Source organism: Pseudomonas syringae, assembly GCF_002157375.1.
Lineage (GTDB): Bacteria > Pseudomonadota > Gammaproteobacteria > Pseudomonadales > Pseudomonadaceae > Aquipseudomonas > Aquipseudomonas syringae_T.
On sequence record NZ_MTSA01000002.1, the window covers coordinates 345,750 to 401,283 of the forward strand.

Here is a 55,534-nt window from a genome sequence, read left to right on the forward strand (position 1 = left end):
CTTGACTTGCGCCTCATTTGTCCAGGTCAGATGCCTCGTGCCGTTCTGGAACCTGATCCGATTCCTCGCCCCAGGTGCGATTGACCTTCTGGCCTTTCACCACCGCCGGACGTGCTGCAATCTCTTCGGTCCAGCGGATCAGGTTCGGGTATTCGTGTACCGACAGGAACTCGGCCGCCGAATAGACCTTGTTCCGTACCAGTGCGCCATACCACGGCCACACCGCGATATCGGCAATCGTGTAGGTGTCGCCAGCCAGGTAGCGGTGTTCGGCAAGGCGGCGATCCAGCACATCAAGCTGGCGCTTGGCTTCCATCGCAAAACGGTTGATGGGGTACTCGAGTTTCTCGGGCGCGTAAGCATAGAAATGCCCGAACCCGCCGCCCAGATAGGGCGCCGCGCCCATCTGCCAGAACAGCCAGTTAAGCGTTTCGGTGCGCCCTGCCAGGTCGGCGGGCAGGAAACTGGAAAACTTCTCAGCCAGGTACAGCAGGATCGAACCGGACTCGAACACGCGCACGGGTGTCTCATGACTTCGGTCCAGCAACGCGGGGATCTTGGAGTTGGGATTGATCTCGACAAACCCGCTGGAAAACTGATCGCCCTCGGAGATCCGGATCAGCCAGGCATCGTACTCCGCACCACTGTGCCCCAGCGCTAGCAGTTCCTCCAGCATGATCGTGACTTTCACACCGTTGGGCGTTGCCAGCGAATAAAGCTGCAGCGGGTGCTTGCCGACGGGCAATTCCTTGTCGTGGGTAGGACCGGCAACCGGCCGGTTGATGCTGGCAAACGCGCCGCCCGCCGATGTGTCCTGCCGCCAGACTTTGGGGGGCGTGTAAGAAGTACTGGTCATGGAAAGCCTCGCTTGTTAAAGGGGGATCGCTGACTGATGCCTTTTATTGATCCGGGAGTTTGTGGAATGTTCCTACGATAAGCAAGGCAGCGTCCTATAGCTGTCCTTCACCAAAAGCGAGGAACATATGCGTGCAGCAAAAGTTGCACGATTCTCTCTTAACGGCTGGACACTCGCATGTCGTCACTCTGTAGCGCAGGCCTCATCAAATGGCGTGATCTCGTCATCAATCTTGTCTCCAAAGAAATAAAAATCCGCTACATGGGCGCGACATTGGGGTTTGTGTGGTCGTTGGGTAATCCGCTTGTTGTCACGCTCACGTACTACACCGTTTTCACTTATATCCTGCCCAGTAGTCAGGATCGTTTTGCGCTTCATCTGGTGACAGGCGTTATTCACTGGATGCTTCTGGCGCAGATTGTTTCGCAGAGCGGCGAATGGCTCATCAACAATGGCAATCTCATCCGGAAGTTGCGCTTTCCGCGCATATTGCTGCCGGTCTCCGGGGGTATCACTATTCTGGTGTTCTGGGCCGGGTGCATGATCATTTATGCCTCATTGTTTATTACACTCGGCGGTGTGCTTACACCGGCGCTGCTGTTCTATCCGGTCGTGCTGCTTGCGTTCATTTCACTGATCATGGGCATCGGCCTGGCGCTGAGCGTCATTCAGATCACCGTGAGGGACGCCAGGCACTTCGTCGACGTGTTCCTGCCCTTGCTGTTCTGGTTGACGCCCATCGTGTGGGTCACCTCTTCGTTGCCTGAGGGCATTGCCCGCATCGCGGCCTACAACCCGGTCGCCCTGTACTTCAACAGTTTCAGCAGCATTCTGCATGCCGGTGTCGTCCCGGACGCCCGCGATCTGGTGCTTTGTGTGCTGCTGGGTGCCGCATCGCTTGCGGTCGGGCTCGCCATGTTCCGAAAAGTGGATCGCATGGTGGAGTACTTATGAGCAATGTCGTCATCAAGGCCGAGAACCTCACCAAGCAATTCGTGCTTCGCCACAACCGGGGCGGTTTCAAGCAAAGGTTTCTGAGCCTGTTTGATGCTCGTCACCGCGAGCGTATCGAAGACTTCACCGCCGTCAATGACGTGTCGTTCACCCTGTGCAAAGGGGAGTCGCTGGCACTCGTGGGTCACAACGGCTCAGGTAAAAGCACCCTGCTGCAATTGCTGTCGCGCATTCTGGTACCCACCAGCGGACGCCTGACCACCGTCGGCCGGGTAGCGCCGTTGATAGAAATTGGCGTGGGCTTTCACCCTGAACTGACCGGCGAAGAAAATATTTACCTCAATGCCAGTCTGTTCGGGTTGAGCAATAAGGAAATACGCACGCGCTTCAACGAAATCGTTGATTTCTCCGGTTTGGGAGACTTCATCGACACCCCGGTAAAGAACTACTCGTCCGGCATGTACATGCGTTTGGGGTTCTCGGTCGCCGTCCACGTGGAGCCACAGACGTTATTGGCTGACGAGGTACTGGCGGTTGGCGACGAGGATTTCAAGCGCAAGTGCCATGAGCGCATCCGCGATATGCAGGAGGACGGAATGGCCTTGATTCTTGTGACTCATGCGATAGAAGAAGGCAGAGAGTTTTGCCAGCGATACCTGACGCTTGAGCGTGGCCGGATGATTGAGCAGGGCTGCTATCAGTCCGTTTGCTCATACAACTGAACGCTTCTTCCCTCCGTATTCGACGACACGTTCATAAGGTATTTCCATGCTGCAAATTATCGTTCCGATGGCCGGGGCCGGGAGTCGCTTTGCCGTCGCAGGGTACCCGGACCCCAAGCCTTTGATCCCTGTGCATGGTGTACCGATGATCAAGATCGTCATCGATAACCTGACGCCGGCCTGCCCGCATAAATTCATCTTTATCTGCCAGTCCGCCCATGTCGCGACGTATGGGCTGAAAGAGAAACTGAATGCCTGGGCACCGGGTTGCGACATTGTCGAGTTGAGCATGGTGACCGGTGGTGCCGCATGTTCCGTGTATGCCGCAAGGCATCTGATTGATCCCGGCCAGCGCGTGATGATTGCCAACAGCGACCAGTACGTTGATGTGGACATCAATGCCTATTTGCAGGCAATGGACGAGCGTGATGCAGCGGGCCTGATCATGACGATGAAAGCCAATGACCCGAAGTGGTCATTTGTAGGCTTCGATGAAAAAGGCCTGGTCAATCGCGTGGTAGAGAAAGAGGTCATTTCAGATGAAGCCACCGTGGGCATCTACAACTTTCGCAGCGGAGCCCGGCTGATATCCGCCATCGAAGCAATGGTCATGAAAGACCTTCGTGTCAACGGCGAATTCTACGTTGCACCCGCCTACAACGAGATCCTTGAGCAAGGGGACAGGGTTATCCATTACAGCATCGGCTCAGAAGGTCGCGGCATGTATGGCCTGGGCATACCGGCAGACCTCAACCTGTTTCTTTCGTCGCCGCTCAGCAGGTTTGCAGCTTCCGGCTGTGGAGGCTGACATGCAGATCATCAGCCATCGCGGCTATTGGCTGCAGAAGCCCGAGCGCAATTTACCGCAGGCATTTCATCGCTCATTCGATCTTGGTTTCGGCACTGAAACCGATGTTCGTGACGTTGCAGGTCAACTGGTCATTTCTCACGACATGCCGGTGGGCGGCGAGCTGACGCTGGAGGGGCTGCTCGACATCATGGCGGGTCGCAACCTGCCACTGGCCGTCAACGTCAAAGCCGACGGCATGGCGCAGGCCCTTAAGAATACCTTTGCGCGTCATGGCCATACCCAATGGTTTGCCTTCGACATGGCCGTTCCTGACATGCGTACTTATCTGAGGGAAGGGCTGGTGACCTACACGCGCCTCAGTGAAGTCGAGCCTTCACCAGTCTGGATCGACAAGGTCGCCGGTGTCTGGCTGGACGGCTTCGAAAGCGAATGGTTCTCCAACCAGGTCATCGCTGATCTGCTGGCTCAGGGCAAGCATGTGTGCGTGGTATCTCCGGAGTTGCACGGCCGCGACTGCACCTCGCTGTGGCAACGATTGCTCGATTTCAGGTCGGAGAACCGTCTGACGCTGTGTACCGATACGCCTGCAGACGCAGCCGGTTTTTTTCAAGTGAGGCAGCCATGATCAAGGCGGTGATTTTCGATATGGACGGCGTCCTGATCGATGCCAAGGAATGGCATTACGACGCGCTGAACAAGGCGCTCGGTCTGTTCGGCTACAACATCAGCCGCCACGAACACTTGACGGCCTATGACGGTCTTCCAACCTCCAGAAAACTCGACATGTTGAGCGTCGAACGTGACCTGCCGGTGGCCCTGCACGGGTTCATCAACGAGATGAAACAGCAATACACCATGGAAATCGTTCATGCCCAGTGCAAGCCGACGTTTGTTCATCAGTACGCACTGTCATCCCTTAAAACGCTGGGCTACAAGCTTGCGGTGGCGTCCAACTCCATCCGCAACACCGTTGACGTGATGATGGACAGGGCAGACCTCGGCCGGTATCTGGACCTGCAACTCTCCAACGAAGATGTAAAACACGCCAAGCCGGCACCGGACATTTACCTCAAAGCCATTCGGCAACTGGGCTTGCTGCCGACGGAATGCCTGATCGTTGAAGACAACGAGAACGGCATCAAGGCGGCCCGGGCGTCGGGCGCGCATGTTCTTGTCGTGGCGCATACCTGCGACGTGAACCTCAGCAACATCCTCGGCAGACTGGAAGCGGTCAATGTTGGCGAGGGGGCTCACCGGTGAGTGCGCTCAACATCATTCTGCTCTCAGGCAAGAAAGGGTATGCGCGTCGCGATGATGGCGAGTACCCGGAATACCTTCGCGAGTGTAACGGCAAGCCGCTGATTCACGCGTTGATCGACAACTGTGCCGCGCTTGAGCCGGCCAGAATAATCTGCACGTTTTCAAACGACGATGTCGTCAGGCTGCACCTGCGCAACATGCTTCAGCAGATGCACCCTTCAGCCAGCGTCCATCCTGTTCACAACCTGACCCAAGGCGCCGCCTGTACGGCCCTTCTGGCAAGCGAGCAAATCGACAACAGTGATGAATTGCTGATCCTCAGCGTCAGCGATTTTCTGGACGCAGACCTGCACTCGGTGGTGCGCTGGTTCCGTGAAGAAGGGGACGATGCCGGCATCGTCATCTTCAACTCTCTGCACCCGCGTTATTCGTTTGTGCGCCTGAACGGTGACAACCGGGTCATCGAAGCCGCCGAGAAAAACCCGATCAGCCCTCATGCCATTGCCGGCATGTACTGGTTCAAGTCCGGTTCGCTGTTTGTCTCGGCGGCCAAGGGAATGATCCGCAAGGACGCTCGGGTCAACGGCCATTTTTATATTGCCCCCGCCCTCAACGAGCTGGTGCTTTCGCAGAAGAAGATCGGTGCTTACCGCATCGAACCGAGCCAGTATCGGCCTCTGAAAACCCAGCGTCAGCTTCATGCTTTCGAAATGGGGGATACACGATGAAAACGGCAAAGCTGGAAGACATGGTCAAAGGCTGGTTCGTGGGCGGTTTTCTGCCAGCGGCATTCAATACCGACGCTTGTGAAGTCGGGGTCAAGCACTACCAGGCCGGTGACAACGAAGCGGCCCATTATCACAAGGTCGCCACCGAGATCACCTTGATCCTCTGCGGAACGGTCCGCATGCGTGATCAGGTCTGGCAGGCGGGCGACATCATCGTTCTTGAGCCCGGTGACATCACGGCTTTCGAGGCGCTTTCCGACACAACGACCGTGGTCGTGAAAGTGCCGGGCGCGCTCGATGACAAGTACGTTGTCTGACCGATGTCTATCGCTGGCTCACCGCTGTCGTTTCCCGATTACAAGGTTGAAAATATGCGTCATCTTGCCCCTGTCGACTCCAGACAGATCAGCGTTGTTATCCAAGGCCCTCTTTGTCTCAACGTGGGGTCTGATCGAAATATTTTCGCCTGCATCCGCTCAATCAGAACGCACCTGCCCCACGCCGAAATCATCGTCTCTACCTGGCGCAATGAAGATACTTCAGGCGTCGAGGCGGACCGCATAATAGTGTCAGATGACCCCGGGCCGTTCATCGATGATGCCGGTAATCAGATCAATACCAACCGCATGTTGCGGTCGACGCTGTGCGGGATTCAGGCGGCTACAAGGCGTTACGTCATGAAAATGCGCGCCGATCACAACCTGACCAGCGCAGCACTCGCCGTGACGGGCAAGGCGGACGACACCGAGCCTGACAATGCGCCTCTTTTCGACACGCCCATCACCACCACAACGCTTTACATCCGAAACCCCGAGCGTTTTCCGATGCTGTTTCATATTTCGGATCTTGTTCAGTTCGGCACCCGCGACGCCATGCTTGTCATGTGGGAGCACCCGCTGTTCGAAAGAACAGAGCTCTTCAACGAAAAACCGTCTCGCAACCCGTTCGGCAACTTCATCGGGTATACGTCCGCGCGCATGGTGAGCGAGCAGGCCCTGATGCTGTGCGTCATGCGCAAGCGTGGCATCGACGCTCGACTCGAAAAGCCCTGCCAGGTGGGCCTCAGCAATCTGAAACTGTGGGACCGCGTGCTGAGGTGCAACTTCAGGGTATTGAATCACTACGAAGCCGGGGTCGATTTCCCGGAGCGCTTTATCGCAAACGGCTACATGCTGAAAACGCTCTACACCGCAAATGACATAGAGCAACTGAAGCGCCTTGGACCTGCTGCTTACAGGCTGAGAATAGTGCGCATCTGGCTCAATCAGTACGTACTTAACTGCCTGCGTCCCGGCTGGTGGATATCGTTCGCGACTGTCGCACTGTTCAGCCTCTCACCACCGCTTGCCAGGGTGGTGCGCTCGTGTTGGCGGAAATACAGGAAGCTGGTGCATGCCGCGTCGTTTCGGGTTTAGTTAGAGGGCGGGGGGTTGCGCAGATGGGCGTGTGCCTAAGCGTGGCCGTCTGCGGCCCTGAACATGCCGTTATGTCACCAAATGGCGCCGGGTTCATCGGGAGTACTTAGCAGGCACTGGCAGCTAAAGGTCTGGAACGACGCGTTGTATGATCAGTGTCTAATTTCAACTCACTCGTCTCGGCATCGGCACACCGCGCCCCGGTTGCGGTGGTGCCGACTCTAGAAAGCACTTCCGGATCTTTTATAATTCGATTGTTGCGGTCTCTTCATCATCGTCAGTGGAAAGAGACGGATCCTCATGCCTGATAATTGTCCTTTCATGTGAGCCAAGCCGGAAAAAAATCCTGTTCTTTTGAACGCTTGCATGAAGGTCCAGCAGGTCGATGTTTTTATTGGCTCCGTCATCGCCCATTTCGAACAGACTTATCGCTTCAATAGGACGTCGAACATACTTCTCGATGAATCGAGACATCACGTCTCCCGCTTGTTCCTCAAGGTGTGCCCAGGCGTCTTCACCAAGATAGGCGCGTCCACCCTTAGCCTCGAACGCCTTCTGAAGCACTTCAAGTCGAGGGTTCATCGTAGGGTCCAGAACAATCAAAATGGGTGTGGCACCAGAGTTGAAAGCATCCTCGGCAAACTGTAGCTCTTCTCCAAACCGGCCCTGCCCGCTGGCTGCAATGGTCACACGCAACTTGAACTCATACGCTAGCGTTTGACCGTTGGGTAGCACCTTCCAGCAATCCACCTGACGTCCTTTCGTCGCATCGCCGGAGCGAGTTACAACTTTGGTCCTCGCACTCTTTCCTTCTCCCCCAATAGCTGCGGCCAAAATAGGTTCAAACAGATACCCGGTTTCTTGCGCCGAGCGATTGTCGAGATCATAAAAAAACTTGCGCCACGTCAGCCAGGACGCCAACGCTTCTGGTTCATGAGTACCGTACTCGACAAGCGAGCGAGGCGACACCTGGATCATGGTCGGCATCGGCTGAGCTGACAAGATTTTCTGATATTTACGTCGACGCTTGTGTAATTCGCTCAGGCAGCGCAGGTAGGTCGTGAAATCCTCTATGTGTTCCTCGCCAAGCTTCATCAGCTCTACGTGTTCTTCAGGGTGGAGGTCTATGGGCGCTAGAAACCACGTTTCAGGCAGGTCGTAATAGTCTTTGTCAGGGGCAATTTTTTTCCACAACTCAGGCTTCAACTCTTTGAGCTCATTGCCACATTCAGTGTCGTGGTAAATAACCCCGATTAGCTTGGCGAGTTCGCTTCCTGACATGATGACCGGTAGGTTTGTTCCAAGGCCCATTGTCATGACTTTGGTTAAAAGCTTGGACTCGTCAGCGCTAAGTTTCGACGATTTTTTCTTCATGATATCTACTCAAATTCCTGTTGGAGCAGTCCTGACAAGAGCGTGTCCGTTTTCTTGAGCGACTCACTCATTCCGCTCGCTTCTGTCAAGCGATAGCCTAACAATCTTGGGTGTCTGGATACATTAAGCGCTGATGCCCCGGAGCCGAAAGACCCTTCTAACGTCTGAAGGTGACGGGCGAAAATCTCAGCGGCGATAGGGGGGACTGCATTGCCTATCTGCTGTATCACACTCGCTGCATTGCCGAAAAAATGATACCCGTCCGGAAACGACTGAAGACGGGCGCACTCTCTAATGGTCAAAGGGCGGTTTTGCTCTGGATGGATGAACTCCCGACTGGCCGCGCCGGTAATGGTGAGGCTTTGTAAGTTGCCATGCAGGCGTTTGATGCCAGAAGGCGCTCCGCCCCTCTTTTCCGTGGGCGTTCCATCTGCCACACGTCGAAAGGCCCGTTTTCTAAAGCTTTCGTGCCATAGCTCCTCGGGAAGGTCCTTCATGGTCTGACCGCCTTTAAGAAGGCTGAATCGGTTGATGTCTTCGCTTTTAGAGTTGTCGAAGTGCTCGGTGATTTTTCCTGAGCTATTTCCCCGTCGCATGGCCGAATCGTATCCGTTCAGCGGAGACGCGGTCTTATACCTACTCAGCTCACCCCTCTTCGACGTAGGACTCCCAAGGCCTGTAATCGCATGCATCAACGTGGGGGCGAATGGTTTGCTTGAGCGCTTTTTTGCTTTTCCTGAGTCATAAGAAAACAACTCCTCGGGAAAATTGAATGACGCGCCCAGACGGTTTCCGATAATCAAAACCCGTTTGCGGGTCTGCGGTACGCCATAAGCCGCTAAATTTACTTTTTCCACCCGGACAGAATAACCAATACGCAGAAACTCCCTGACCAGGGAAGACACCGCCTCTCCATTTCCGGAAGTCAACAACCCTTCAACGTTTTCAAAGATGAACCAGCGTGGCCTTACCTCCGTAACCATACGAAGGTAATTAAAGATGAGGCGGTTCCTGGGGTCCTCCACATTACGAGCCCCTGCAGTGCTAAAGCCCTGACAGGGAGGCCCCCCAATGATGGCGAATGGCTCTTTGCCGCCCAGCATGTCTTTAAAAAATGAGGGGGAGGTTTGGGACAGATCAAGGTTGTAGCAGGTGCTGCCTACGTTCGCTTCGTAGCTTTGGCAGGCGTCAGCATTTATTTCTGTCCCACATAGGGGCTTGAGACCAGCCTGCGCAAACCCGTAAGAAAAGCCGCCTGCTCCGGAAAATAACGTGAGAACGTCATCGGACTGTGTGTTCATGCAAAAGCCCCAAACCGCTATGGGCTCTCAGTGAGCCAAATGCCGACATATTAAAGGAATGAAGCTTGACTGTATCTTCCGATGGTACGCACTGGAGCAGTCCGGACTGGAAAAACCACCTGTCATTGACCGGTAGGCTCGGAGCACGGCTCAGAAAGAGTCGAGCAAAGAAATCTGCGATATATCAGCTGTTTGGAAGTTAAAAAGCCGGCTTGTGGCCGGCTTCTCGTAGGCGATTCCAGTCTATTTTTGATAAACCGCAATCGCCTTCAACAGGTGCGCTCCTGAAGAAGCGCGAATAGATAACAGGGCAAACGGATCACATGCCCTGTTCAAGCACACCGCCGCTCAAGGGCGACCTATGCTCTGGATGGCGCCCAGAATACTAAAATCCGTCGCCAATGCCCAGCCCGAATACTTTCCCGCCCCGACTCCCTCACAACAGCAGCATTGCGTTGCGTCGGCTGTTCAGTGTCGACCACCAGAATATCCAGCCCAGGATGCGGATCTTCTCCCGGTCGATATCCTCGCCGCTGAACACCTCGTCCGGGTATTCGGCGTCGTTGTGGCTGCGCAGGCGCAGGCCGCCGTTGGGGAGGCGGTAGAGGTAGCGGACGCGCAGGATGCCGCCGTGTTCGAGGGCGTAGATTTCGCCGTCGATGACTTGGGTCAGTTCGCGGTCTACGCCGAGGATCGAGCCATCCTGGATCTTGTCAGCCATGCTGTTGCCGACCATGGCAACGCACATGCAGTTTTTCGGGTCGATGCCCATGGTTTGCAGAACCTGCAGGGGCAGGCGGATTTTCTGGCCGGGGGCTTCGGCCAGGACTGTTTTGCTGACACCGTGGGTGGATTCGACTTCCATGTAGATCTGGATTTCCACGTCGCCGCGCAGGACGTTTCTCGTTTGCTGGATAGCCATTCGCGTGTCGCCGCCGGTGCTTTCGGGGGCGGGTTCGTTGGGGTGTTTGGGGCCGTCGCCGGTGCGCAGCCAGCGCGCGTTGACGGTTAGTAATTCAGCCACCTCGTCGATGCGGGCCATTGGCACGCCGCGCTTGAACCAGTTATTGACGTGCTGCGGCGTGATTTTGCGGTTGGCGGCAAAATCAGTCGCGGTGAGGTGGCACTCCCGAAGGAGGATGCGGAGTCGATCGCCTGATGTATTCATGGGCAGAATTCTACGGGCGTCGCTGGGGCGTTTAAATGAACGAGGTGTTGAGGTCGACGTTATCCCAAGGGGGTGGCGGCTATCTGGACTACGGATGGAATGAATATCGTGTAGGCCAATTCCGTAATAGCGCTTTTTCGACTAAACGATGCATCAGGCGTTTACCCCGGCTATACGGGCATTAACGGACTGTTTATCAACTGGCTAAAAGTCGAGTGCATTTTTAAACATGAGATTTGCAAAAAAGACGTGAGTGGCGCGTTTTTCAGGACGGGTATGGCGGGGGGATGGGGCGGGGAGGGCAGAAGCGTGTTTCCGGACACCTGCATCAAGTGCCCGGAAACGCCTGATCGATGATCAGCCTTTGAAGGCTTCTACCGATTTCATGATCTCGGCGCGGGCAGCGTCAGCGTTGCCCCAACCTTCGATCTTCACCCACTTGCCTTTTTCGAGATCCTTGTAGTTCTCGAAGAAGTGCTTGATTTGCTCAAGCAGCAGCGGCGGCAGGTCGGTGTACTCTTTCACGTCGACGTACAGCTGGGACAGCTTGTCGTGGGGGACTGCGATGACTTTGGCATCGCCGCCGCCGTCGTCAGTCATGTGCAGGATGCCGACCGGGCGTGCGCGGATGACCGAACCCGGGGTGACCGGGTAAGGCGTGACTACCAGCACGTCCAGCGGGTCGCCGTCGTCGGCCAGGGTGTTAGGGATGAAACCGTAGTTGGCCGGGTAGAACATCGGGGTGGCCATGAAACGGTCAACGAACAGGCAATCGGTGTCTTTGTCGATTTCGTACTTGATCGGCGCGTGGTTGGCCGGGATTTCGATCGCGACGTAGATGTCGTTCGGCAGGTCTTTGCCTGCCGGAATCTTGCTGTAGCTCATTGGGCATTGTCCCCTGGTTGACCAGACAGATTGTGGCGCGAACCGCCATAAAGTGGTCCGGATTATAGGCATATTCTGTTTTGGTTGCCATGCATGGCCTCGGTAGCGGTCAGTTGTCCTGATAAGCCGGGGCGTGTTGGCGCAATGCGTCGAGCCGCGCGAGAGGGTCCTGACGGTAGAACGCTTTCAGTTGCTCGTAGACCGAAGGGTAAGTGCTGTGCAGCAGGTCCGGGGCGCTGAAAAAGTACTCGCTGGTCACGGCGAAGAACTCGGCAGGGTCTTGTGCGGCATAAGGGTCGATGGCGGTGTCGGCATCCGGGTCCTCATCCAGCTGCCGGTTCAGGTCATCGAACGCGTGCTGCATCGTGCTGGCCCATTCAGTCACCCGCATGTCGCTGTGCAGCGGCGGCAGGCCATTGGCATCGCCGTTGAGCATGTCGAGTTTGTGCGCCAGTTCGTGAATGACCAGGTTGTAGCCGTCCCAGTCGCCGCTGCTCAGCACGCCCGGCCAGGCCAGAATCACGGGGCCTTGCAGCCACGCCTCGCCACTGTGTTCGCCGTCCCACTCGTGTTCGACGCCGCTGGCATCACGATGGCGTTGCGGGCTGACGAAGTCGTCCGGGTACAGCACGATCTCGTGAAAGCCCTGATACCAGTTCAGGTCGCCGAGACCCAGCACTGGCAATTGCGCCTGGGCCGCGAGGAAAAGCCGCTGCTCGTCGTCCAGCTCCACGCCCGGCAGTGCGCTGAGGTATTTGTCGTTCAGAAACAGCACGCAGGCGTCGCGCAGTGTTGCGTCCTGCCCGGCGCTCAGGCCGTCGAGAATCGGCAGGCGCTCGCGCACTTTTTGCCACAGCTCGTCAGCAACCGGATGTCTGGCGAGGGTTCGTCGCCTGCGCCAGTTGCTGAGTGACCACATGGCTCAGCGAGCGTCGACCGGAGGCGCGCTGCGGCTGCGCACCACACCGATGATCATCGGCACCAGCGAAAGCACGATGATCGCCAGCACCAGCAGGGTCAGGTTGTGTTTGATGAACGGCACGTTGCCGAAGAAGAAACCCAGGGTGACCAGGCTGCCGACCCACAACACCGAGCCCAGCACGCTGAAGCCCACAAAACGCGGATAAGACATCCTGCCGACGCCGGCCACGAATGGCGCAAACGTACGGATGATCGGAAGGAAGCGCGCCAGCGTGACGGTTTTGCCGCCGTGGCGTTCGTAGAAGTCCTGAGTGCGCACCAGGTAATCACGACGGAAGATGCGTGACCTGGAGTTGCTGAACAGTTTTTCCCCGACCGTCCGGCCAATAACGTAATTGGTGCTGTCACCTATGATCGCTGCCAGCATCAGCAGCCCGGCCAGCAAGACCGGGTCCATGCCGCCACCGGCCGCCACGGCGCCAGCGATGAACAGCAACGAATCGCCCGGCAGGAAAGGCATGATCACCAGCCCGGTCTCGCAGAAGATCACCAGAAACAGGATCGCGTAAACCCAGGGGCCGTAGTTGGTTACCAGCAGATCAAGGTAGACGTCGAGATGCAGAATAAGGTCGAGCGGGTTGAATTCCATTGAAGCACCTGAGGCGAACACCCTGTCCGGGGTCGCATGCGGAAGAAGCGACTGCGCGGCATTATAGAAGCAGAATGCGCAGAAGAGGTTCCGTAATAATGCGCGGGCAGGGCTGGCGCGGCCAGACGCGGCAGCCGGGCCGCGTGCGGGCGAGTGCGGTGGTCAGTCGGAGTTGATGGGCAGCACGTAGTTTTTGAACTGGGTGTCTTCCTTGAAACCGATGGACTCATAGACCTTTTGTGCCACCTCGTTGTTGCTGCTGGTGGACACGCGCAGTCGTACGGCCTGGGTTTCCTTGGCCATCTTCTTGGCTTGCTTCATCAGGTGATCGGCGACCAGTTGGCGACGAGCGTCTTCGGCGACGTAGATGTCGTTGAGAATCCACACCCGTTTCAGCGAAAGAGAAGAGTAGCTCGGGTAGAGCTGGCAAAACCCCAAGAGCCTTCCTTCGTCGTCATTGGCCAGCGCCAGATAGATGACCGACTCTTCCCGCCGCAGGCGTTTTTCGAGGAAGTCCCGCGACGAGTCCGGAAACGCCGCTTCGCCGTAGAACTCACGGTACTTGATGAACAGCGGGCAGAGCAGGTCCAGATGTTCGAGAGTGGCTTTGATGATCCGCATGGTTTGGCCTCGACTTCCCTATGGGCTGATGCAGTTCGCCGGGATGATGATGCAATCCTGCCCGGCAGCTTTAGAAAGCACAATCTAATGCGGGTCAGCCGGACCGTCGAGCAGGAAATTGCCGATCTGTTTGTCCGAATGATCGGCAGCGCCGTCGGACTCCAGCGTCTTCAGCTCGGCCTCGTCCTTCAGGCTGACCCCGGAAATCTGCCGTCGACACGCTTCGCGCATCAGGTACAGCAGACGATGGGCGGCCATCGCGTAGCTCAGCCCTTCCAGGCGCACGTTGGAAATACAGTTGCGGTGCGCATCATTCAGCCCGACTTTGGGGCCGTACGTGAAGTACAGCCCCAGGCTGTCCGGAGAGCTGAGGCCGGGGCGCTCGCCGATCAGAATGACCACCATCTTCGCACCGAGCCGTTCGCCGACTTCGTCCGCCACGGCCACGCGACCCTGTTCGACCAAGATCACCGGCGACAGCGTCCAGCCGTCGGCACTGGCTTGTTCTTCCAGTCGGGTCAGGAACGGTACGGCGTGACGATGCACGGCGAGGGCGGACAGCCCGTCAGCCACCACCACGGCCAGGTCGAGGCCGCCAGGATGAGCCGCGGCGTAGTCACGCAGGGTTTGCGCCGATTCGTCGTTCAGGCGCCGGCCGAGGTCCGGGCGTTGCAGGTAGCTGTGCCGGTCGGCGGCAGCGCTGTGCAGCAGCAGGGTTTCCCGGCCTTTTTCGGCCAGTTGCGCGCTGATCGCGGCGTGATCGAACGCAAGGTGAACGGCATCGCGTGCCTGCGCATGTGCGGCTTGAAAGTCGAGCTGTGCGCAGGTCGGCAGGCTGGTGCCGGTGCGGCCCAGTGCGATACGCGCGGACGTCAGGCGGCGCAGCTCCAGCCAGGGGTTGGCTGGCTGGGAGCTGTCTTGAATCTCGTTCATCGGCTGATCACTCATGCGAGATGCGCCAAGGCCTGGCGAAAGGCGGGCGGCAGGCTGTCACCGAAACGGACGCGGCCATCGGCCTGGGTGAAGATGCCCATTTTCTCCAGCCACGCTTCGTATTCCGGTGCGGGGCGCAGGCCCAGGCTTTGTCGGGCGTACAGCGCATCATGGAACGAGGTGGTCTGGTAATTGAGCATGATGTCGTCGGAGCCGGGGATGCCCATGATGAAGTTGATTCCGGCAACGCCCAACAGCGTCAACAGCGTGTCCATGTCGTCCTGATCGGCTTCGGCGTGATTGGTGTAGCAGATGTCGCAGCCCATCGGCACGCCCAGCAACTTGCCGCAAAAGTGATCCTCCAGACCGGCGCGGATGATCTGCTTGCCGTTGTACAGGTACTCCGGTCCGATGAAGCCGACCACCGTGTTCACCAGGAACGGATTGAAATGCCGGGCGACGGCATAGGCGCGGGTTTCGCAGGTCTGTTGATCGACGCCGTGATGCGCGTTGGCCGACAGCGCGCTGCCTTGCCCGGTCTCGAAATACATCAGGTTTTGCCCGAGTGTGCCGCGGTTCAGGCTCAGCCCCGCGTCGTAGCCTTCCTGCAGCAACTTAAGGCTGATGCCGAAGCTGGCATTGGCCGCTTCGGTGCCGGTGATCGACTGGAAGACCAGGTCGACCGGCACGCCCCGGTTGATGACTTCGATGGAGGTAGTGACGTGGGTCAGCACGCAGGACTGGGTCGGGATTTCATAGCGCTGGACGATGGCGTCGAGCATCTCCAGCAGGGCGACGATGGACGAGGTGCTGTCGGTGGCCGGGTTGATGCCGATCATGGCGTCGCCGTTACCGTACAGCAGGCCGTCCAGCACGCTGGCGGCAATGCCGGATGGATCGTCGGTGGGGTGGTTGGGTTGCAGGCGGGTCGAGAGACGGCCGCGCAGGCCCATGGTGTTGCGGAAGCGGGTGACAACACGGATCTTCTGCGCCACCAGCACCAGATCCTGCACGCGCATGATCTTCGACACCGCCGCTGCCATTTCCGGTGTTAGGCCCGGGGCCAGTGCGCGTAGGCTGGTCTCATCGGCCAGGTCGCTGAGCAGCCAGTCACGAAAACCGCCTACCGTCAGGTGGCTGACCGGCGCGAAGGCTGGTTTGTCGTGGGTGTCGATGATCAGGCGGGTGACTTCGTCCTGCTCGTAGGGAATCAACGCTTCTTCAAGAAAGTGCTTGAGCGGAATATTCGCCAGCGCCATTTGCGCGGCCACCCGCTCGCCATCGTTTTGCGCCGCGACTTCAGCGAGATAATCACCGGAGCGCGCCGGGCTGGCCTTGGCCATGACTTCTTTGAGGCTGTCGAAGCGGTACGTCTGCGCACCGACAGAATGGGAAAAGCTCGCCATACAGGTTCTCCATGACGTCGCGCTGTTCGCGTCGGACGTAGTCTTGCGGCCAAACCGGTGACGTCCCGGTTCAAACGACTGTGGGAAGCGATGTAAGCAATTAATACTCCATCCCGACCGGGAGTGCGAGTTTGCAGGCGGAAGCGGATCAGTCCAGGGCAGGATGCATCACGCCGCAGCGTTAAGCCGGGGCGTGATGCACAGGGTTGGTGCGTGGTGTGGTTCATCGCGCAAAGCGTCCACAATGCTGGAGCGCTCATCGTGATACACAAGTCCGCTTTTGAGTCTGGCCGAAGGCCGTCGGAGCGAACGTGTTCGCGAGAGGGCCAGTACATTTTCCGATAAGTTATCGTCTGAACGACTGGCTTCGCGTACAAGTCCGCTCCGACAGGGGCATTCCAACTTGAGCGGCGACTTACCTGCCTAGAAAAAACCCAACGGATTCGTGTCGTAGCTCACCAGCAGGTTTTTGGTCTGTTGGTAATGCTCAAGCGCGATTTTGTGGGTTTCGCGGCCGACGCCGGACTTCTTGTAGCCACCGAACGCGGCGTGTGCCGGGTACAGGTGGTAGCAGTTGGTCCAGACTCGCCCGGCTTTGATCGCCCGGCCCACGCGGTAGGCGCGGTTGATGTCGCGGGTCCACAAGCCTGCACCCAGGCCGAACTCGGTGTCGTTGGCAATTGCCACGGCTTCGGCTTCGTCCTTGAAGGTCGTGACGCTGACCACCGGGCCGAAGATTTCCTCCTGGAAGACGCGCATCTTGTTGTTGCCTTTGAGCAGCGTGGGCTGAATGTAATAGCCCGTCGACAGATCGCCCTCCAGCTTCTCGACCTTGCCGCCGGTCAGTAGCTCGGCGCCTTCGCCTTTGGCGATGTCCAGGTACGAAAGAATCTTGTCGAATTGTTGCTCGGACGCCTGAGCGCCGACCATGGTGTCGGTGTCCAGCGGGTCGCCGCGTTTGATCTTCTCGACCTTGCGCATCACCGCTTCCATGAACTGCGGGTAGATCGACTCCTGCACCAGCGCTCGGGACGGGCAGGTGCAGACTTCGCCCTGATTGAAGAACGCCAGCACCAGACCCTCGGCGGCTTTGTCGATGAACTCCGGCTCGGCGCTCATGATGTCTTCGAAGAAGATGTTCGGCGACTTGCCGCCCAGCTCAACGGTGGACGGAATAATGTTGTCCGCGGCCAGTTTCATGATGTGCGAGCCTACCGGTGTCGAGCCGGTGAAGGCGATCTTGGCAATGCGCTTGCTGCTGGCCAGGGCTTCGCCGGCTTCGCGGCCATAACCTTGCACGATGTTCAGCACGCCGGGAGGCAACAGGTCACCGATCAGCTCGACCAGTACGCTGATCCCCAGCGGGGTCTGTTCGGCCGGCTTGAGCACGATGCAGTTGCCGGCAGCCAGCGCCGGGGCGAGTTTCCAGGCGGCCATCAAAATCGGGAAGTTCCACGGGATGATCTGCCCGACCACCCCCAGCGGCTCGTGAATGTGATACGCCACCGTGTTGCCGTCGATCTCTGCTGCGCTGCCTTCCTGAGCGCGCAACACGCCAGCGAAGTAGCGGAAATGGTCAGCGGCCAGCGGGATGTCGGCGTTGAGGGTTTCGCGAATCGCCTTGCCGTTGTCCCAGGTCTCGGTGATGGCCAGGACTTCGAGATTGGCTTCGATGCGGTCTGCGATTTTCAGCAGAACCAGCGAGCGCGCCTGCACCGAGGTCGAGCCCCAGGCGTCGGCTGCCGCGTGGGCCGCGTCGAGCGCTTTTTCGATGTCTTCGGCGGTAGAGCGCGGGAATTCGGCGATGGCCTTGCCATTGACGGGGGAGGTGTTGGTGAAATACTGGCCGTTGACCGGCGGGACGAATTCGCCGCCAATATAGTTACCGTAGCGTTCCTTGAAATTGACGATAGCGCCTTCGGTACCGGGATGAGCGTAACGCATGGTATGTCTCCTGGTTCTTGTTGTGAGGGAGTCTGTGTCTGATTCTGCTTTCGGGTGTGTGGCAAGAAGCGTTCAAGAATAGGCCATTTGCATTCAGCCGTGGCTAGGACTTTAGGCTTATCCGCAGGCTATTGAAATGCCTCCAGGGCGCAACGCCGCAGAGAAACTCAGGGTGCCATTTAACCGCCCCTACGTTAACCTGCGTGGATGTTCTGAGAGGTTGGTCATGCATATTCATATCCTTGGTATCTGCGGCACGTTCATGGGTTCGCTGGCGGTGCTCGCCAAAGAGTTGGGGCACCGGGTCACCGGTTCCGATGCCAACGTCTATCCACCGATGAGCACGCAGCTGGAAGCGCAGGGCATCGAGCTGACTCAGGGCTACGACCCTGTGCAACTGGTCCCGGCACCGGACCTGGTGGTGGTCGGCAATGCGCTGTCACGTGGCAACCCGGCGGTTGAATATGTCTTGAATCAAGGCTTGCCGTATGTGTCCGGCCCGCAATGGCTGGCGGACCACGTGCTGCAAGGTCGCTGGGTGCTGGCGGTGGCCGGCACGCACGGCAAAACCACCACCAGCAGCATGCTGGCCTGGGTGCTGGAACACGCAGGCATGAGCCCCGGTTTTCTGATCGGCGGCATCCCGCAGAATTTCGCGGTGTCGGCGCGTATCGGCGAAACGCCGTTCTTCGTGGTGGAAGCCGACGAATACGACAGTGCGTTCTTCGACAAGCGCTCCAAATTCGTTCATTACCGTCCGCGCACGGCGATCCTCAATAACCTCGAGTTCGATCACGCCGACATTTTTCCTGATCTGCCAGCCATCGAGCGGCAGTTTCATCACCTGGTGCGCACCATCCCCGGTGAAGGCCTGGTGATTCACCCGACCACCGAGCCTGCGCTGTCTCGCGTGATCGAAATGGGGTGCTGGACGCCCGTGCAGACCACCGGCGAAGGCGGTCAGTGGCAGGCGCGGCTGTTGAGCGAAGACGGCTCGCGGTTTGAGGTGTTGTTCGAGGGCGAGCTTCAGGGCGCCGTCGAATGGGACATGACCGGCCAGCACAACGTGGCCAACGCGCTGGCCACCCTTGCCGCTGCGCGCCATGTTGGCGTGGTGCCTTTGCTGGGCGTGCAGGCGCTGAGTGCGTTCAAAAGCGTCAAGCGGCGCATGGAGAAGGTCGCCGACGTACGCGGCATCACCATTTATGACGATTTCGCTCACCACCCGACCGCGATTGCCACCACGCTGGATGGCCTGCGCAAGAAGGTCGGCGTTGCGCCGATCATTGCCGTGGTCGAGCCACGCTCCAATTCCATGAAGCTCGGCGCGCACCGCGACGGCTTGCCGGAAAGCGTGAGCCAGGCCGATCAGGTGGTCTGGTATGCGCCGCCGAATCTGGGCTGGGACTTGGCGGCGACCGTGGCCGGGGGCAGCGTGCCTGCGCAGGTCTGTGATTCGATTGAAGCCATTATCGAGCAGGTGAAACGTCAGGCGCAGCCTGGCGCTCACATCGTCATCATGAGCAACGGCGGCTTTGGCGGATTGCATGGCAAGCTGGCAGAGGCGCTGAAATGAGCGGCCCGGAGCGCGTCACGGTTGCTATGACTGGCGCATCAGGCGCGCAATATGGTCTGCGATTGCTGGACTGTCTGGTGCGTGAGGACCGAGAAGTACATTTTCTCATCTCCAAGGCTGCGCAATTGGTGATGGCCACCGAGACTGACGTGCGCCTGCCGCCCAAACCGATGATGATGCAGGCGTTCCTGACGGAATACACCGGCGCGTCGGCCGGGCAGATTCGGGTCTATGGCCGCGACGACTGGATGTCGCCGGTTGCTTCGGGTTCAGGTTCGCCCAGTGCGATGGTGGTGGTGCCGTGCTCCACCGGCTCGTTGTCGGCGATTGCCACCGGGGCCTGTAACAACCTGATCGAGCGCGCCGCCGACGTCACCTTGAAAGAGCGTCGGCAATTGATTCTGGTGCCCCGCGAGGCGCCGTTTTCCAGCATCCATCTGGAACACATGCTCAAGCTGTCGAACATGGGCGCGGTGATTTTGCCAGCGTCTCCCGGTTTCTACCATCAACCACAAACCATCGACGACCTCGTGGACTTTGTGGTCGCGCGGATTCTCAACCTGTTGAACATCCCTCAGGACATGCTGCCGCGTTGGGGCGAGCATCATGTGGGCGGCGATGAATAAGCTGCTGCTGGTGGCATTGGCGCTCGCACTGACAGGCTGCGCCACCGCGCGAACGCTCAATGCGGCCAAGCCCGGTGCGCCGGTGGTGTACGCGGGTACGCGGCTGAACATGTACGCGTTGCAGGGCGGCTGCTGTGCGGCGGACCGGTTCGGCGCAGAAGCACCGAGCTATCCGGGTCTGGACCTGCCCGGCAGCGCGTTGCTCGACACGCTATTGCTGCCGCTGTCATTGCTGACGGCGGCGGGCTTGGGGGTCCAGGCGACGGGCGGGCTTTAGGCTCTGTACGTAAAGTGGCTGCGCATCGGTGATGCTGCGTTGAAAACAGGCTCAGAATGCTCATTTACAAACAGTAGAGTCGGGCGCGACCCCGGCCGTTCCTCGCCTGTTTTTGCCTTGCCTGACCTTCGCTCGCCGACTTTTCGTACAGAACCTAGAGGATCAGAGACGACTGGCGTGGCAATGCATGCCCACGCGGAGCGTTGGAACGATCATCGAGCGCTCGCCTACTTGCCCAACTTGCGCAATTCATCCGACTCGACAATCCGTACACCGTTCTGCTCTTCGAGCGCCAGGCGCCACATGGCGCGGGCCAGTTGGCAGGCTTCGATGGCGCCGTATTTACCGGGAATCAGTTTGGCGATGGGCGCGGCCAGTTGTTCGACCCAGCGGGTCTCGGTGCGGCTGCCCACCAGCAGGGACGGGCGGGCGATGGTCAGTTGCGGCCAATCCTGCGCGCGCAATGCCTGCTCCATCTCGCCTTTGATGCGGTTGTAGAAGGTGCTGGACTTCGGGTCTGCGCCGATGGCACTGATGACCAGCAAATGACGGGCGCCCAGTTCGCGAGCGCGGTGGGCGAACGCGAGTACCAGGTCCAGATCGACTGCCTTGAAAGCGTCTTGCGATCCCGCTTGCTTGATCGTGGTGCCCAGGCAGCAGAAGGCAATGTCCACACGCCCAGCCAGCGCCGGCAGCAGTGCGGTCAGATCGCCGACCGGGTTTTCAAGGTGTGGGTGTTCTGCCAGAGGTCGACGCGTTGGGGCCAGCACGCGGCTGACGGTGGGCTCGTTGAGCAGTCGATCGAGCAAGTGCTCGCCCGTCAGGCCCGTGGCTCCTGCAAGCAGGATATGTTGCGGCGTCAGGTACATGGTGCTACTCCCTTTATTCTGATAAGCCTAGCGGCTTGTCGAGGTCTTCGCTTCCGAGCGAGTCAACGCCGTGTTCAACGCGCGTTCGGCCTGGGTTTTGCGCAACTGCTGCCAGCGCGCCAGAACTCCTTTTGGTGCCCATATCTGCGGTTCGGAGGCTTCGAAATTATCCTCGGTCTCGCGTTGCGCGACATAGGTTTTGGCATCATTGAAAGCTTGTTGCAGGTCATCGGTTTCGACCAATGCCTTGGCAAATAGTGCATCACCGAAATAAGTGAAGTCGGCTTCCTCCGAGCAACCGAACGAAACGCGGTCTGCGCGTGAAGCCGTCATGATCAAGGTGCGCTCGTCTTTGAGGTCCGGGATGAAACCACCGGAATAGCAGGCCGAAATCACCACCACCTTATCGCGGTTTTTCAGCGGTGCAAGGGCCGCAGCCAACGCGTCGGCGGGCAGGTCGGCCAGCGACAGGCGCGGCTGGTCGAGTACCAGCTCGTGGTCCTGGGTGCCGTGGCTGGTCAGGTAAATGAAGACCAGGTCTTCCGGGCCGGAGCGTTGAGCGATGGTCTGGACCGCGCGCGTGATGGTCTCGCGGGTGGCCATCGGGCGATCATCCATGTGGTCGCGGTGGTTGACCAGGCTGACCTGGCCGACGGCGCCGAACCGGGATTTGAGCAGGTTGCTGACATAGTCCGCCTCGCGCATGAACACGCTCTGCTTGCCGTCGCCCCCTACAACCAGCGTGTACAGCTCGGTGGCCGGCGTGGACGCAGGTACGGCCGCGAGCGCGTGGTCCAGCAGACTGCCTTGCGCCAACAGCCCTTTTTCAAGCGTATCAGGCAGCAACTTGCCTTTGGCATCACGCACGCGCTGGCCGTTTGCCCAGATGCCTTTTTCTTCTTTGCCGTCCGGCGAAATCAGCACGCCGTTGCCCTGATAGGTGTCATCGGCGAACTGACCGACATAGCGACTGCCGTCGGCCAGTTGCAGTTGACCCTGGCCCGAGAAGCGCCAGTTGTCGAAATCACCCTGGTAACGGCTGCCGTCAGAGCCGATCAGCTCGCCCTTGCCGGTCAGTGCGCCTTCCTTGAACTCACCGCTCCAGACATCGCCATCGCTATTTTCGTAGCGGCCTTGGCCGTCAAGCTGGCTGTTGCGGAAGTTGCCGACGTATTGATCACCGTCAGCGCTGGTGAAGCTGCCGGTGCCTTGCAGTTGTCCGTTGACGAAGTTGCCGCTGTATTGATTGCCGCTGGCATCGCTGCGCGAGCCTTCGCCGTTGGCCTTGCCGTTGGCGAACATGCCTTGATGCTGGCTGCCGTCTTCCAGCTCCAGACGGCCGGGACCGTTATACAGCCCCGCCTTGAACTGGCCTCGGTACAGCACGCCCTTGTCCTTCTGCGTGCCTTCGCCGTCACGCAGCCCGAGTTTGAAATGACCCACATAGCTCGCGCCGCTGTGGCTGGTCAGTCGGCCCTGGCCATGAAACAGGCCCTGTTCAAAGCCGCCTTTGTAGACGTCGCCGTTGGCCGCGTGCCATTCACCCTGGCCTTGCCACAGCCCTTTCTCGAACTGCCCGGCGTACCAGCTGCCGTTGGGGTAATCGATCCGGCCCTGGCCCTGCAGTGTGCCGTTGACGATATCACCGCGGTAGCGTCCGCCATCGGGCAGACGGCCGTCCGGGGGCAGCAGTGATTCGCCATCACCGCAGCCTGCGATCAAGAGGGTCAAAGCCAGTGGAGCGAGCGCGCGCATGTGATATCCCGGAAGAATGATTCAGTGGCGGGCCCGGCTCTGCTTGAGCAGATGTCTTGGGGCACGACCGCAGGGGAGTATGCCGCAGCGAGTAAGCGGGATGAAACAGTCTGTTACGACTGTTTCATGTTTTAAACGTGTTACACAAAACAAAGGGTCAGCGGTTCGGCGATAAAAGCGGGTTTTTCCTGACCCTCCACCTCCAGTGTGGCGGTTGCCTTGAGTAGCCACTGGCCCGGCTTTTTCTCGGTCACGTCCGTCAGCTGAAGCTTGAGGCGAACACGTGAATTGACCGGCACCGGCTGAATGAAGCGCAGGCTGTCCATGCCATAGTTGACCGCCATCTTCAGCCCCTCAGGCAGCACCATGATGCCCTCCATGAGCTTGGGGATCAGCGACAGCGACAGAAAACCGTGGGCGATCGTGGTGCCAAACGGGGTCTGCGCGGCTTTGACCGGGTCGACATGAATGAACTGGAAATCCCCTGTCGCTTCAGCAAACAGGTTGATACGTTCCTGGTCAATGGTCAGCCAGTCTGAATATTCCGGTTCTTTGCCAACGTATTGCGTGAGTGCTGTGACGGGTACAAAAGGCATGTCGCTTTCCTTGTCTGGTGAGGTATCAGCGGTGTCGCCTGCCGAGTGGGGGTTGCAGGTGAATCACAAGATCAGCAGAGGGTTGCCGGTTGGTCAAGCGACTGAAGGGACGCGAATACCTGGCCATGATCCCTGGCCTGGCGTGTTTATAATGGCGCCGTGAATTCGCCGGATTCGTTTACTTGCTGGAGTCCTCATGTTGTTACGGGGTTTGACATGGCTGGTGCTGTTCCAATTGTTGGGAACAGCGCTCAACCATCTGTTTCTGTCGATATTGCCGGGGCCGATCATCGGGCTGGTATTGCTGATGGCTTATCTGATGATTCGCGGTGAAGTCAGCGAACCGATCAGCGTGGCTGCCAGCAGTCTGTTGCGCTATCTGCCCTTGCTGTTGGTGCCGCCCGCTGTCGGCGTGATGGTGTACGCATCGGCCATCGCCGAGGATTTCTGGGCGATCTTCGGCACGCTGACCGTGTCGCTGATGATTTCGCTGACGTTTGTCGGCTGGCTGATGCAGAAGCTTATCCAGCGTCAGAACCGCCGCCGGGAGGTCTCATGAGTCTGGACTGGCATGGCGCCTGGCTGTCGGTGATTCACCACCCCTTGTTTGGCATCGCGATCACGCTGGGGGCTTATCAACTGGCGACGGCGGCGTACGAAAAGACCCGCTGGCTGTTTTTACAGCCGGTGCTGGTGTCGATGGTCGTGGTGATCGGGGTCGTGCTGTTCTGTGGTCTGGAGTACAGCGAGTACCGCAAAAGCACCGAAATCCTGGGCACGCTGCTGGGGCCGGCGACCGTTGCGCTGGCCGTGCCCCTTTATCTGAATATGCGGCGGATTCGGCAGTTGCTCTGGCCCGTATTGACTACGCTGGTAATCGGCGGCGTGTTTGCGACCGGGCTGTGTGTCGGGCTCGGGATGCTGTTGGGTGCCGATCATATGATTCTGATGACCATGGCGCCAAAATCGGTGACATCGCCAATTGCCATGCTGGTGGCCGAGCAGATCGGCGGTGTGGCGGCGCTGGCGGCGGTTTTTGTATTGATTACCGGTGTATTTGGTGCCATTTTCGGCCCGGGTCTGCTGTCGCTGGCCGGGGTGGATCATCCCGCGGCTCGCGGCATGGCACTGGGCTTGACCGCGCATGCGGTGGGAACGTCCGTGGCCTTGCAGGAAGGTGAAGAATCGGGGGCTTTTGCTGCATTGGCAATGAGTCTGATGGGCGTTGCAACGGCACTGTTCCTGCCGCTGGCAATGTCGCTGGCCATTTAAAGGGGGGAGGCTTTCACATGACATTGCCATTGTTTCCACTGAACGCCGTGCTGTTTCCGGGGTGCGTTCTTGATCTGCAGCTGTTTGAAGCTCGTTATCTGGACATGATCAGCCGCTGCATGAAGCAGGGGCAGGGGTTCGGTGTGGTGTGCATCACCGAAGGGAGCGAAGTCGGGTCCGTGCCGGGCGGCTATTCGCGGATTGGCTGTGAAGCACTGGTCGAGGACTTCGAGCAACAGGACAACGGTCTGTTGGGCATTCGGGTCGTGGGCGGTCGCCGCTTTCGGGTAATCGCTGCCGAAGTTCAGCGCGATCAATTGCTGGTGGCCGAGGTTGAATGGCTGGAAGAGCCCCAGGAGCGTCCGTTACAGGAAGAAGATGCCGACCTGGTTGCGCTGCTCGAAGCGCTGGCCGAACACCCGATGGTTGCGTCCCTGAACATGGGCGTGTCCGCCGAAGGTCAATACGCGTTGTCTAACCAGCTTGCCTACCTGCTGCCGTTCACCGAGAAAGACAAGGTCGAACTGCTGGAAATCGACGACCCCGAAGAGCGCCTTGACGCGATTCAGGAACTGCTCGATGAAATGCAGGGCGACATGCAGGCTTGAACTGAGGGAAAGAGGGCTGAGCTCACGGTGCTTCTCGTTCGAAACCCGATCAGCGCGGCGGGTATTGCGCCAGAATTTTTGCGACGGTGGTGCGGATGGCTTGCTCGCGTTCGGCCGGGTTGTCGGCGTTGTCATTGAGGATACGCTCGGTGCTGCCTCGCCAGACCAGTTTGCCGTCCTTGGCGTCGAGCAGGTCGATCTGCAAGGTGCTGACCTTATAGTCGACGCTGCGGGTTTCAGTGTTGATCGGACCGTTCCAGTAGCCATAACCGCCCCAAGGGCTCCAGCCGCCACCGTATTGGGTGCTCACGGTCTGCTGGCGATTTTCGACAATCAGCCAGGTCTGCACTTTCAGGTCCGAACGCGCACCGGCAGCGGCCATGCGCAAGCCGCGCTGATCCAGTTGATCGGCGATTGACTGGCGGATGCGCTGCTCGGTCAGGTCGCTCTTGAGTCGCGGGTCGTTATCCGGCTGATACTGAACCGCGGGCTCCTTCCAGCTCCAGGTGCGATAACCGCCGAAATCCCGCTGGGCATCAAAGTCGCGATTGATCGATTGGGTCTGACAGGCAGTCAGCAGCAGGGCGCAGGACAGCAAGACAATACGGCGGAACATGGCAGTTCTCCGAAAAATTACGAAGGCGGATAAGCCGTCAGCGCCTGTTGCACGGCCTGACGCAGAGCTTTGCTGCGGTCTGCCAGATTGTTGCTGCTGTGCGCGTCTGCACTGGCGCTCCAGACAGGCTGGCCAGTGCGCGCATCGAACAGGTTGATCTGGACCACCATCACTTTTTCCTGATACGTGCGCACCACCGGCACGCTGGCGTAGCCGCCATAACCCGGCCGATAGCCGCCGTAAGGACCATAACCCGCGCCGCCGCCGTAATAGGGGTCGACATCTTCACGCACCTGGCGCAACCGAACCTCCTGACGCGTCGTGGCGCTGACGTACAGGTCGGCAGGCTGATTATTCCGAGCCGGCCTCAGGCCCCGCTGGTCCAGGCCATTGCTCATGGCTTCGACCACTTGCGCGGAATCGACCCAGGCTGTGCCGGGTGGCAACTGACCGTTGAGCCAGCCCCAGGTCCGGTACTTTCCATAATCCCGTGGCGGCGCGGGGTAAGCGCTCATGTCCAGGGTGTTGGCCGCCTGTGGCGGAGCGGGCGGCATCGGCAGCGAACTGGCCACATACGGATTGTCGCTTTGGCAGGCGCTGACCCCGAAGAACAGGGCCAGCAAGGCAAGACGGTGCTTCATGAGGGTCTCCGCAATTGTGTCAGACCGGACGGCAGATCCAGTGCAGGTATCGACCCAGCCCTGCAAAAGCCGGGTGACGCCGATGCGCCAGTTCCATTTCCAGCATATCCGTCAGTTCGGCCCGGGCCTGGAATTCAACGGGCATGTAATCGTGAAACACCCGCACGCCGCTACGGGTTTCGACGCTCCACAGCCCTTCAAGTTGCGCCGCCAGTTCCCGAGGGTCGAGCGGTTGCTGGGGCGTCAGGCTCTGTTTTTCTCCGGCCATGTCATTCTTGCGCATTTTGCGGAAATGGCCCTTGAGCAAATTGCGATAAATCAGCGCGTCGCGATTGTAGAACGCCAGCGACAGCCAGCCCTCGGCGTTTGTCAGCCGGCGCAGCACCGGAAGGATCGCGTGCGGCTCGGCCAGCCATTCCAGCACGGCGTGGCACAGCACCACATCGTAAGTGTCGCTCAGCAAGTCGGGCAGCGCCTGCCACGGAGCCTGAATGAACGTGGCCGTCTGTCCGGCATCGGCAAAACGCTGGCGAGCGCCTTCCAGCATCGGCTCGGCGGGTTCGGCCAGCGTCACCTCGTGACCTTGCTCGGCCAGCCACAGCGACATATGACCCAACCCCGCGCCGATGTCCAGCACGCGCAACGGACGCTTGGGCAAGGTCTCGGTCAAGTCCGCCTGCAACACAGCCAGACGAATCGCGCCTTTCGCACCGCCGTAGATCTTTTCCGCGAAACGGGTCGCCAACTGGTCGAAATGACGATCACTCACCGGGCGAATCTCCGCTCACTGTCCGCCAGTTTGTTGCGCACCACCGTCTCCATGTCCAGCCCGAGTTCGCTGCACAGCAGCAACAGGTAAAGGACAATGTCGCCGACTTCCTGGCCAGCATGCTCCAACTGATCGGCAGGCAACTCGCGGGACTGGTCCTCGCGCAGCCACTGAAATATTTCCACCAGCTCGGCCATCTCCACGCTGGCCGCCATCGCCAGGTTTTTGGGGCTGTGAAAGGGCTTCCAGTCGTTCTGGTCGCGAATACGGTGCAGGCGTTGGGTCAACTCGTCGAGGTTCATCGTGCTCTCCTGAAGACGCATAGCTTCAGGGGGAACGGGTCGCCAGGCAAGTGGGCGTTGAGGTTTGTTCAGCCGAGCCTCGTCCTTGGTGATAGAACAAGGCTCCCTGGCCAGTCAAACGCTTACGGGGCCACCGGCTGCCAATGACCGGTCATGTGGACAATGCCGTCATCGCCGTCGATCCGGAACTGACCGTGTACCCCGGCGGCATTGGCCGACAGTGCCACGTCGGCGGGCAGGCGCACCGATTTCTGGAATTGCACGCTGATCTCGACATTCGAGGCCGGCAAATGCTCATCCAGCGCGGCCAGAGCGCGCGCTTTCAGCCACATGCCGTGAGCGATGGCGCGCGGAAAACCGAACATCTTGGCACTGGGTGCGCTCAGGTGAATCGGGTTGTAGTCCCCCGACACCTTGGCGTAATCACGGCCGATCTGTGGCGTCGCCCGCCAGCTTTCCACGTGCATCATCGGCAGCAACACGGACTCTTCCTGCTCGGCAGACGAGCTGTCCGGCTTGGCTGCCGTGCAGAGCATGGTGCTTTCTTCTTCCCAAAGCAGGCCCAGGCCATCTTCAGCCTGAGTCAGCAGCGTGAACATCGCCCCTTTACGGTGTGGGCGCAGGTTGGTGGCCTGAACACTGATGTACAGCTGGCTGACGCCTCCGAGCGGGCGATGGACGCAGATGCAGTTGTCGACATGGATCAGCCCCAGCAGCGGGAACGGGAACTCCTGCGAAGTCATCAACTGCATCTGTAGCTGAAATGCCATCACATGTGGATAGGTCGGCGGCAGCAGGCTGCTGTCCTCGAACCCGCAGACCTTTCGGTAAGCTTCGAGCTTTTCGTTGTCCACCGCGATCCAGCTGCGCAGCCCCAGATCGGGTAGCTGCGAGCCGGTTACCTTGCGACGGCGCAGTGCCGCCTGGATAAACAGGTTGGAAAGAGGTTGCAAAGAATCGAGGTAGCGCCAGTGAGCCGTCATCGTCCATCTCCTTGAATTCAGTGCGAGACCTCAGGCCCCGATCACGTTTTGACCACAGACACGCAGAACCTGACCACTGACCGCGCCGCTGCCCGGCTGGCTGAACCAGGCCACGGCTTCTGCTACGTCCTGTGGCGAACCGCCCTGGCCCAGCGAACTCATGCGTCGGCCTGCCTCACGCAAGGTGAACGGCATATGGGCGGTCATCTTCGTTTCGATGAACCCCGGCGCAACCGCATTAATACTGATGCCTCGCGCCTTGAGTCCGGGGGCCATCGCCCGGGCAAAGCCGATCAGGCCGGCCTTGCTGGTGGTGTAGTTGGTTTGTCCGCGATTCCCGGCGATACCGCTGATCGACGCCATCAGAATGATTCGGGCATCGTCTTTCAGCGCGCCGGCGTCGAGCAGCACCTGCGTCAGCACTTGCGGAGCATTGAGGTTGACGGCCAGCACCGAGTCCCAGAAATCTTCCGGCATGTTGGCCAGCGTCTTGTCGCGAGTAATGCCCGCGTTATGGACCAGAATGTCGACGCCATCCGGCAGGTGCTCAAGCAGTTGAGCAGGGGCGTCTTCCGAGCAGATATCCAGCGCCAGGGCCTGGCCGCCAAGCCGTGAGGCCAGCGCTTCCAGCTCTTTTCGGGTCTGAGGCACATCCAGCAGAATGACCTGCGCGCCATCACGGGTCAGGGTTTCGGCAATTGACGCACCGATGCCCCGTGCCGCGCCGGTCACCACCGCTTTGCGACCGGCCAGCGGACGCGTCCAGTCCTGGACCTTCGTCGGGCAGGCAGTCAGGTGAACAAACTGACCGGAGATGAACGCCGCCTTGGGCGTCAGGAAGAAGCGCAGTGCGCCTTCCAGTTGATCCTGAGCGTCTTCATCCACCTGCAACAACTTGACCGTTGCACCGTTGCGCACTTCCTTGGCCAGCGAGCGGCTGAAACCCTCGATGGCCTGTTGAGTGCTGGCGGCCAGCGGGTCATCAAGGGTGGCCGGCGCTCTGCCAAGAATCACGACATGTGCGCAATGGTCGAGATTGCGCAGCAGTGGCTGAAAGAAATCCCGAAGCTGCCTGAGCTGTTCGGTGCGCAGGATCTGGCTGGCGTCGAATACCACGGCCTTCAGTCGAGGCCCTTGATTGGAGACCCAAGTGGTTGCACCCGGCATGTCGCTGCCGAAACTGTACAGCGAGTCTGTCAGGCGGCTGGCGAATTGTCTGACCTCATCGCCCAGCGGCCCCGCACTGATCAGCAGCGTGCCTTCGACAGGGCGCAAACGCCCGGCCTGCCAACGCTCCAGGTGGGTGGGAGCGGGCAGACCGACGGCGCTCACCAGACGACGACCCATGTCGGAGTTGGCGAAATCGATATAGCGATCTGACGGCATGGAACACTCTCCTGAAGTCGGGGTTCAAAGGAATGGACCACGGTGGCACGACATTTGTTCTTGCTATCGACACGGCTCATTCATCCGTTTGAAGAAAGGGAGTTTTCCATGACGCATCCTCGTCGTGTCGCCATCGTCGGCGGTAATCGCATTCCGTTCGCCCGCTCCAATGGTCCCTACGCCAAGGCCAGCAATCAGGACATGCTGACCGCAGCGCTCGAAGGTTTGATCGAGCGCTTCAACCTGCATGGTTTGCGCATGGGCGAGGTGGCGGCGGGCGCAGTGCTCAAGCATTCCAGAGATTTCAACCTGACCCGAGAATGCGTTCTGGGATCACGGCTGTCTGCCCAGACCCCGGCCTACGACATTCAGCAGGCCTGCGGCACCGGGCTGGAGGCTGCGCTGCTGGTGGCCAACAAGATTGCGCTGGGGCAGATCGAGTGCGGCATTGCCGGTGGCGTGGACACCACGTCCGATGCGCCGATAGGCGTCAATGAAGGGCTGCGCAACATTCTGCTGCAGGTCAATCGCAGCAAGACGCCTGGCGACAAGCTCAAGACCCTTTTGCAGCTACGTCCGCATCACCTCAAGCCGGAACTGCCACGCAACGGCGAACCGCGCACGCGTCTTTCGATGGGTCAGCATTGCGAATTGATGGCGCAGACCTGGGGCATAGAGCGGGCACCGCAAGACCAACTGGCGCTGGAAAGCCACCTGAAAATGGCGGCGGCCTATGCCGAGGGCTGGCACGATGACCTGATGACGCCCTACCTGGGGCTGAACCGTGACAACAATCTGCGCCCGGACCTGACGCTGGAAAAACTGGCGAGCCTCAAACCGGCTTTCGAGCGCAGCGCCAAAGGCACGTTGTCGGCAGGTAATTCGACACCTCTGACGGACGGTGCGTCGGTGGTGTTGCTGGCCAGCGAAGAATGGGCGCGTGAACGAGGCTTGCCGGTGCTGGCTTACTGGCGTGACGGCGAGGCGGCAGCGGTGGATTTCGTCAACGGTGCAGAAGGGCTGTTGATGGCGCCGGCCTACGCCGTTCCGCGCCTGTTAGCGCGCAATGGTCTGACGCTTCAGGACTTCGATTATTACGAGATTCATGAAGCCTTTGCCGCTCAGGTGCTGTGTACCCTCAAGGCGTGGGAAGATGCCGATTACTGCAAGACCCGCCTTGGCCTTGACGCACCATTGGGGTCAATTGACCGCAGCAAAATGAACGTCAAAGGCAGCTCACTGGCCGCTGGTCATCCGTTTGCCGCCACGGGAGGCCGCATTGTCGCCAACCTGGCCAAACTACTGGACGCGGCAGGCAGCGGGCGCGGACTGATCTCCATCTGCGCCGCAGGCGGGCAGGGCGTGACGGCGATATTGGAACGTTAGGCCAATGCCTGGGGCGTGGGCACAAGAGGTGTTCGTGCGGTCGCTGCTCGCTCCGCACGCTCCCGCGTGGGAATGCCGCTCGTGGCGCTCTGCGTCACATTCATGCGGCGCGCTTTCAAGACCGGACGCGCGTATGGGATGATCAGTCAGCACTATTGGCGTGTAACGTTGAGGTAAAGCATGGGGTTCATTATTGGCGTGTCGGTGCTTGCGATCCTCATCGGCGCCGCGTTTTACCTCTTCGACAAAGGCGCGCGGACCCGCTGGTTGCGGCCTTACATCGGGCTGGCGCTGATCGGTTTGCTGATCGGCGGAATGGGGCTGCTGGTGGGGCTGGTGTCCGATGAGATCGAAGGTTATTTTTTGCTGGTTGCCAAATGGGTGATCGCCGTGACCGGTATCGTGTTCTGCCTGCGACTGATCATGCTGATCGCCAAACGCTTTATCGTCAAAAATTGAGCGCGCAACCCGCCCATGCGTGACAGGACAACGTGGAAAATCATTTCAAGTTTCTGACCCTGCCCAAGACGTCGGGCGAGGTCGCCAACGTCTTCATTCACGGATACTCGTCAGGTCATGATCTGGATGACCGGCGCATGCTGGCCAACAGTATTCCCGGTGCCCTGCGTCAGAGTGTGAATATCCTGGCGTTCTGGCCTTCGAGTCATTTCACCCAAATGGACAATCGCTCCCGCGGTCTGCTGATGGCGGCGGCCCGTGTGCATCCGCTGGCCGGTGCAGCCGCGCTGGCGGGGGACCGGGTGGTGCATTTTGCGCGGATCCGCAACCGTGCCCGAGACATGGGCAAAGTGCTGCTGGCGCAGCTCGACCGCTATCTGTTTGAACACCACCCGGACGTAAAGCGCGTCAACCTGATTGGCCATTCGCTGGGCGGGCGGCTGTTGGTCAGTGCGCTCAAGACCCTGGAGCAATCCCTTGAACACGGCCTTATTGTGGACGACGTTCTGTTGATGGCTGCAGCGGTTCGCATCGAGCCTGCCGAGGCCAAGGTGCTCAATCAGAAAATCAGTGGGCGGCTGATCAACGCCTACTCCAGCGAAGACCACGTGCTGCTGTTGAACCTGGGCGAGAAAAGCCTGGGGCGCACGCCGGTCGAGCATTTCGAAAACGTGCGCATGCCGGGTTACCGCCATCACCATTATTGGCGACGCTTGCAGGAAGTGCTGATCGCCACCGGGTTCAGCGGCTGTGAAGGGCTGGAAACAGGCGTTGCCGTGTTACCGACCACGACCCGCGATCCGGTTTTGCAGGACACCTGGCTGCACGACGTGCTGGCGCGCTCGCCGGATGACGTACTGGAAGCGGCGATCAAGCACCTGCGCAGCAGTCGCTGGACCCGTCTCAAGGAAACCGAGGCCAATCGCACCTACGCGTTCGTGCGTGAGTTTCAGCTGGTTGCCGGCCACTTTCTGGTCAATGCCGCCCGGCGCAGAGGTGTGCCCTACACACGGGCGCTGGGCATGCTGGCGCGGCAATACGGCCTGGACAATGCGTTGCACCAGTGCGCCACTGTCGTCGAAGTGGAAGAACTGCTGCTCAGAACGTTTTTCCGCCATGCATTCAATAGCGCACACCCGCTGGTGCAAATGCCCCGTGCCAGCGTCAGGGCGATGAGCTGGGAGGTGTATGCCGCGCATGTCGAAGAACTGGCGGAGCGTCTGACCCTTGCTGCGCTGTTCAAACCGGTGCAGGCCGAGAGTGCCCCCGGTCGGCTCAAGGGATTACTGGGCGCCATTCGCCAGGCCCCGGTGCAACGCCTGTTGACGCATTTCGGCACCGCGCTCAGACCGGGCTATTCGGCGCTGATCCCGACCGTGGCGATCATCTTCTACGCGCGCGTCACGCTCGATGATGACGCGCTGATGTAGCGTCTGTCAGGCGGCGCGAGCCTCTTCCAGCGCCGCGTGTGACAATTGCTGGCGGTGACGACTGGCGTAACTCTCGGCAATGACCGAGCACACAATCAACTGCATCGGGTGATAGATCATGATCGGCAGCAAGATCAGACCCAGCCCCGGGTTGCTGCCGAAGATCAACGCCGCCATCGGCGCACCGGCTGCCAGAGACTTCTTGGTGGCGCAGAACACCGCAGCGACCTTGTCGGCGTGATCGAACTTGAGTGCCCGCGCCGTGCGCGTGGTCATCAACAGAATCACGGCCAGCAGCAGCGCGGTGCCGATGAACGCGGTCAGGATCACGCTGTTGCCCTGGCTTTGCCACATCCCGGAAATCATCGAATTGCAGAACGCGGCGTAGACCAGCAACAGGATCACCATTTTGTCGATCAGGTTGGTGTACTTCTTGTGTCGCGCGAAAAATGTGCCCAGCCACGGACGCAACAGTTGCCCCAACACCAGTGGCAGCAGGAGCATGGCGCACAGGTTCAGCAGCGTGTCGCCCAGATCGATGCCGCCCGCGCCAGTGCCAACCAGCAAGCTCACCAGCCACGGCGTGATGAAAATGCCGATCACGCTGGACATGCTGGCGTTGAGGATCGCTGCGGGAACGTTGCCGCCTGCACTGCCGGTCAGCGCAACCGAAGACGAAATGGTCGAGGGCAGGGCGCACAGATAGAAGAAACCCAGCATCAACAAGGCGGGTACATGCGAACCCAGCAGCTTGTCGCACACCAGCCAGATCAGTGGGAACACCACGAAGGTGAAGGCCTGGATCATGACGTGCAGGCGCCAGTTGGTCAGCCCTCGTTTGATCTGCTCGCTGGAAAGGTTGACGCCGTGCAGAAAGAACACCACGAACACGCCGATGTTGATCACGTATTCGGCGTGCATGTTGCCGCCGGAAGCTCCGAAGCGCGGGAGAAAATAAGCGAGAACCGTTGCCAGGACCATGCCCCACAGGAACCAGTCGGTGGCGACGCGTTTGAAGTGTTTGAGTGATTGCATGGCAGGCTCGGACAACTTTTGTAATCAGGGATGTGCGCAGGCTACCCTGTTGCCCTACAGCCGTCTTGCGACATAAGGCCATAAGATGCCTACTAACGGACAGATCGACCAGCGTCACCCCGAAGGCGAGCGGCAGATACCGGCGCTGTCCGGTCTGCCGCGCCCGTTGTATGCCCGCGCTGAAAGCCTCAGTGCCGGTTCATGGACGCCGCCTCATCGGCACGACTGGGTGCAGTTTTCTTATGCGATCAGCGGTGTTCTGGGTGTCCACACCGCCGAGGGCAGTTTTTTTGCACCGCCGCAGTGGGGCGTCTGGGTGCCTGCCGGGCTTGAGCACGAGGTCGTGACCTCCATGCGCGCGGAAATGCGCAGTGTGTACATTCGCACGGCAGATTCCGGTTGGGCACCGCAGCGTTGCCGGGTGCTGGAAGTCACGCCGTTGGCCCGCGAGCTGATCAAGAGCTTTTGCCTGTTGCCCGTGGACTATCCCGAGCAGGACAGCCCCGAGGCGCGCCTTGTGCAGGTGTTGCTGGATCAGTTGGCGCGCCTCCCCGAAGTCGGGTTTTCACTGCCGTTGCCGCGTCACCCGCGCTTGCTGGGGTTGTGCAATGAATTGATCGAGGAACCGGGCCGGTTGGTCACGTTGCACGACTGGGCCGCCCGTCTCGGGGCATCAGAGAAAACCCTGATGCGCCTCTTTCAGCGTGAAACCGGCCTGAGCTTTCGCGGCTGGCGCCAGCGCGCACGCCTGTTGTCTTCACTGTCTGCACTGGAAGAGGGCGCCAGTGTGACCCATACCGCGTTGGCCTGCGGTTATGACTCGACGTCTGCGTTCATCGCCGCGTTCAAGGGGTTGTTTGGCCATACGCCCGGAGACCTGTTCAAGTAAGGCGGTTTGGCAGTACGCACTCATGAATGCATTCCCTCGCTCTTTTTCGGCCCTTACATGTTTTGTCCCGGAATATCTTCAAGCGGCCTTACGGCATGAAAGGTGCTTGAAACCGGGGCATTGCGCGGTTTTTGATTAAAAAACCTTTCAATCCACAGGGTACTACCCCTACTCGCTGGCGGAGGATTGCCGTATAACGGCAACAATCGCGTATCTGGCAACAAAGGACCCACAATAAAAGCTGATGAAAACTCCTAAACGCATTGAACCCCTGATCGAAGACGGTCTGGTCGACGAGGTGCTGCGCCCGCTCATGAGTGGTAAAGAGGCAGCTGTTTATGTGGTGCGCTGTGGCAAAGAGCTGCGGTGTGCCAAGGTTTACAAGGAGGCTAACAAACGCAGTTTCCGTCAGGCGGCCGAGTATCAGGAAGGTCGTAAGGTACGCAACAGCCGGCAGGCCCGGGCGATGGCCAAGGGTTCGAAGTTCGGCCGCAAGGAAACAGAAGACGCCTGGCAGAACGCCGAAGTGGCTGCACTGTTTCGTCTGGCCAGTGCCGGGGTCCGGGTGCCCAAGCCGTATGACTTCCTTGAAGGCGTGCTGCTCATGGAGCTGGTGGCCGACGAGTACGGCGATGCCGCCCCGCGTCTGAATGACGTGGTGCTGGAGCCGGATCAGGCGCGGGAGTATCACGCGTTCCTGATCGAGCAGATCGTGCTGATGCTGTGTGCCGGTCTGGTACACGGTGACCTTTCCGAGTTCAACGTGCTGCTGGCGCCGTCCGGCCCGGTGATCATCGACTTGCCGCAGGCGGTCGATGCGGCGGGCAACAACCACGCGTTCAGCATGCTGGAGCGTGACGTCGGCAACATGGCGCTGTACTTCGGCCGCTTTGCGCCGGAACTCAGAAAGACCAAGTACGCCAAGGAAATGTGGTCGTACTACGAAGCGGGCACCTTGTCGCCAGCCACGGTGTTGACCGGTGAGTTCGATGAGCCGGAGGACGAAGCCGATGTGGGCGGCGTGCTGCGCGAAATCGAAGCCGCCCGCCTCGACGAGGCCCGCCGTCAGGCAGCGCGCGCCGCAGACGACGAGCCACCGAGCAAGTCCGCCGAAGAACCGCCACCGCCGTGGATGCAGCACTGACCTTGTGGGGGCGAGCGTTTTGCTCGCGAAGGCGATGGTTCAGGCGCGCGTTTTTCGGAGCCTTTACCGGCCATTTCGCGAGCAAGCTCGCTCCCACAGGAGTGTTGCGCGAAGAGGCCGGTACGTTTGAACCAGCGTCTTCGTGAGCAAGCTCACTTCCACAGGAGTAGGTCATCCCCCTGATGCGGCGGTGTTAGCCCCGCATCGTGCGACGCTCTGCGTCGTCATGCCGTTCCGGACGCTCTGCGTCCTCTGTTGAGCGGCGGGACTACCTACGAGCAACACCCGCTTCGTGAGCAAGCTCACTCCCACAGGAGTAGGTCATCCCCCTGATGCGGCGGTGTTAGCCCCGCATCGTGCGACGCTCTGCGTCGTCATGCCGTTCCGGACGCTCTGCGTCCTCTGTTGAGTGGCGGGAATACCTGTGAACAACACCCGCTTCGTGAGCAAGCTCACTCCCACAGGAGTAGGTCATCCCCTGATGCGGCGGTGTTAGCCCCGCATCGTGCGACGCTCTGCGTCGTCATGCCGTTCCGGACGCTCTGCGTCCTCTGTTGAGCGGCGGGACTACCTAGGAACAACACCCGCTTCGTGAGCAAGCTCACTCCCACAGGAGTAGGTCATCCCCTGATGCGGCGGTGTTAGCCCCGCATCGTGCGACGCTCTGCGTCGTCATGCCGTTCCGGACGCTCTGCGTCCTCTGTTGATCGGCGGAAATACCTATGAACAACACCCGCCTGACGCCAGGTCCTTGAGGATCGGGCAGTCGGGGCGGTCGTTGCCCTGGCAGTGCTCAACCAGCTCCTGAAGCGTGTCGCGCAAGCTCGCCAGTTCGTCGATCTTGCGGTTCAGGTCGTTGATGTGCTGTCGGGCCAGCGCCTTGACGTCGGCGCTGGCGCGTTGCCGGTCTTGCCAGAGGGTTAGCAGCTTGCCCACTTCCTCCAGCGAAAACCCCAGATCCCTCGAGCGCTTGATGAACGCCAGTGTGTGCAGGTCTTCAGCGCTGTACAGGCGATAGCCGCTGTCGCTGCGATGCGCCGCTTTCAGCAGACCGATGGACTCGTAATAGCGGATCATCTTCGCGCTCAAGCCACTGCTCTTCGCTGCTTGGCCGATGTTCATGGTGTGTCCTCCAGCTCGCGGGGTTTCCATGTTTTCAGCAGCAAGGCGTTGCCCACCACGCAGACGCTGGACAGGGCCATTGCCGCGCCCGCCAGCACCGGGTTGAGATAGCCCAGCGCTGCGAGTGGAATGCCGATCAGGTTGTAGACGAATGCCCAGAACAGGTTCTGGCGGATTTTCGCGTAGGTCCGGCGGCTGATCTCCAGCGCTGCCGGCACCAACCGTGGATCGCCGCGCATCAGCGTGATACCCGCCGCCTGCATCGCGACATCGGTGCCGCCGCCCATCGCAATGCCCACGTCAGCCGCCGCCAGCGCCGGGGCATCATTGATGCCGTCACCGACCATTGCCACCACATGCGTGCTTTTCAGCCGGGTGATGGTGTCCGCCTTGTCGGCAGGCAGCACTTCAGCGTGGACATCATGGATCCCCAGCGCCTTGGCAACCGTCTGCGCGCTGCCCCGGTTGTCACCGGTCAGCAAATGGCTGGTGATGCCGCGCGCGCTCAGCGTCCTGATCGCCTGATCGGTTCCGGGCTTGAGCGTGTCCCCGAACGCAAACATGCCGATCACCTTGGGTTCCGGTGCCTGTTCGATCAGCCACGACAAAGTGCGCCCGTCGGCTTCCCATATACGTGCAGATTCGGCCAGATCGCCCATCGGCAAGCCGCTTTCGTTCAGAAGACGTCGATTACCCAGTGCCAGCTCACGACCCTGAACCGTGCCGGCGATACCCCGGCCACTCAGGGCGTGGCTGTTGTCGACCGGGTCGAGCTTGAGTTGCCATTCATGGCAGACGTCCAGTACCGCCTTGGCCAGCGGGTGCTCGCTGCCACGTTGCAGGGCGCCCGCCAGTTGCAACAGGTGTTCTTCATTGCCCAGCACGGCGCTCATGTTAGTGATGCGCGGCGTACCCGAGGTCAATGTGCCGGTCTTGTCGAACACCACGGCGTCCACGTCATGAGCGCGCTCCAGCGCGTCGGCATCCTTGATCAGAATGCCGTAGCGCGCTGCCACACCGGTCCCGGCCATGATCGCCGTCGGCGTCGCCAGGCCCAGAGAACAAGGGCAGGCGATCACCAGCACGGCGACGGCGTTGATCAGCGCCACTTCAAGGGAGGCGCCAACCAGCAGCCAGCCTGCCAGGGTGAAGAAGGCGATCACCAGCACGGCCGGCACAAACACCTGACTGACTTTATCCACCAGTTTCTGAATCGGCGCCTTGCCCGCTTGCGCGTCTTCGACCAGCCGGATGATGCGCGCCAACACCGTTTCTGCGCCCAGCGCTGACGTTCTGATCAACAGGCGGCCCTCGCCATTGATAGCGCCGCCCGTGACCTTGTCACCCGATTGCTTGACCACAGGCAGGCTTTCTCCGGTGATCAGCGCTTCATCGGCATGACTGCGGCCTTCGATCACTTCGCCGTCCACCGGAAAGCGCTCTCCGGGCTTGACCAGCACGGTGTCGCCCAGCCGGAGTTCGCTGATCGCCACGTCCTGCTCCACGCCATCGATCACACGCAGCGCGCGGTCCGGGCGCAATGCTTCAAGCGCACGGATGGCGCTGGCGGTCTGGCGCTTGGCGCGGCTCTCCAGATACTTGCCCAGCAACACCAGCGCAATCACGACCGCTGACGCCTCGAAATACAGATGCGGGGTCGTACCGGGTGCGGCGCTCAACCAGTGATAGACACTCAGGCCATAACCCGCGCTGGTGCCGATGGCGACCAGCAGGTCCATATTGCCCGCGCCGGCACGCAGGGCTTTCCAGGCCGCCACATAAAAGCGTGCGCCCAGAATGAACTGCACCGGTGTTGCCAGCGCGAATTGCACCCAGGCGGGCAGCATCCAGTGAACACCCAGAGGCGTCAGCACCATCGGCAGGATCAACGGCAGCGCGAGCACGACCGCCAGCAGCAAGGCCCAGCGCTCACGGTGCAGGTGACGGATTTTGCTATCGGCTTCGGTCTTGCGGTCCTGGGCCAGCGTTGCGCCATAACCGGCGCGGCTGACGGCGGCGATCAGGGTGAGCGGGTCGGTCTGCAAAGCCGTGACCACATGGGCGCGTTCATTGGCCAGATTGACCGTCACGCTGTTGACCCCCGGCACTTTGGCCAGGGCACGCTCGACCCGGCCCGCGCAGCTGGCGCAGGTCATGCCGCTGATCGGCAGGTCGAAGGCGGTGGTGTCTTGCATGTCTATCACTCCCTGAGGCTGGATACCTGCAAGGATCAACCTTGCCACACGGGCAAGGTCAAGCGTGAATCAATAGTTGAGATCGGCTTTCTTGAGGTACAGCCCGTTCAGATCGGTCGCAATGCGGTACTTGAGAATATCCCCGGCGCGCAGCGTGATCTTGATGCTGCTCTGCGCCTCCATCCCCGACTCGCACCCTCTGACGGTGCCGCCCAGCCGGCGTAGTCGCACAGAGACTTCACCCGGCGGCAGATTGAAAGACACCGAGTCCTCTTGAAACAGTCGCCCGGCCAGCTGATCCTGAACATAGATACCGATCTCACAGGAAGTGGCCACTTCCAGGCGCTCTCGGGAAATGATCAGGATGCCGTAATCCTGTGCAGCCTGAGTGGCGGGTGCGATCCCCAGAAAACCGAGAATGCTGAAGAGAATCACTGCTGACCAGCGCATCGCTGATACTCCTGATGTAAACGTATTGACTCAGCTTGGCCCACGTTCAGCGTGAATACCAGCCCGGCAGAAATAACAGAAACTTGACCTTGTCATGATGGCAAGGTTGAAGATGCCCGACATCCATCACAGAAGGAGTAGCAGCATGCAGTTATTCAACGTTCAGGGCATGACTTGCGGGCACTGTGTTCGCGCTGTGACCGAGGCGATCAGGCAGGATGACCCCGCCGCCGACGTTCAGGTCGAACTGGCCCGCAAGGAGGTCAGGGTAGAGAGCAACCTGTCGCCAGAACACATCATCAAGTTGATTGGCGAAGAGGGGTATCAGGCGCAGTTGGCCTGAGCCGAGCCGGGAACGGATGGGCGAAACAGGGTCGATTTACGGTTCGTGAAGTTGGAAAAATTTTGAATTAATTACCCCGTCCTACGTTCTCTGCAAGGTAAGCCGGTTAAACTTGCCCGTTGCTTTGCAGCCGTTAATGGACACCCGATGAATCTACGTACGATCCTGATCCTTGGCTCATTGAGCGCCTTCGGCCCTCTGGCCATCGACTTCTATCTTCCCGGCTTTCCTGCCATGGCCTCGTATTTCGGGACCGATGAGAAGCATGTACAACTGACCCTGGCCGCCTATTTTCTGGGGCTGTCCCTCGGCCAACTGGCTTATGGGCCGGTGGCTGACCGCTTTGGCCGGCGCATTCCGATGCTGGTCGGCGTCACCCTGTTCATGCTGTCATCGGTGGCCTGCGCGTTTGCGCCGAGCCTCGAATGGCTGATCGCTGCGCGGTTCGTTCAAGCGTTGGGTGGCTGTGCCGGCATGGTGCTGTCGCGTGCGATTGTCAGCGACAAATGCAACGCCGTCGAATCGGCCAAGGTGTTTTCGCAACTGATGCTGGTCATGGGCCTGGCCCCGATTCTGGCGCCCATGCTTGGCGGCGTGCTGGTCAGCACCTTTGGCTGGCAATCGATCTTCGTCAGCCTTTCGCTGTTCAGCGCTGCCTGCCTGACGGCGGTTGCGCTCGGCCTGCCGGAAAGCATGCCTGCCAGCACGCCTCGTCAGCCATTGAGCGGCGCGTTGCGGCAGTACGGCAATCTGTTCAAGGACAGCGTTTTCATCGGGCATGCCCTGACAGGCGGCATCGCCATGGCGGGAATGTTCGCCTACGTTGCCGGGTCGCCGTTTGTCTTCATCAAGCTGTATGGCGTGCCTGCCGAGCATTACGGCTGGCTGTTCGGGATGAATGCGGCGGGCTTCATTCTGGTGGCGCAGATCAACGCACGCATCCTGCGCAAGACCGGTCCTGCGTTTTTGCTGTCGCGCACGGTCTGGATCTACCTGGCCGCGGCCCTGATTCTGCTGGCGATCACCGGGCTGCGCACCGAAGCGCTGTGGCCATTGCTGGTGCCGCTGTTCATCTGCGTCGCCAGCCTGGGCTGCATCATTCCCAACGCGTCGGCCTGCGCCATGAATGGTCAGTGGGCGCGCGCCGGCAGTGCATCGGCGTTGCTGGGGTGCCTGCAATTCAGCGTTGCTGCCGTCGCCGCCAGCCTGGTGGGCGTGCTGCATGACGGCACGGCCACACCGATGGCGCTGGTGATCAGCCTCTGTGGCGTACTGACGGTGAGTCTTTCGGTACTTACCCGCCGCGCGCAACGTAATCGGGACGCTCAGGCACAGACAGCCTGATTCGCCCCTGTGGTTGTGTCAGTCCCGCGCTGCGTGACTGACACAACGTTCTGCGCGACTCAGAACCCCTCAAGTACAACCTTGCCTTTGGCGGTGCCGCTTTCCAGCAGTGCGTGAGCGCGGCGCAGGTTTTCTGCGTTGATGCGGCCGAAGTGCTCACCGAACGTGGTTTTCAGCGTACCGGCGTCAATCAACTCAGCCACCCGGTTGAGCAGGTTGTGCTGTTCGATCATGTCCTCGGTCTCAAACATCGACCGCGTGTACATGAACTCCCAGTGCAGCGAAAGGCTCTTGCGCTTGAGCTTCGAGACGTCCAGCGTCTTGGGGTCATCGATCAGGGCCAGTTTGCCTTGCGGCTTCAGCGCCTCGACCAGTTGATCCAGATGCTGTTCGGTCTGGGTCAGGCTGGCCACATGGGTCACGTGGTGCAGACCGACACGCTTCAACTCTTCGCTCAGCGGTTTGCTGTGGTCCAGCACGTCATGCGCGCCCAGCTCGCGAACCCAGCTTTCGGTTTCGGGACGCGAAGCGGTGCCGATGACTTTCAGCGACGTCAGTTGCCGTGCCAGTTGGGTCAGGATCGAACCGACGCCACCCGCTGCGCCGACGATCAACAGGCTTTGCGAGCCTTCGCCTTTCTGCTGGGCAATGTTCAGGCGCTCGAACAGCAGCTCCCAGGCCGTGATTGCCGTCAGGGGCAGAGCCGCCGCATGGGCGAAGCTCAGGGTTTTCGGCATGTGGCCGACGATGCGCTCATCCACCACGTGCAGTTCGCTGTTGGCGCCTGGCCGGGTCAGGGAGCCGGCGTAGAAGACCTTGTCGCCGGGTTTGAACAGGGTGACCTGATTGCCGACGGCTTTCACCACACCAGCCACGTCCCAGCCCAGCACTTTGGGCGCACCGTCTTCCGGCTGGACGTTCTGACGGATTTTGGTGTCCACCGGGTTGACCGAGATCGCCTTGACCTCGACCAGCAGGTCGCGCGCGCCCGCGACCGGTTCTGGCAGCTCGATGTCTTGCAGGGATTGGGTGTCGCTGATCGGCAAGGACTGGTAATAGGCAATGGCTTTCATGGCAGGGACCTCCACAGGGAAAATGATGGAAGGATCATTGGCTATTTCCAGTAAAGATAAAACCCGCTAAAACGGCAGTCTGTTTCAACATTATTTTGATAATGCGAGGCTTTGATGCTGCGTTTTGATGACCTGCAATTGTTCGTGCGAGCCGCGGACCTGGGCAGCCTTTCTGCTGCCGCGCGGGTGATGGACCTGTCTGCGGCGGTCGCGAGTGCCGCGCTCAAGCGCATCGAGCGGCAATTGGGCGCGCGCTTGCTGGCGCGCTCTACCCGTAGCCTCCGGCTGACCGCCGAAGGCGAGGGGTTTCTGGAATATGCCCGCGCTGCGCTTGGCAGCCTTGAAGAGGGGCGAAGGTTGTTGGCCAGCAGCCAGGATCGCTGCGAAGGTGTGCTGCAACTTTCCGCGCCCTCGGACCTAGGTCGCAACGTTCTGTTGCCCTGGCTTGATGACTTCCAGCAACAGCATCCGCAACTGACGGTGCGGCTGCTGCTGGGCGATCGCATGGCTGACCTGTTCCGCCAGCCTGTCGACGTTGCGCTGCGTTACGGCGAGCCTGAGGATTCCAGCCTGGTCGCGTTGCCGGTGCTGCCTGACAACCGGCGGGTGCTGTGTGCCGCTCCGGCGTATCTGGAGCGCCACGGCGAGCCTCATCAGGTCGAGCAACTGGCGCAGCATAATTGCCTGCTGTTCATGCTTGGTGATCGCTTGCATGACCGCTGGACGCTGCATGACGGCAAACGCGAGATCAGCCTGACGGTCAGCGGCAACCGCTTCAGCGACGATGCTGACGTGGTGCGCCGCTGGGCGGTGGCAGGCGAGGGCATTGCGTACAAGTCCTGGCTGGATGTGGCGGCGGACGTACGGGCCGGACGCCTCAACGTATTGATGCCGGACCTGACCGGGGAGCGCGCCCCGCTGAACTTGCTGTGCGCGCACCGTGCGCAACTCAGCAAGCCCGTCAATCTGCTGCTGGATATGCTCAGGTCTCGCTGTAAGCAACATGCTGTAGGCCAGTCGCCCGTTGGTTTGTTTTAAGGGCTACGTATTACAGGGAAACAGCCTACGGACACTTCGGAAAATAGAGTATTTAAATGCATTTCAAAAATGCAAAGTTCTGCGGTCGGGGCAAAGTTGAAGTCGACAGTTGTTGAGCGCTTTTGGCATTTTTGTCATGGGCAGAGCGCTTGTTTTTTCAGTGGCTTTTTTATATTCGAGCTGAAAGGCCCTGAATAGAGCTGTTGATGGGTTGTCACAAGAAAGCTTTAAATTGGCCGTGGCGCGAGAACTTCACTCGGTTCTACGGGCCGTTGCGCGACAACAGTTTGTACGAATAGTTTTTCACCCAATGGGGCTGCAGGGCATAGAGTTTATACTTGTCATTTCAGGTTAAAGACGCGTTCAACTTTATCAGGACGTGATGGCTGTCATTAAGTCACCGAGACAGATGAATGTTTCAACAGGGAGTGAACACATGGAATACGGTCCTTGCATCAGTCAGATTGCGACATTGCTGGCGGACCCCAAGCGTAGCGCGATGATCTGGGCGCTGATGGATGGCACTGCCCGCTCTGCCGATGAGCTGGCGATTCTGGCGGGGCTCTCCACGTCTTCGGCAGGCGCGCACCTGGCGCGTTTGGCCAATGGCGGACTGTTGAAGCAGGAAGCTCGGGGGCGAAAGCGTTTTTTCCGCCTGGCCGCGCCGGAAGTGGGCGCTGCCGTGGAAGCATTGGCCTGTGCCTCGCAGGCCAGCGCCGAGCAGATCAGTCGTCGCTTTGCTCAGCCCATGCCACCCTTGCCGCTGCGGCGGGCAAGAATCTGCTCCGACCACCTGGGCGGTGAAATGGCGGCCGAGTTGTATCAGCGCTTGCTGGAAGCGGGCTGGATAGAGCAGCAGGAGAAGCGCATCGAAGTGACCAGCAAAGGCATGGCCAGGTTTGCCGAGCGCGGTATTTACATACCTGCGCTGGCGCAGCGCAAACGCGAAACAGTCTGTGCCTGCCCGAAATGGAGCGACCGCAGCCCGCACCTGGGTGGCGCGCTGGGGGCCGGGCTGTTGCAGTTGTTCATTCAGATGGGCTGGCTGCGCCCCACCGAAGAGTCCTGCACCTTGCAGGTGTCGTCCAGCGGGCAGCGGGAAATCAGCAAGATAGCGGCCGCGGCTTGAGTGAGTCCTGTGGCGCGAAGCTGAAGCGCCTTCTGACCCTCGTGCCGATGCTCTGCGTCGGTATGCAGTTTGCGAACTGCACTCCCACGCTGAGCATGAGGCACGATGAGCTGAACTATCGTGCGGCGCGCCTCAGGGCTTGATCAGTCGTGCATCCAGGCTGTTTTGCGCCAGACGTCTGGCTTGATCTTCGGTCATGCCCAGGTGCGTATACAGCGCATGGAAGTTTTCGGTCACGTAGCCGCCGAAGTAGGCCGGGTCGTCCGAGTTCACGGTGACTTTCACGCCGCGTTCCAGCATGTCGAGAATGTTGTGCTGGGACATGTCGTCGAACACGCAGAGCTTGGTGTTGGACAGCGGGCAGACCGTCAGCGGGATCTGTTCGTCGATGATGCGCTGCATCAGCCGTTCGTCTTCGATGGCGCGCACGCCGTGGTCGATACGCTCGATCTTCAGCAGGTCCAGTGCCTCCCAGATGTATTCCGGCGGGCCTTCTTCCCCGGCATGCGCCACGGTCAGGAAGCCTTCGCTGCGGGCACGGTCAAACACGCGCTGGAACTTGCTCGGCGGGTGGCCCATCTCGGAGCTGTCCAGGCCGACGGCCACGAACGCATCACGAAACGGCAGCGCCTGATCGAGAGTCTTTTCGGCTTCTTCCTGAGAGAGATGACGCAGAAAGCTCAGGATCAGGCCGCTGTCGACGCCCAGTTTAGATTTGCCGTCTTTCAATGCACCGGTAATCCCCGCCAGCACCACTTCAAACGGGATGCCGCGATCGGTGTGGGTTTGCGGATCGTAGAACGGTTCGGTGTGGATGACGTTCTGTTCCTTGCAGCGCAGCAGGTACGCCCAGGTCAGGTCGTAGAAGTCCTGCTCGGTGCGCAGCACGTCAGCGCCGCGGTAGTACAGGTCGAGGAACTCCTGCAGATTGTTAAAGGCATAAGCCTTGCGCAGCGTTTCGACGTCGTTCCACGGCAGGGCAATCTTGTTGCGCTCGGCCAGGGCGAACAGCAGCTCGGGTTCCAGTGAGCCTTCGAGGTGCAAGTGCAGTTCTGCCTTGGGCAGGGCGTTCAACCAGTCGTACATATTCTTTTCTCATCAGGTGCAGATGGCGGGCATTCTACAGATGCACGCCGCCGCGCAGGGTAAAACCTGACCGAACGTTCAACTTGCCTCTTGCTCGCGCCGGTAAGCGTAGGTGTCAGCGAAGCGCGAAAGCAGAAACTCGGCGCAGGTTGTGACAGGGTAGCGGGCCGGATGAGTTTCGCTCTGACAGCCGGGCAGGCACTCGATGCGCGTGTCCGGATGGGGTTCGGCGAAGAACGGCATCGAATAACGATCTACGCCCAACGGGCTGATGACCCGATGCGGCGTGGACAGGTAACGGTCGTTGCTCCAGCGCGCCATCATGTCCCCCAGGTTGACCACAAAAGTGCCATCGATGGGCGGCGCGTCGATCCATTCACCGCGTACATCGCGAACCTGCAGGCCGCCCGCCGCATCTTGATACAGCAACGTGATGCAGCCGTAATCGGTGTGCGCCCCTGCGCCTTGTTGCTCTTCCGAGGTGGCGGTATGGCGCGGCGGGTAATGAATCATGCGCAGCACACTGACCGGGTCGATGAAGCGCTGATCGAAAAAATCGCGCTCGATGCCCAGCGCCAGGGTCATGGCGCGCAACAGGGTTTGCGCCAGCGCCTGCATGTCCAGGTAATGCTGCTCCATCAGGCGCTCCCAGCCGGGAATGTCCGGGTGCCGGTTGGGGCCACGCAGCGGTTTGCCGGCCAGCACGTCGGGGTGTTGCGCATCCATGTGCAGGCCCATGTCGAAGGTTTCTTTCAGGTCGCTCGGCAGGCTAGGGTCCAGTTGCTCGGTGGCGATGGCGCCGTAGCCGCGATGGTGCGTGCTCTGCGTGATGTCGATGCTGAGCTTTTCGGCGGCGTCCCGGGCGAAGAAATTTTTGTCGGCGGTTTGCACCTGCTCGGTGCGCTCGGCAGTGAGCGGGTGACCTTTGACATAGAAAAAGCCCCACTCCCGGCAGGCGCTGTCGATCTGCGTGGCGACAGCCTGCCAGGCCTGGGTGTCGGTGTCGTAAAGCGGGCTGATGTCGATGACGGGAAGCTGGTCCATTAACCGGTCCTGAGAAGTCTGTGGCGTTCAGTAGGAATGGGCGTGCCCGCCGAGGCAGGCACGCAAAACCCGTCGGTTACTTGGGCAGCTCGGCCTTGATCCCTTCGACGTAGTAGTTCATCGACGCCAGCTCGGCATTGGTGGCGACCACGCCGTCGGCAATCTTGACCGTGCCGTTCTGGTCCTTGATCGGACCGGTGAACGGGTGGAATTCGCCGCTTTCGATACTGGCGATGATCTTCTGCGCTTCAGCCTTCACGTCAGCCGGCACCACGTCGCTGATCGGCAATTCGACCGTGCCTTCTTTCAGCCCGCCCCAGTAATCCTGTGGCTTCCAGGTGCCCGCGATGGCGCCTTCGGCGGCCTGAATGTAATGCGGCCCCCAGTTGTTGACGATAGAGGTCAGTACCGCTTTCGGCCCGAAGTGCGCCATGTCCGATGCGTAACCCACGGCATAGACGCCACGGCGCTCGGCGGTCTGGATCGGTGCCGGGCTGTCGGTGTGCTGGAACACCACGTCCACGCCCTGATCGATCAGCGCGTTGGCGGCGTCGGCTTCCTTGCCCGGATCGAACCAGGAGTTGACCCACCACACTTTGATCTCGGTGCCCGGGTTGTATTTGTTCAGCGCCAACTGGATCGCGTCGATGTCACGCAGTACTTCGGGGATCGGGAACGAGGCGACGTAGCCGATCTTCTTGGTCTTGGTCATCTTGGCGGCGATGTAACCGCTGACGTAGCGGCCTTCATAGGTGCGGGCCAGGTACGTGCCCATGTTCTTGTCCTGCTTGTAGCCGGTCGCGTGCTCGAATTTCACTTTCGGGAATTGTTTGGCGACTTTCAGGGTCGGGTTCATGTAACCGAAAGAGGTGCTGAAAATCAGGTCATAGCCGCCCTTGGCCATGTTGCGGATTACCCGCTCGGCGTCGGCACCTTCCGGCACGTTTTCCACGTAACTGCTGGTGACTTTGTCACCCAGCGCCTTGACCATCGCCTGACGGCCTTGCTCGTGCTGATAGGTCCAGCCGTGGTCACCGATAGGGCCGATGTAGACGAATCCGACTTTCAGCGGGTCGGCTGCCGAGGCGAGCAGGCTGGAGCCGATGCCGACAACGGCGGCCATGGCGCACAGCAGTTTTTTCAGAGGACGACGTGGTTGGGTCAGGTGCATCGGGCCTAGCTCCTTGCGGTCTTGTTGGAGTGCATACCCCGACAATGCAAATAACTGACCAACAGGACAACTATGCTGCCAGCGCGCCTTTGATTCTGCCCAAAGGGCGTGGGGCTTGTCCGAGAAAAAGGCGGCGTATTCCCCGAAAATGCATCGTCTGAACTAGGGGCTTCGCGGACAAGTCCGCTCCTACACAGTGCTGCTCTTGATTCTGGCCGAAGGCCGTGGGAGCGAACTTGTTCGCGAAGACTTTAGTTCAGACGATGCATTTTCGGAGGATATGCCAGCCTTTTCGCGAACAATGCGGATCGCCGCCCCGATCGCTCCACGGCCTTCGGCCAGAATCAAAAACAGATTTATGTACAACGCGAGTGCAGCGCTACGGTGCAGAAGTAAGCGCCAGCGCCGTCAACTGGTGCAGCGGGTGCTGCGTTCTACGATGCACATCGGCGTACCGGCCACTGGCTCGCGCATGATCTGCACTTGCACATCGAACACCTGGCAGACCAGATCGGCGGTCAGCACATCGCCGGGAGCGCCACAGGTCACCAGACGTCCGCCCTGCATGACAGCCAGGTGGTCGGCGTAACGGCAGGCCTGATTGATATCGTGCAGCACGGTAATCACCGTTTTACCTTCGGCGCTGAGCTCGCGCATCAGGTCCAGCAACTCGACCTGATGGCTGATGTCCAGGTAGGTGGTCGGCTCATCGAGCAGCACGATGGCCGCGTCCTGCGCAAGGATCATCGCCAGCCAGGCGCGCTGACGCTGCCCGCCAGAGAGATCGGACAGCGGACGCTCGGCCAGCGTTTCCAGCTCCATGCGTTGCATGGCCTGGTCGACACTGTGCTGATCGGCTCCGCTCAAACGCCCCCACAAACTGTTGTGCGGGCTGCGTCCGTAAGCGACCAGTTGGCGCACGTTGACACCTTCCGGAATGGGCAGCACCTGTGGCAGAAACGCCACCTTGCAGGCCAGGTCCCGAGCGGACAACTCACTGTAGGCTTTGCCGTCCAGGCTCAGGCTGCCCGATTGCGGCGTGAGGATGCGCGCAAACGCCTTGAGCAGTGTGGACTTGCCGCAGCCGTTGGGGCCGATCAGCGCCGTGACCTGTCCTGCTGGCGGGCTGAACGACAGGTCCTGAACGATGCGGGTTGCGCCGTAGCCGATGTCGAGGTGCTGCGCCTTCAGAATGCTCATGGGATCAACCTTTGAATCGGGCCAGCAGCCAGAGAAAGTACGGAGCGCCGATCACGGCGGTAAGAATCCCGGCGGGAATCTCGCTGGGGGCGATCAGCGTGCGGCCCAGCGTATCGGCCAGCACCAGCAACAACGCGCCCAGCACCATCGATGCGGGCAGCAGGTATTGATGATGACCGCCGACCAGGCGACGGGCCATGTGCGGCGCCACCAGACCGACAAAACTCACCGGGCCGATAATGCCCACGCCCAGGCTGGTCAGCAGCACGGCGCTGCTCATTGCCAGCCAGCGAGTGCGTTTGAGGCCGGTGCCCAGGCTTTGTGCCGCCTCATCGCCGAGGCCGATCAGGTTCAGTGGTTTGGCCAGCAACAGGCTGAGCGGGATCAGCAGCAGAAGCGGCGTGGCCAGCCACACGTGATGCCAGTTGCGGCTCCACAAGCTGCCGGTCAGCGCCAGCAGGGCAGTGTTGATGTCCAGCGGATTGGCCAGGATCAGGAATTCAGTGATGCTCGACAGCGTGACGGCAATCGCCACCCCGGACAGGGCGAAGCGCACGCCGGAAAACTGCACGCCCGTGTTGTACAGCGCCAGCAGCAGTGCGCCCGCCGCCCCGCCCAGGCAGGCCACGAACGGCAGCGTGGCCACGGGGAGTTGCGGCAGACCGATGATTGCAATGGTCAGTGCCAGCCCTGCGCCCTGGGTCACGCCGAGGATTTCCGGCGAGGCCAGCGGGTTGCGAATCACACCCTGCACGATGGCGCCTGCCAGGCCGAAGGCGCAGCCGGTCATGATCGCGATCAGGCCGCGTGGCAGGCGATGATTCCAGACCTCGAAGTCTTTGCTGTCGTGGGCGATCAGGTGATCGAGTACCGCACCCGGTGTCAGCCAGGCCGTGCCGGCGCTGAGGCTCAGCAGCAGGGCCAGCGCGAGTAGCATGATCAGCAACAGCAGTCGTGAACGGGGCCGGCTCATAGCGCGCGCCTCGCCAGAAACAGAAAGAACGGTGCGCCGATCAATGCCGTGACCACGCCTGCCGGTGTCTCCACCGGGAACGCCACGGCGCGGCTGATGAGGTCTGAAGCTAGCACGATGGCCGCACCCAGCCCGGCACTGATCGGGATCAGCCAGCGGTAGTCATTGCCCAGCCATTGGCGGGCGATATTGGGGGCGATCAGGCCGACAAAGCCGATCGGCCCGACCGCACACACGCTGGCACCGACCAGCAGCAGGCTGACCACAAACACCAACAGCCGCAGGGCGCCGATCCGCACGCCCAGCGAACGGGCAGCGTCTTCGCCGAGGTTGATCAGGTTCAGGCGCGGCGCACAGGCGACGGCCAGCACCAGCCCGATCAGCGTGCAAGGCCAGAGCAGTTGCAGTTGCCCGGCACCGACATTGGCCAGCGAACCGGCCAGCCAGTTAAGGACGCTCTGCGCCTGGGCTTCGACAAGAATGACGGTGAGTCGGGTCAATGCTGCGCAGAGTGCCGCAACGGCGACGCCCGCCAGCACCAGTCGCCCTTGAGCCGTGGCAGGCGACCATGCGCCGCCGAGGCTGAACACCGTGATCCACGCCAGCGCACCGCCGAGGCAGGTCATCAGCAGCGCGCCACCGGGAAAGGGCAGGGCGACCAGCCCGGTGGAGAACAGCGCCAGCCCCAATGCCGCACCTGCGGTAACGCCGAACAGTGAGGGCGAGGCCAGACGGTTGCGGGTAATGCCTTGCATCAAGGCCCCGGCAACCCCGAGGCACGCGCCGACCAGCGCGGCACATAACGCGCGCGGCACTCGCAGTTGCGCGACGATGTACGCAATGTTGCCGCCTTCGCGCCCTTGGGTGAACAGGCCGTTCCAGGCATCTACCTGCCGGATGCTGAACGACGACAGGGCGAACAGCGACACCCAGAACAGTGCCAGGCAGGTCGCGGTGATCACGCCTGCCATCAGCCAGCGACGCATTTACGGGTTCAACACGGCCTTGCCGCCCTTAAGCACGGCAAGCGCATCGTCGGCGATTTGCTCGGACGCCATGATCCCGCGATTGCGTGCCCAGCTGTCGCCATCCACTTCGGCCACCTGCTTATTGCGCACTGCGCCCAGCACTTGCCACAGCGGCTGCTTGCTCCAGCTGTCGACGATGCTTGGACGACGATAATGGCCGACCAGCAACCAGGCGGGGTCCAGTGCCAGCAGTTGCTCCAGGCTGACAAACTCGGTGGGCGCGGCGTTTTTGCGTACTTCCGGGACCTGCAGACCGATGGCTTGCAGCACGCTGCCGGCATAGGAGTGCGGGCCGTGGACCGAGAAGCTGTCTTCGCGGGCAACGCCGAACAGCACCTTGGTGTTGGCCGGAATCTGCTCGGCGACAGCCTTCAGGTGCTGTTTGTTTTCCGCGATACGCGCCTGCATCTGCGGACCCTTGCCCAACGCCACGCCGATCAGCTCGGCGGATTTCAGGCTGCCCTGATAATCCTCACCGCGCGACGGCAGCATCAATGTCGGTGCCAGGCTGGCCAGATCGTTGTACAGCGCCTGATGCCGGCCCAAGTCAGCGATGATCAGGTCCGGCTTGAGCCGCGCAATCACTTCGATATTGGGTTGCGAGCGCAGGCCCACCGACTGCCATTCGCCCACCGCGTGGCGCACGTTTGGCAGCACGCGATTGGCATCGCCGTCATCGGCGACACCAACCGGCGTCACGCCGACCGACGCCAGCCCGTCGAGAAACGAAAACTCCAGCACCACCACGCGCTTGGGGGTGTCCGGCAGATGGACCTTGTGCTGGCCGTCATCGATGTCGATGGGCGCTGCCTGAACGGCGCTCGCCATCAGGCTCAGCAGGCCGCAAGCCACTAGATGCGGAAGTCGAAAAGCACGCATGGCGAATGTCCTTTCTAAACAGAAGCAGAATCGTGAAAAACAGACGCGCCACAAAGGCCACGAAGAAAACGGCGGGCACTATTTCACATCGTGACGACGGGATCAAAAGTCATTTACGTGTGGGTGCGGTTCTCATTCGGGCTATTTTATGAAACCTTTTGTCACACAAGCTACTCTCAGACGCTTCACTGCTGGACACCTTCATGTACATCCGCGGCGATGTCGCAAGGTTTGGGGAATAAAAAATGGGCGCATTGCTCAAGCAAGAAAAGTTTCTGTTGCTGGCGATCATCGCGATGTTTGTCGCGTATCCGCTGGAGCACGTGCTGCTGGGCAACGGCCAGGTCGTCGCACTGGTTGCCGGGCTGGCGCTGGTCGGCTTCATCGTCTGCGCCTCGATGCGGGTGGCGCACCACGCCGAGATGCTCGCTGAAAAAGTCGGTGACCCCTACGGCACGATGATCCTCACGCTGTCGGCGGTGCTGGTCGAAGTGGTGATTCTGGCAATCATGATGAGTAACGAGCCGTCGCCGACCCTGGTGCGCGACACGATTTACTCCGCCGTCATGCTCGACATCAACGGCATCCTTGGTCTGGCTGCCCTGATGGGCGGTATCAAGCACGGCGAGCAGTCGTACAACGACGATTCGGCACGCACGTACAGCGTGATGATCCTTACGGCGATGGGCGTCTCGATGGTCGTGCCCGAGTTCATTCCCGAGGGCGACTGGAAGATCTACTCGGCGTTCACCATTGGCGCGATGGTGCTGCTTTACACGCTGTTTCTGCGCATGCAGGTCGGGCCGCACAGCTACTTCTTCAGCTACAGCTACCCGGAGAAGAAAAAGCGCCAGGGTCAGGCTGAAGAGCATGAACCCGTCAACCTGACGCGCTCCATCGCGACATTGGTGACGGGCGTCGTGGTCATCGGTGCATTGGCCGAAGTCATGTCCAAGACCGTCGACCTTGGCCTGGAAGGCACCGGCGCGCCCCCGGTCATGACCGCCATTCTGGTGGCTGCCATTTCCGCTGCGCCGGAAATCCTGACCGCCTTGCGTGCAGCCTTGGCCAACCGCATGCAGTCGGTGGTCAACATCGCCTTGGGGGCATCCTTGTCCACGGTGATTCTGACTGTGCCGGTGATGGAAGCGATGGCGCTCTACAGCGGTCAGCCCTTCCAGATGGCCATGACTCCGGTACAGACCGTGATGATTTTCATCACCCTGTTGGTGTCTGCGATCAACCTCAATGACGGCGAAACCAACGCCATCGAAGGCATGACCCACTTCGTGCTGTTTGCGACGTTTATCATGCTGTCGTGTCTGGGGCTTTAGGGCTTGGCGTGTCTCTTCGGGATCGTCAGGATTATCGTTGCGCACGCTCCCGCGTGGGAATGCATTGCCCGACGCTCCGCGTCGAGGAGGACGCGGAGCGTCCTGAACGGCATGGCGACGCGGAGCGTCGCACGATAGTCGACGGTTTAGCCCACTGAGGCTCTTGTCCCCACGCTCCAGCGTGGGGACGCAGTTCCCGACGCTCTGCGTCGCAAAGGGACGCGCATCCTGAACGGGGCGCCAATACTCAACCCTGAATCAACGCCCGCGCGGCCTGGCTGTGGTCGGCAATCAGTTGCTTGATGTCCAGCCCTTCAACCTTCCCGTCGATCACCCGCCATTGCCCTGCAATCATCACCCGATCTGCACGGTCTGCGCCACACAGCAACAGTGCCGACAACGGATCGTGGCTGCCGGAAAAGCGCAGCTCATCGAGTTTGAACAGTGCCAAGTCAGCCTGTTTACCCACCGCCAGCTCTCCAATGTCAGCCCGACCCAACAGTTGCGCCGACCCCTTGGTCGCCCAGCCGAGCACAAGCTGCGGGGTGATGAGCCCGGCGCCATAACGCAAGCGTTGCAGGTAAAGCGCCTGACGGGTTTCGAGGATCATGTTCGAGGCATCGTTGGACGCCGAGCCGTCCACGCCGAGACCGAGCGGCGCGCCGGCAGCGATCAGGTCCAGCGTCGGGCAAATGCCGGAAGCCAGGCGCATGTTCGAGCTTGGGCAGTGACAGACCCCGGTGCCCGCAGCGCCAAGGCGGGCGATTTCATCGGGGTTGAAATGGATGCCGTGGGCCAACCAGGTGCGTGGGCCGAGCCAGCCGACGCTGTCCAGATAATCCACGGTGCGCAGGCCGAAGCGTTGCAAGCAGAAGTCCTCTTCATCGAGGGTTTCAGCCAGATGCGTGTGCAGGCGTACATCAAGTTTTTCCGCCATCGCGGCGCTCTCGGCCATGATCTGTGGCGTAACTGAAAACGGCGAGCACGGCGCCAGGGCGATCTGGATCTGCGCGCCGTCGCCACGCTCGTGATACGTCGCGATCAAGCGCTGGCTGTCGGCCAGAATCACTTCGCCCTGCTGCACCGTCTGCTGGGGCGGCAAGCCACCGTCCGCTTCGCCCAGGCTCATGGAACCACGGGTCAGCATCGCGCGCATGCCGAGTTCTCGTACGCTTTGCACTTGCACATCAATGGCGTGTTCCAGGCCGTCCGGGAACAGGTAGTGATGATCGGCCGCTGTCGTACAGCCCGACAGCAACAGCTCTGCCAGCGCCACCTTGCTGGCGACCGCGAGCTTCTCCGGCGTCAGTCGCGCCCACACCGGGTACAGGGTCTTGAGCCACGGAAACAATGGCTGGTTGACCACCGGCGCCCACGCGCGCGTGAGGGTTTGATAAAAGTGATGATGGGTGTTGATCAACCCCGGCAACAGCACATGCTCACGGGCATCGAACGTCTGTGCGCAGGGCGTCGATGGCCGTTGCCCGAGGGCCAGCACTTCAGTAATGACGCCGCCCTCGATCACCAGACCGCCACGGGCGTCCAGGTCATTGGCGGT

General features: G+C 60.3%; 57 protein-coding genes (1 of these 57 running past the window's edge). 24 read left to right on the top strand and 33 right to left on the bottom strand.

The window, feature by feature from the left end; all coding sequences use genetic code 11:
• Window positions 1–13 precede the first annotated feature (13 nt).
• On the bottom strand, window positions 14–856 hold the full coding sequence (gene yghU, locus BW686_RS03465) for a glutathione-dependent disulfide-bond oxidoreductase (RefSeq protein ID WP_084914223.1): 843 nt from the start codon (window positions 854–856) through the stop codon (window positions 14–16).
• Between the two features lie 177 nt (window positions 857–1,033).
• Between yghU and BW686_RS03470 the strand changes: the two genes are divergently transcribed.
• From BW686_RS03470 to BW686_RS03505, 8 genes are read left to right on the top strand one after another with little or no spacing between them, the layout of a single operon-like run.
• Entirely contained in the window at window positions 1,034–1,810 is a 777-nt protein-coding gene (locus tag BW686_RS03470) for an ABC transporter permease (protein WP_084914224.1), read from the top strand.
• Window positions 1,807–2,532, top strand: coding sequence for an ABC transporter ATP-binding protein (locus BW686_RS03475; RefSeq protein ID WP_084914225.1), 726 nt, complete (start codon window positions 1,807–1,809; stop codon window positions 2,530–2,532). Before BW686_RS03470 ends, BW686_RS03475 begins: the two co-directional genes overlap by 4 nt.
• A gap of 46 nt (window positions 2,533–2,578) precedes the next feature.
• The gene (locus tag BW686_RS03480) at window positions 2,579–3,340 is read left to right on the top strand and encodes a glycosyltransferase family 2 protein (RefSeq protein ID WP_084914226.1); all 762 of its coding nucleotides are present in this window, start codon (window positions 2,579–2,581) and stop codon (window positions 3,338–3,340) included.
• A gap of 1 nt (window position 3,341) precedes the next feature.
• A complete protein-coding gene (locus BW686_RS03485; RefSeq protein ID WP_084914227.1) occupies window positions 3,342–3,968 on the top strand; it encodes a phosphodiesterase in 627 nt (208 codons plus the stop codon).
• Window positions 3,965–4,603 (top strand): HAD family hydrolase, encoded by a 639-nt coding sequence (locus BW686_RS03490; protein WP_084914228.1) that lies wholly within the window; start codon window positions 3,965–3,967, stop codon window positions 4,601–4,603. The genes BW686_RS03485 and BW686_RS03490 overlap by 4 nt, the downstream gene beginning before the upstream one ends.
• Window positions 4,600–5,331: a glycosyltransferase family 2 protein gene (locus BW686_RS03495; protein WP_084914229.1), complete on the top strand. Its 732-nt coding sequence runs from the start codon at window positions 4,600–4,602 to the stop codon at window positions 5,329–5,331. Before BW686_RS03490 ends, BW686_RS03495 begins: the two co-directional genes overlap by 4 nt.
• Window positions 5,328–5,648: a hypothetical protein gene (locus BW686_RS03500; RefSeq protein ID WP_084914230.1), complete on the top strand. Its 321-nt coding sequence runs from the start codon at window positions 5,328–5,330 to the stop codon at window positions 5,646–5,648. Before BW686_RS03495 ends, BW686_RS03500 begins: the two co-directional genes overlap by 4 nt.
• A 54-nt stretch (window positions 5,649–5,702) precedes the next feature.
• A complete protein-coding gene (locus tag BW686_RS03505) occupies window positions 5,703–6,746 on the top strand; it encodes a WavE lipopolysaccharide synthesis family protein (protein ID WP_084914326.1) in 1,044 nt (347 codons plus the stop codon).
• Between the two features lie 243 nt (window positions 6,747–6,989).
• On the opposite strand, the gene BW686_RS03510 is transcribed toward BW686_RS03505, so the two are convergent.
• The 10 genes from BW686_RS03510 to exaC form a co-directional block, all read right to left on the bottom strand.
• Window positions 6,990–8,120: a hypothetical protein gene (locus BW686_RS03510; RefSeq protein ID WP_084914231.1), complete on the bottom strand. Its 1,131-nt coding sequence runs from the start codon at window positions 8,118–8,120 to the stop codon at window positions 6,990–6,992.
• 5 nt (window positions 8,121–8,125) lie between these two features.
• The gene (locus BW686_RS03515) at window positions 8,126–9,421 is read right to left on the bottom strand and encodes a DNA cytosine methyltransferase (protein ID WP_084914232.1); all 1,296 of its coding nucleotides are present in this window, start codon (window positions 9,419–9,421) and stop codon (window positions 8,126–8,128) included.
• A gap of 436 nt (window positions 9,422–9,857) precedes the next feature.
• Window positions 9,858–10,589 carry a S24 family peptidase gene (locus BW686_RS03520; protein ID WP_084914233.1) on the bottom strand — a complete coding sequence of 244 codons (732 nt, stop codon included), beginning with the start codon at window positions 10,587–10,589 and terminating at the stop codon, window positions 9,858–9,860.
• A 357-nt stretch (window positions 10,590–10,946) separates the two neighbouring features.
• Window positions 10,947–11,474, bottom strand: coding sequence for an inorganic diphosphatase (gene ppa / locus BW686_RS03525; protein WP_003379107.1), 528 nt, complete (start codon window positions 11,472–11,474; stop codon window positions 10,947–10,949).
• Between the two features lie 109 nt (window positions 11,475–11,583).
• Window positions 11,584–12,393 (bottom strand): M90 family metallopeptidase, encoded by an 810-nt coding sequence (locus BW686_RS03530; RefSeq protein WP_084914234.1) that lies wholly within the window; start codon window positions 12,391–12,393, stop codon window positions 11,584–11,586.
• 3 nt (window positions 12,394–12,396) lie between these two features.
• Window positions 12,397–13,044, bottom strand: coding sequence for a DedA family protein (locus BW686_RS03535; protein WP_084914235.1), 648 nt, complete (start codon window positions 13,042–13,044; stop codon window positions 12,397–12,399).
• A 162-nt stretch (window positions 13,045–13,206) separates the two neighbouring features.
• Window positions 13,207–13,665, bottom strand: a complete 459-nt coding sequence (locus BW686_RS03540; protein ID WP_084914236.1) for a GNAT family N-acetyltransferase — start codon at window positions 13,663–13,665, stop codon at window positions 13,207–13,209.
• Between the two features lie 84 nt (window positions 13,666–13,749).
• Window positions 13,750–14,613, bottom strand: a complete 864-nt coding sequence (gene eutC, locus BW686_RS03545; protein ID WP_084914237.1) for an ethanolamine ammonia-lyase subunit EutC — start codon at window positions 14,611–14,613, stop codon at window positions 13,750–13,752.
• Entirely contained in the window at window positions 14,610–16,004 is a 1,395-nt protein-coding gene (locus BW686_RS03550) for an ethanolamine ammonia-lyase subunit EutB (protein WP_084914238.1), read from the bottom strand. The genes eutC and BW686_RS03550 overlap by 4 nt, the downstream gene beginning before the upstream one ends.
• 423 nt (window positions 16,005–16,427) lie before the next feature.
• Entirely contained in the window at window positions 16,428–17,948 is a 1,521-nt protein-coding gene (exaC, locus tag BW686_RS03555) for an acetaldehyde dehydrogenase ExaC (protein ID WP_084914239.1), read from the bottom strand.
• 226 nt (window positions 17,949–18,174) lie between these two features.
• On the opposite strand from exaC, the gene mpl reads away from it, so the two are divergent.
• The 3 genes from mpl to BW686_RS03570 are packed head-to-tail and all read left to right on the top strand — an operon-like array spanning window position 18,175 to window position 20,427.
• Window positions 18,175–19,524, top strand: a complete 1,350-nt coding sequence (gene mpl, locus BW686_RS03560; RefSeq protein WP_084914240.1) for a UDP-N-acetylmuramate:L-alanyl-gamma-D-glutamyl-meso-diaminopimelate ligase — start codon at window positions 18,175–18,177, stop codon at window positions 19,522–19,524.
• Entirely contained in the window at window positions 19,521–20,150 is a 630-nt protein-coding gene (ubiX, locus tag BW686_RS03565) for a flavin prenyltransferase UbiX (RefSeq protein WP_084914241.1), read from the top strand. The genes mpl and ubiX overlap by 4 nt, the downstream gene beginning before the upstream one ends.
• Window positions 20,143–20,427, top strand: a complete 285-nt coding sequence (locus tag BW686_RS03570) for a YceK/YidQ family lipoprotein (protein ID WP_003393455.1) — start codon at window positions 20,143–20,145, stop codon at window positions 20,425–20,427. The genes ubiX and BW686_RS03570 overlap by 8 nt, the downstream gene beginning before the upstream one ends.
• Window positions 20,428–20,654: 227 nt before the next feature.
• Here BW686_RS03570 and BW686_RS03575 read toward each other — a convergent pair whose 3' ends face one another.
• From BW686_RS03575 to BW686_RS03585, 3 genes are all read right to left on the bottom strand, one after another.
• Window positions 20,655–21,296, bottom strand: coding sequence for an oxidoreductase (locus BW686_RS03575; RefSeq protein ID WP_084914242.1), 642 nt, complete (start codon window positions 21,294–21,296; stop codon window positions 20,655–20,657).
• A 27-nt stretch (window positions 21,297–21,323) separates the two neighbouring features.
• Window positions 21,324–23,051: a C13 family peptidase gene (locus BW686_RS03580; RefSeq protein ID WP_084914243.1), complete on the bottom strand. Its 1,728-nt coding sequence runs from the start codon at window positions 23,049–23,051 to the stop codon at window positions 21,324–21,326.
• A 140-nt stretch (window positions 23,052–23,191) separates the two neighbouring features.
• Entirely contained in the window at window positions 23,192–23,647 is a 456-nt protein-coding gene (locus BW686_RS03585) for a MaoC family dehydratase (RefSeq protein ID WP_084914244.1), read from the bottom strand.
• Window positions 23,648–23,843: 196 nt separating this feature from the next.
• On the opposite strand from BW686_RS03585, the gene BW686_RS03590 reads away from it, so the two are divergent.
• From BW686_RS03590 to BW686_RS03600, 3 genes are read left to right on the top strand one after another with little or no spacing between them, the layout of a single operon-like run.
• Entirely contained in the window at window positions 23,844–24,206 is a 363-nt protein-coding gene (locus tag BW686_RS03590; RefSeq protein WP_084914245.1) for a CidA/LrgA family protein, read from the top strand.
• Complete coding sequence (locus tag BW686_RS03595) at window positions 24,203–24,919, top strand: LrgB family protein (RefSeq protein WP_084914246.1); 717 nt, start codon at window positions 24,203–24,205, stop codon at window positions 24,917–24,919. Before BW686_RS03590 ends, BW686_RS03595 begins: the two co-directional genes overlap by 4 nt.
• A gap of 17 nt (window positions 24,920–24,936) precedes the next feature.
• Window positions 24,937–25,527 (top strand): LON peptidase substrate-binding domain-containing protein, encoded by a 591-nt coding sequence (locus BW686_RS03600; protein WP_084914247.1) that lies wholly within the window; start codon window positions 24,937–24,939, stop codon window positions 25,525–25,527.
• A gap of 49 nt (window positions 25,528–25,576) precedes the next feature.
• On the opposite strand, the gene BW686_RS03605 is transcribed toward BW686_RS03600, so the two are convergent.
• The 6 genes from BW686_RS03605 to BW686_RS03630 all read right to left on the bottom strand — a co-directional run bounded on the left by BW686_RS03605 (window position 25,577) and on the right by BW686_RS03630 (window position 30,224).
• A complete protein-coding gene (locus tag BW686_RS03605; protein WP_084914248.1) occupies window positions 25,577–26,143 on the bottom strand; it encodes a DUF4136 domain-containing protein in 567 nt (188 codons plus the stop codon).
• A gap of 17 nt (window positions 26,144–26,160) precedes the next feature.
• On the bottom strand, window positions 26,161–26,784 hold the full coding sequence (locus BW686_RS03610) for a DUF4136 domain-containing protein (protein WP_084914249.1): 624 nt from the start codon (window positions 26,782–26,784) through the stop codon (window positions 26,161–26,163).
• 19 nt (window positions 26,785–26,803) lie between these two features.
• Complete coding sequence (locus BW686_RS03615; protein WP_084914250.1) at window positions 26,804–27,553, bottom strand: methyltransferase domain-containing protein; 750 nt, start codon at window positions 27,551–27,553, stop codon at window positions 26,804–26,806.
• On the bottom strand, window positions 27,550–27,855 hold the full coding sequence (locus tag BW686_RS03620) for a MazG-like family protein (RefSeq protein ID WP_084914251.1): 306 nt from the start codon (window positions 27,853–27,855) through the stop codon (window positions 27,550–27,552). The genes BW686_RS03615 and BW686_RS03620 overlap by 4 nt, the downstream gene beginning before the upstream one ends.
• Window positions 27,856–27,977: 122 nt before the next feature.
• On the bottom strand, window positions 27,978–28,838 hold the full coding sequence (locus BW686_RS03625) for a MaoC family dehydratase (protein ID WP_084914252.1): 861 nt from the start codon (window positions 28,836–28,838) through the stop codon (window positions 27,978–27,980).
• Window positions 28,839–28,868: 30 nt separating this feature from the next.
• Window positions 28,869–30,224: a 3-oxoacyl-ACP reductase gene (locus BW686_RS03630; protein ID WP_084914253.1), complete on the bottom strand. Its 1,356-nt coding sequence runs from the start codon at window positions 30,222–30,224 to the stop codon at window positions 28,869–28,871.
• A 108-nt stretch (window positions 30,225–30,332) separates the two neighbouring features.
• Here BW686_RS03630 and BW686_RS03635 point away from each other — a divergent pair, with 108 nt between their 5' ends.
• The 3 genes from BW686_RS03635 to BW686_RS03645 all read left to right on the top strand — a co-directional run bounded on the left by BW686_RS03635 (window position 30,333) and on the right by BW686_RS03645 (window position 33,499).
• Complete coding sequence (locus BW686_RS03635; protein ID WP_084914254.1) at window positions 30,333–31,610, top strand: acetyl-CoA C-acetyltransferase; 1,278 nt, start codon at window positions 30,333–30,335, stop codon at window positions 31,608–31,610.
• Between the two features lie 180 nt (window positions 31,611–31,790).
• The gene (locus BW686_RS03640) at window positions 31,791–32,069 is read left to right on the top strand and encodes a hypothetical protein (protein ID WP_084914255.1); all 279 of its coding nucleotides are present in this window, start codon (window positions 31,791–31,793) and stop codon (window positions 32,067–32,069) included.
• 32 nt (window positions 32,070–32,101) lie between these two features.
• The gene (locus BW686_RS03645; protein WP_084914256.1) at window positions 32,102–33,499 is read left to right on the top strand and encodes a DUF726 domain-containing protein; all 1,398 of its coding nucleotides are present in this window, start codon (window positions 32,102–32,104) and stop codon (window positions 33,497–33,499) included.
• Window positions 33,500–33,505: 6 nt separating this feature from the next.
• Here the strand turns inward: BW686_RS03645 and BW686_RS03650 are convergent, their stop codons facing one another.
• Window positions 33,506–34,534 carry a bile acid:sodium symporter family protein gene (locus tag BW686_RS03650; RefSeq protein ID WP_084914328.1) on the bottom strand — a complete coding sequence of 343 codons (1,029 nt, stop codon included), beginning with the start codon at window positions 34,532–34,534 and terminating at the stop codon, window positions 33,506–33,508.
• Window positions 34,535–34,619: 85 nt separating this feature from the next.
• Here BW686_RS03650 and BW686_RS03655 point away from each other — a divergent pair, with 85 nt between their 5' ends.
• Both BW686_RS03655 and BW686_RS03660 read left to right on the top strand, forming a co-directional pair.
• On the top strand, window positions 34,620–35,423 hold the full coding sequence (locus tag BW686_RS03655) for an AraC family transcriptional regulator (RefSeq protein WP_084914257.1): 804 nt from the start codon (window positions 34,620–34,622) through the stop codon (window positions 35,421–35,423).
• A gap of 244 nt (window positions 35,424–35,667) precedes the next feature.
• On the top strand, window positions 35,668–36,567 hold the full coding sequence (locus tag BW686_RS03660) for a PA4780 family RIO1-like protein kinase (RefSeq protein WP_084914258.1): 900 nt from the start codon (window positions 35,668–35,670) through the stop codon (window positions 36,565–36,567).
• A gap of 720 nt (window positions 36,568–37,287) precedes the next feature.
• Here BW686_RS03660 and cueR read toward each other — a convergent pair.
• The 3 genes from cueR to BW686_RS03675 all read right to left on the bottom strand — a co-directional run bounded on the left by cueR (window position 37,288) and on the right by BW686_RS03675 (window position 40,334).
• Window positions 37,288–37,689, bottom strand: a complete 402-nt coding sequence (gene cueR, locus BW686_RS03665) for a Cu(I)-responsive transcriptional regulator (RefSeq protein WP_084914259.1) — start codon at window positions 37,687–37,689, stop codon at window positions 37,288–37,290.
• Window positions 37,686–39,884 (bottom strand): heavy metal translocating P-type ATPase, encoded by a 2,199-nt coding sequence (locus BW686_RS03670; RefSeq protein WP_084914260.1) that lies wholly within the window; start codon window positions 39,882–39,884, stop codon window positions 37,686–37,688. The genes cueR and BW686_RS03670 overlap by 4 nt, the downstream gene beginning before the upstream one ends.
• A gap of 69 nt (window positions 39,885–39,953) precedes the next feature.
• Entirely contained in the window at window positions 39,954–40,334 is a 381-nt protein-coding gene (locus BW686_RS03675; protein WP_084914261.1) for a hypothetical protein, read from the bottom strand.
• A gap of 145 nt (window positions 40,335–40,479) precedes the next feature.
• Here BW686_RS03675 and BW686_RS03680 point away from each other — a divergent pair, with 145 nt between their 5' ends.
• Both BW686_RS03680 and BW686_RS03685 read left to right on the top strand, forming a co-directional pair.
• A complete protein-coding gene (locus tag BW686_RS03680) occupies window positions 40,480–40,677 on the top strand; it encodes a heavy-metal-associated domain-containing protein (protein WP_084914262.1) in 198 nt (65 codons plus the stop codon).
• Window positions 40,678–40,824: 147 nt separating this feature from the next.
• Window positions 40,825–42,021: a multidrug effflux MFS transporter gene (locus tag BW686_RS03685; RefSeq protein ID WP_084914263.1), complete on the top strand. Its 1,197-nt coding sequence runs from the start codon at window positions 40,825–40,827 to the stop codon at window positions 42,019–42,021.
• A 59-nt stretch (window positions 42,022–42,080) separates the two neighbouring features.
• Here BW686_RS03685 and BW686_RS03690 read toward each other — a convergent pair whose 3' ends face one another.
• Window positions 42,081–43,094: a zinc-binding alcohol dehydrogenase family protein gene (locus tag BW686_RS03690; RefSeq protein ID WP_084914264.1), complete on the bottom strand. Its 1,014-nt coding sequence runs from the start codon at window positions 43,092–43,094 to the stop codon at window positions 42,081–42,083.
• Window positions 43,095–43,208: 114 nt separating this feature from the next.
• On the opposite strand from BW686_RS03690, the gene BW686_RS03695 reads away from it, so the two are divergent.
• Both BW686_RS03695 and BW686_RS03700 read left to right on the top strand, forming a co-directional pair.
• The gene (locus BW686_RS03695; RefSeq protein WP_084914265.1) at window positions 43,209–44,132 is read left to right on the top strand and encodes a LysR family transcriptional regulator; all 924 of its coding nucleotides are present in this window, start codon (window positions 43,209–43,211) and stop codon (window positions 44,130–44,132) included.
• A 436-nt stretch (window positions 44,133–44,568) separates the two neighbouring features.
• Window positions 44,569–45,261 (top strand): ArsR/SmtB family transcription factor, encoded by a 693-nt coding sequence (locus BW686_RS03700; protein WP_084914266.1) that lies wholly within the window; start codon window positions 44,569–44,571, stop codon window positions 45,259–45,261.
• A gap of 132 nt (window positions 45,262–45,393) precedes the next feature.
• Here the strand turns inward: BW686_RS03700 and BW686_RS03705 are convergent, their stop codons facing one another.
• The 7 genes from BW686_RS03705 to BW686_RS03735 all read right to left on the bottom strand — a co-directional run bounded on the left by BW686_RS03705 (window position 45,394) and on the right by BW686_RS03735 (window position 52,642).
• Window positions 45,394–46,347: an adenosine deaminase gene (locus BW686_RS03705; RefSeq protein WP_084914267.1), complete on the bottom strand. Its 954-nt coding sequence runs from the start codon at window positions 46,345–46,347 to the stop codon at window positions 45,394–45,396.
• A gap of 78 nt (window positions 46,348–46,425) precedes the next feature.
• The gene (locus BW686_RS03710; RefSeq protein WP_084914268.1) at window positions 46,426–47,391 is read right to left on the bottom strand and encodes a 2-oxoglutarate and iron-dependent oxygenase domain-containing protein; all 966 of its coding nucleotides are present in this window, start codon (window positions 47,389–47,391) and stop codon (window positions 46,426–46,428) included.
• A gap of 76 nt (window positions 47,392–47,467) precedes the next feature.
• Complete coding sequence (locus BW686_RS03715) at window positions 47,468–48,562, bottom strand: BMP family ABC transporter substrate-binding protein (RefSeq protein WP_084914269.1); 1,095 nt, start codon at window positions 48,560–48,562, stop codon at window positions 47,468–47,470.
• Between the two features lie 408 nt (window positions 48,563–48,970).
• On the bottom strand, window positions 48,971–49,762 hold the full coding sequence (gene fecE, locus BW686_RS03720) for a Fe(3+) dicitrate ABC transporter ATP-binding protein FecE (protein ID WP_084914270.1): 792 nt from the start codon (window positions 49,760–49,762) through the stop codon (window positions 48,971–48,973).
• 4 nt (window positions 49,763–49,766) lie between these two features.
• Window positions 49,767–50,735 (bottom strand): FecCD family ABC transporter permease, encoded by a 969-nt coding sequence (locus BW686_RS03725; protein WP_084914271.1) that lies wholly within the window; start codon window positions 50,733–50,735, stop codon window positions 49,767–49,769.
• Window positions 50,732–51,721 carry an iron-dicitrate ABC transporter permease FecC gene (fecC, locus tag BW686_RS03730; protein WP_179149156.1) on the bottom strand — a complete coding sequence of 330 codons (990 nt, stop codon included), beginning with the start codon at window positions 51,719–51,721 and terminating at the stop codon, window positions 50,732–50,734. The genes BW686_RS03725 and fecC overlap by 4 nt, the downstream gene beginning before the upstream one ends.
• A complete protein-coding gene (locus tag BW686_RS03735; RefSeq protein WP_084914272.1) occupies window positions 51,722–52,642 on the bottom strand; it encodes a Fe(3+) dicitrate ABC transporter substrate-binding protein FecB in 921 nt (306 codons plus the stop codon).
• 245 nt (window positions 52,643–52,887) lie between these two features.
• Between BW686_RS03735 and BW686_RS03740 the strand changes: the two genes are divergently transcribed.
• Window positions 52,888–53,976 carry a calcium:proton antiporter gene (locus tag BW686_RS03740; RefSeq protein ID WP_084914273.1) on the top strand — a complete coding sequence of 363 codons (1,089 nt, stop codon included), beginning with the start codon at window positions 52,888–52,890 and terminating at the stop codon, window positions 53,974–53,976.
• A gap of 247 nt (window positions 53,977–54,223) precedes the next feature.
• Here BW686_RS03740 and BW686_RS03745 read toward each other — a convergent pair whose 3' ends face one another.
• Window positions 54,224–55,534, bottom strand: partial view of an 8-oxoguanine deaminase gene (locus tag BW686_RS03745; protein WP_084914274.1) — the 3' portion only. The gene runs 45 nt beyond the window's last position; only the last 1,311 of its 1,356 coding nucleotides appear in the window; its start codon lies beyond the right edge, outside the window; its stop codon occupies window positions 54,224–54,226.

Coding starts and splice junctions, on each gene's coding strand:
- BW686_RS03575 (WP_084914242.1), bottom strand. CDS start 21,296: ATGTACCTGACGCCGCAACATATCCTGCTTGCAGGAGCCACGGGCCTG.
- BW686_RS03670 (WP_084914260.1), bottom strand. CDS start 39,884: ATGCAAGACACCACCGCCTTCGACCTGCCGATCAGCGGCATGACCTGC.
- BW686_RS03705 (WP_084914267.1), bottom strand. CDS start 46,347: ATGTACGACTGGTTGAACGCCCTGCCCAAGGCAGAACTGCACTTGCAC.
- BW686_RS03515 (WP_084914232.1), bottom strand. CDS start 9,421: ATGAACACACAGTCCGATGACGTTCTCACGTTATTTTCCGGAGCAGGC.
- BW686_RS03655 (WP_084914257.1), top strand. CDS start 34,620: ATGCCTACTAACGGACAGATCGACCAGCGTCACCCCGAAGGCGAGCGG.
- BW686_RS03640 (WP_084914255.1), top strand. CDS start 31,791: ATGGGGTTCATTATTGGCGTGTCGGTGCTTGCGATCCTCATCGGCGCC.
- BW686_RS03510 (WP_084914231.1), bottom strand. CDS start 8,120: ATGAAGAAAAAATCGTCGAAACTTAGCGCTGACGAGTCCAAGCTTTTA.
- BW686_RS03610 (WP_084914249.1), bottom strand. CDS start 26,784: ATGAAGCACCGTCTTGCCTTGCTGGCCCTGTTCTTCGGGGTCAGCGCC.
- BW686_RS03530 (WP_084914234.1), bottom strand. CDS start 12,393: ATGTGGTCACTCAGCAACTGGCGCAGGCGACGAACCCTCGCCAGACAT.
- BW686_RS03535 (WP_084914235.1), bottom strand. CDS start 13,044: ATGGAATTCAACCCGCTCGACCTTATTCTGCATCTCGACGTCTACCTT.
- BW686_RS03485 (WP_084914227.1), top strand. CDS start 3,342: ATGCAGATCATCAGCCATCGCGGCTATTGGCTGCAGAAGCCCGAGCGC.
- BW686_RS03475 (WP_084914225.1), top strand. CDS start 1,807: ATGAGCAATGTCGTCATCAAGGCCGAGAACCTCACCAAGCAATTCGTG.
- BW686_RS03480 (WP_084914226.1), top strand. CDS start 2,579: ATGCTGCAAATTATCGTTCCGATGGCCGGGGCCGGGAGTCGCTTTGCC.
- fecC (WP_179149156.1), bottom strand. CDS start 51,721: ATGCGTCGCTGGCTGATGGCAGGCGTGATCACCGCGACCTGCCTGGCA.
- BW686_RS03650 (WP_084914328.1), bottom strand. CDS start 34,534: ATGCAATCACTCAAACACTTCAAACGCGTCGCCACCGACTGGTTCCTG.
- BW686_RS03625 (WP_084914252.1), bottom strand. CDS start 28,838: ATGACGGCTCACTGGCGCTACCTCGATTCTTTGCAACCTCTTTCCAAC.
- yghU (WP_084914223.1), bottom strand. CDS start 856: ATGACCAGTACTTCTTACACGCCCCCCAAAGTCTGGCGGCAGGACACA.
- ppa (WP_003379107.1), bottom strand. CDS start 11,474: ATGAGCTACAGCAAGATTCCGGCAGGCAAAGACCTGCCGAACGACATC.
- BW686_RS03710 (WP_084914268.1), bottom strand. CDS start 47,391: ATGGACCAGCTTCCCGTCATCGACATCAGCCCGCTTTACGACACCGAC.
- BW686_RS03660 (WP_084914258.1), top strand. CDS start 35,668: ATGAAAACTCCTAAACGCATTGAACCCCTGATCGAAGACGGTCTGGTC.
- BW686_RS03620 (WP_084914251.1), bottom strand. CDS start 27,855: ATGAACCTCGACGAGTTGACCCAACGCCTGCACCGTATTCGCGACCAG.
- BW686_RS03725 (WP_084914271.1), bottom strand. CDS start 50,735: ATGAGCCGGCCCCGTTCACGACTGCTGTTGCTGATCATGCTACTCGCG.
- BW686_RS03550 (WP_084914238.1), bottom strand. CDS start 16,004: ATGGCGAGCTTTTCCCATTCTGTCGGTGCGCAGACGTACCGCTTCGAC.
- BW686_RS03600 (WP_084914247.1), top strand. CDS start 24,937: ATGACATTGCCATTGTTTCCACTGAACGCCGTGCTGTTTCCGGGGTGC.
- BW686_RS03680 (WP_084914262.1), top strand. CDS start 40,480: ATGCAGTTATTCAACGTTCAGGGCATGACTTGCGGGCACTGTGTTCGC.
- BW686_RS03500 (WP_084914230.1), top strand. CDS start 5,328: ATGAAAACGGCAAAGCTGGAAGACATGGTCAAAGGCTGGTTCGTGGGC.
- BW686_RS03585 (WP_084914244.1), bottom strand. CDS start 23,647: ATGCCTTTTGTACCCGTCACAGCACTCACGCAATACGTTGGCAAAGAA.
- BW686_RS03470 (WP_084914224.1), top strand. CDS start 1,034: ATGTCGTCACTCTGTAGCGCAGGCCTCATCAAATGGCGTGATCTCGTC.
- BW686_RS03505 (WP_084914326.1), top strand. CDS start 5,703: ATGCGTCATCTTGCCCCTGTCGACTCCAGACAGATCAGCGTTGTTATC.
- mpl (WP_084914240.1), top strand. CDS start 18,175: ATGCATATTCATATCCTTGGTATCTGCGGCACGTTCATGGGTTCGCTG.
- BW686_RS03740 (WP_084914273.1), top strand. CDS start 52,888: ATGGGCGCATTGCTCAAGCAAGAAAAGTTTCTGTTGCTGGCGATCATC.
- fecE (WP_084914270.1), bottom strand. CDS start 49,762: ATGAGCATTCTGAAGGCGCAGCACCTCGACATCGGCTACGGCGCAACC.
- BW686_RS03695 (WP_084914265.1), top strand. CDS start 43,209: ATGCTGCGTTTTGATGACCTGCAATTGTTCGTGCGAGCCGCGGACCTG.
- BW686_RS03690 (WP_084914264.1), bottom strand. CDS start 43,094: ATGAAAGCCATTGCCTATTACCAGTCCTTGCCGATCAGCGACACCCAA.
- BW686_RS03675 (WP_084914261.1), bottom strand. CDS start 40,334: ATGCGCTGGTCAGCAGTGATTCTCTTCAGCATTCTCGGTTTTCTGGGG.
- cueR (WP_084914259.1), bottom strand. CDS start 37,689: ATGAACATCGGCCAAGCAGCGAAGAGCAGTGGCTTGAGCGCGAAGATG.
- BW686_RS03700 (WP_084914266.1), top strand. CDS start 44,569: ATGGAATACGGTCCTTGCATCAGTCAGATTGCGACATTGCTGGCGGAC.
- ubiX (WP_084914241.1), top strand. CDS start 19,521: ATGAGCGGCCCGGAGCGCGTCACGGTTGCTATGACTGGCGCATCAGGC.
- eutC (WP_084914237.1), bottom strand. CDS start 14,613: ATGAGTGATCAGCCGATGAACGAGATTCAAGACAGCTCCCAGCCAGCC.
- BW686_RS03540 (WP_084914236.1), bottom strand. CDS start 13,665: ATGCGGATCATCAAAGCCACTCTCGAACATCTGGACCTGCTCTGCCCG.
- exaC (WP_084914239.1), bottom strand. CDS start 17,948: ATGCGTTACGCTCATCCCGGTACCGAAGGCGCTATCGTCAATTTCAAG.
- BW686_RS03520 (WP_084914233.1), bottom strand. CDS start 10,589: ATGAATACATCAGGCGATCGACTCCGCATCCTCCTTCGGGAGTGCCAC.
- BW686_RS03685 (WP_084914263.1), top strand. CDS start 40,825: ATGAATCTACGTACGATCCTGATCCTTGGCTCATTGAGCGCCTTCGGC.
- BW686_RS03490 (WP_084914228.1), top strand. CDS start 3,965: ATGATCAAGGCGGTGATTTTCGATATGGACGGCGTCCTGATCGATGCC.
- BW686_RS03580 (WP_084914243.1), bottom strand. CDS start 23,051: ATGCGCGCGCTCGCTCCACTGGCTTTGACCCTCTTGATCGCAGGCTGC.
- BW686_RS03715 (WP_084914269.1), bottom strand. CDS start 48,562: ATGCACCTGACCCAACCACGTCGTCCTCTGAAAAAACTGCTGTGCGCC.
- BW686_RS03630 (WP_084914253.1), bottom strand. CDS start 30,224: ATGCCGTCAGATCGCTATATCGATTTCGCCAACTCCGACATGGGTCGT.
- BW686_RS03595 (WP_084914246.1), top strand. CDS start 24,203: ATGAGTCTGGACTGGCATGGCGCCTGGCTGTCGGTGATTCACCACCCC.
- BW686_RS03570 (WP_003393455.1), top strand. CDS start 20,143: ATGAATAAGCTGCTGCTGGTGGCATTGGCGCTCGCACTGACAGGCTGC.
- BW686_RS03590 (WP_084914245.1), top strand. CDS start 23,844: ATGTTGTTACGGGGTTTGACATGGCTGGTGCTGTTCCAATTGTTGGGA.
- BW686_RS03735 (WP_084914272.1), bottom strand. CDS start 52,642: ATGCGTGCTTTTCGACTTCCGCATCTAGTGGCTTGCGGCCTGCTGAGC.
- BW686_RS03635 (WP_084914254.1), top strand. CDS start 30,333: ATGACGCATCCTCGTCGTGTCGCCATCGTCGGCGGTAATCGCATTCCG.
- BW686_RS03605 (WP_084914248.1), bottom strand. CDS start 26,143: ATGTTCCGCCGTATTGTCTTGCTGTCCTGCGCCCTGCTGCTGACTGCC.